Origin of the sequence: Priestia sp. FSL W8-0524 (genome assembly GCF_038005965.1) — a bacterium.
In the GTDB taxonomy this organism is placed as follows: domain Bacteria; phylum Bacillota; class Bacilli; order Bacillales; family Bacillaceae_H; genus Priestia; species Priestia zanthoxyli.
Map to the genome: position 1 here is coordinate 2,881,375 of NZ_JBBOUG010000001.1, position 55,751 is coordinate 2,937,125.

Below are 55,751 nucleotides of genomic sequence, written 5' to 3' on the forward strand. Positions count from 1 at the left end.
GTGTGCACTCGCTTACATTGAAACCCTTCTACTCCTGTGTGTACGTATTCTTTTTCTTGAATGTGCTGAATCATTCCGATCCATTTTTCATAAGGAACAAATCCATTTTTATGAAGAACTGGACCAAGGTTATCATATGAAGATGGACCAACAATCCATAGAGGTTCTTCCCCTTCCGAAGAGCACATCCCTAACGCAGTCTCAATATGACGGGTTCCTGCATATATGCCGCGATTATAAGGAGATGCAGAAATCCATTTCATTTCTGGTGTATCCACCTTCACAGATTTCTTCGTATGCTGAAAATACATCCAGTGCTGAATCAAGTGCTGTTCTACTATATCGCTTTGATTTTTTATTTTCACTTCATGTCTCCTTTCTCTTCTAAACTATGTTCCTTTTTCTATTATATACTAGTTAGTCTATTTTCTATGACTCTATCCCAGTTCTTAAGTCCTTTTCCAAGTTTTTTTATTTTTTTTGTTATTCTATGAATAGTTTTCTTTTAAGTGGGGTACTAACCTATATAAGCAATACATCATTAAAAAGGAGGATGATATTTATGTCATTTTTATGGGCACTTATTGTAGGTGGTATTATTGGGTGGCTTGCCGGATTAATTACGGGAAGAGACGTTCCAGGAGGTATTATTGGTAACATTATTGCTGGTTTTATCGGTTCTTGGTTAGGTTCAGCTATCTTTGGAAGCTTCGGACCAGTTGTAGGTGGATTTGCTATTATTCCTGCCATTATCGGATCAATCATTTTAGTATTAATCGTAAGTTTCATTATGAGAAAAATGCGTGGTAGTCATAAACATGCATAATAAATTATTATATTAGAAAAAGAACCTCTGTTGAAAAAGAGGTTCTTTTTTTATATGGAAAATTCTTAAGATTTACTATTTTTAATTTCATAATATTGAAAAATAAACCTATTAATGTTAATTTAACCATAATCACTATAAAAAAAGAGGAATTAACATGCTGCTTTCAACCCATCAAAAAGACAAATCCATGTACCAAATACTAATAGAAGAAATCGAACAGACACGAACGTTGATGATTCAAACGGCTGTCCGTGAAGGAATGACAAGTCCTAACACACTTCAAGTTAGTCAATCATTAGATGCTTTGTTAAATAAACTTCAAATTTTCTTCTACCAATAAAAGCCCATGAATATGTAACCATATCATGGGCTTTTGTTTTATATTAGTCCGCTTGATTAACATATTCCACTGCTTGGTGAAGGCTACTGAAAGTCGTAATATCAGCCAAATCTAACCCTAAGTTCACCATCGTCTGAGCAATTTCAGCACGGATACCGCTTAAAACCACTTGAATTCCTAATAATCTTAAAGCACCGATTACTTTAAAAATTTGGTCCGCTACCATTGTATCAATAATTGGAACCGCATATAAATCAATAATCAACCAATTTAGCTTGTACTCGCTGCCGTGCTGAAGGGCATTTTCCATTAAAATTTGAGCCCGATTTGTATCTAAATCGCCAACAAGAGGAATCACGCCAATTTCTTTCGTAATGCGTACTACAGGAATTGAAAGTTCATCAATTGCATAGCGAGCGGATTGGATTTTGTTTGCAAAGTCGGTCATATATGATTTACTAACCCAGTGCACAGCCTTGTCCACTACTAAGTTGAAACGAGAAATAACTTGATAGAAGGCATCAAACGTAAATGTTTCAGTCTTTGCTTCTTCTTTAATAATTTCCCCGATAATATTTCGGTAATAGCTGATTTCTTCTAATGCTACATCCAGCGGAAGCTGAAGGACAACAAGTAGATTTGCTACTTCTCTTCCCCATTCCTCAAGCACTTCAAAGTTTTTCGTATCATTTGTTGAGACAGAATCAGCGTATATTTGAATTAAATGAACGCGCCACGGTTCTAACTGTTGTTGAATATCTTTGTCCTCATCTTGTTTTTGTTTTGAGAACTCTTCTTTTTTTTCTAGAATTAAATTCGTAATGTGTTTAAGCTTTTTATCTAATAATAATGACTCCATATTGTTCTCCCGTTAAGAATTTGTTTACTTAAAATGATATCACATATACCGTTAAAAAAAGTAAAACCAAGGGAAAAAGCTTTTAAAAATGAACCAGATGTCCCCTTTTGCGAATAGAATGAGCTAAATTGAATCTAAAACGTACATAAGCTGAACTTCTCTCCTTTATTTTATTATCGTTACATTCACGGTGAATTCTCATACATAACTCTTCAATTTAATGTTGGGCTATCTTAGCATATATGATAAATAGATGAAAAAATGTAAAAGGGTTTGCAGCAAGCATGTCGCATGACAAAATGTGTTTTAGGAAAGACTGAAAAGGAATTCCCTATAAAAAGGAGGTTAGGTATATGTCATTTATTTGGACGATTATTGTTGGAGGACTTATCGGGTGGCTCGCCGGTGTGTTAACAGGACGAGATGTTCCAGGTGGAATTATCGGAAACATCATCGCTGGGTTCATTGGAGCATGGTTAGGCTCTCTAATTTTTGGAGATTTCGGTCCAGAGATCGGCGGATTCGCAATTGTTCCTGCAATTATTGGTGCTGTTATTTTAGTTTTAATTGTGAGTTTTGTTTTACGCAAAATGCGCGGAAATAATAATCATCGACACGCCTAAATAAAAAAGAGAAATCAGCGTCTTGATTTCTCTTTTTCCCTTACTTCTTATAGCAAAATGTTTTAATAATGGACCTACCTGTAAGTGTAATTCTTTATGGCTACATTTAATAATTGCTGTTTGTCACCTCTTACATTTAATATTTCTACACCCTCATATCAAGCGCGTTAGTAATGAGCACCTCTGTCCCTTCGAGGTCATCAAGCATATCAGTGAAGATAGCTTCAATATGAACGGGTGCAGTTTTAGCTTTTATTGGACATTGTTTTATAGCTGCTTTCTATTTCGGTTCTACTAGTTCAATAAATGACCTTGCTTGTTTGCCCTTTAACTGTGCGTAGTGTGTATCTGTAGCTAATTCAACGGTTTCGTTGTCTAAGTTGACCCACATCCGGTAAGATTGTACCTTTATATCCTTTTTGGTTTCTACCGGTTCAAAGTGAAGAATGTAGTTAGGTTTTCGAATCATTTCAGCTTTTTCTTCTCTCCAGGATACATCTTTTAACCACTGCTGCACTTTCTGCACTTGATTTTGGTCTTTCATTTTAACCGCATGGCCATATTGATTATCGGCTATGTATTTTTCGATTACGAGCTTTTGTTCAACAGTACCGCTTGAAGCACTGCTTTGCTGACATCCTGTGATCACCCAACAAATAGCAATGAGAACTACTAATCCAGACCATACTTTTTTCATTTACATCTACCTTTCTTTTTGTAATTGAAATGAGATGTTCTTGCTGAATGATGCTACCAGCTGCTCGTTTTTAAATCTCTTTTTGCATTCTCTTTTCTTCCTATAAATCCCTGCTTCATTTGCTCAAAAAAACTGAATCCCCGAAAGGATCCAGTTTTTCGTTACGATTCGACATCTTCTATGACATGAACAGCGCGAATAGCGGCGTTTACTTTTGTATGTTGAACGTATTCTTTTGCTTCGTGTATCGTCATTGCTTCTACTTCTTGGTAATAAATCACGTTTCCCCATTCATATTCTACTGAGTAACGATTTGACTTTTCCACATGGTATCCTCCTTATTGATGAACTAAAATTTGATCAATCAAGCCATATTCTTTTGCTTCATCCGCTGTAAAGAATGTATCTCGATCAGTGTCTTTATTAATCGTTGACAGCGATTGTCCTGTTCGTTCAGACAGAAGTTCATTTAGGTGGTCTTTTAAGCGCAAAATACGCTTCGCTCGAATTTCAATTTCAGCTGCTTGTCCTTTTGCTCCTCCTAGCGGCTGATGAATCATCACTTCGCTGTTAGGAAGAGCAAAACGTTTCCCTTTTTGACCGCCCGCTAGTAAAACTGAACCCATAGATGCTGCTAGCCCTATACACAATGTACTTACATCTGCACGTATAAGCTGCATTGTATCAAAAATAGCCATGCCCGCTGTAATGGACCCTCCCGGTGAATTAATATAAATGCTAATATCTTTTTCTGGGTTTTCTGCATCTAAAAATAAAAGCTGAGCGATAATGCTAGTAGCCACCTCATCCGTAACTTCACCTGTGAGCATAATCACTCGGTCGAGCAACAGCCTTGAATAAATGTCATAGGCACGCTCTCCTTTACTTGTTTGTTCTACTACATAGGGAGTTAAGTTCATGTGACCGCCTCTTTCCACTGAATTAATACGAGCAAATTTTTTTACTTTTGCACTGACTTCTTGATTTAAAAATGAATCCCCTATCAAATCTTCATCGGTAAATTTAATCATTAGAGAATGTCTTTCTTGCTGTATATGCAAGTGTTCATCGCGGTAAGTCACCGCAACTGCAATCTCTGCCTGTGGATATAAAACGGTCTCTTCCGTGTAGAGCTCTATTAATAAAGGTTCATCGTCAATATGTTTTACTTCGATTTGTCCTTGTGGGTTTTCACAGTACCCATTTAAGTTTCTTGTTTTGAACAAACCTTGGGGCAGCTGAATATCAATCGTGATGTTTTTAACTTTTATTTGCGATCGTTCAAATGTAATACATAGGTGGTTCATTCCTTCTTCTTTTTCCATTACTGATTTTGCCACCGCTAATTTAATCATGCGATGAATGATCCTTTAAAATCTGAGTAACAGACTCAATTACTTTTTGCCGTACGTCTGCTGATAAATTCCGATTCATAGCGACAAACACATCTTCATTGACTTGATGCATTTCTTGATTTTGAATTTGTTTGCTTTGGTAAAGAGGGAGCTGCGCACCTATACTTTTCACTTCTTCCACACTCATTGAACGCAGCGTTTCTTGAATGGAAGCTAGTGACTCCCCTGCTTTTGATAATGTTAAAGCGGCTCGAAAGTAATGAACATGCTGAGCTGTATAGACGCGCTTATTTCTCACTAGCTCCAGCGGAGGAACAATTTCTATTTGCGTGTAATACCGCACCGTACGCAGGTTCAAGTCCGCACCTTCATTGTTTAATAATTCCGTAATTTGCTTGCCTGTATATGTTTTCAAACAATCCCCCCTTTTTAGTTACAGTTAACTGTTACACTGTCATTATACTGTAAAGATATTTATTTTACAATTAAAACCATGGTAAATTTTAGATAAAGCAGCAAAGCCTATAAATAAAAAGAACGAACCAAAGAGCCCAGGTCATATACCCGGGCTCTCTTTACTAAGCGAAAAAACAACTGTGTATATTTCAATCTATTCCTCCTGACACTTCTCATGCTACACTTTAGTTATCTTAAAAAAGGAGAGAACATATGATGGGGAATCCAAGTATAGATTGCTTAGGGTGTCGATTAGCAAATGACCAGGAGAAATCGCATATGATATTTGAAGATTCGTTTGTGACGTGCCTGCTAGACCACAAGCCGTTTAACGAAGGCCACCTCTTAATTCTTCCTAAAGCACATATAGTGGAAATCGACGAATTCGATACTGAACACATATTGGCCGTGATGAATGCAGCGAAGCTAATGACAAAAGCAGTTAAGACGCTTTTTATTCCAGACGGAGTTACTCTCTCTCAAAACGGGGGTATGTTTAACGAGTTAACTCATTTTCACATGCACATCGTTCCGAGATATAAAGAGGAGTGTTTCGGAGATTTTTATACGCAAATTCCCAAATATGCTGAAAATGATGACGTCTTGGCTGCAACAGCTCAGAAAATGCGCCGCGTCATTCAGCAAATGTCTTTATAAAAAAAACGGCCTCCTTATGGAAGCCGTTCTCTTTATTGACGATCAAATAATGAACTTCCTGCAATACCAGGGTTCGTCATTTCAAATGGATTTAAAATGAGATCTAATTCCTCTTCTGTTAACACATCGTATTGAAGGCAAAGCTCACGAATTGGTTTTCCTGTTAAAATCGCTTCACGCGCAATACGCGATACGACTTCATAGCCTAAGTGAGGGTTAACAGCTGTAATAATCCCTACGCTTTTTTCTACATATTCTTTCATCCGCGTTTCGTTTGCTTCAATTCCTGCTAGACAGTGATCTGTAAAGCTTCTGAAACCGTTGTTCATGATGCTGATTGATTGAAGCAAGTTAAATACAAGCACAGGTTCCATAACGTTAAGCTCCATCTGACCTGCTTCTGAAGCAAGAGAGATCGTTTGGTCATTTCCCATTACTTGAAACGCAATTTGATTGATTAATTCAGCCATAACTGGGTTTACTTTTCCTGGCATGATTGAAGAACCAGGCTGACGAGCAGGAAGGCTGATTTCTCCTAGACCTGCACGAGGACCTGATGCCATTAAACGCAGGTCATTGGCAATTTTAGACATATTCGTCATACAGATTTTAAGCGCCGCAGATACTTCTGTATAAGCATCTGTATTTTGAGTAGCGTCCACTAAATGCTCTGCATGCACAAGCGGCAGACCGCTGATATCAGCTAAGTGTTTGACTACATTTTCAATATAGCGAGGATCTGCATTTAAACCTGTTCCAACAGCTGTCGCCCCCATATTTACTTCATGCAAGTGGTCACGCGTCGCGCTGATACGCTTAATGTCGCGCGCTAACACGCGGCTGTATGCTTCAAACTCTTGACCAAGACGAACGGGTACAGCATCTTGAAGATGCGTACGGCCCATTTTAATTACATGATCAAATTCTTGCGCTTTTCGTTTAAATACATCATGCATATCATTCATTGTAACAAGAAGTTTATTTAATAAGTTCAGCGTTGAAATATGGATAGCCGTTGGAAATACATCATTTGTTGACTGAGACATATTCACATGGCTGTTAGGACTTAATTTACCGTATTCGCCTTTATTGTCTCCCATAATTTCAAGGGCACGGTTTGCAATCACTTCATTAGCATTCATATTCATTGACGTTCCTGCTCCGCCTTGAATAGGATCCACAATAAAGTATTCATGCCACTGACCTGCTAAGATTTCATCAGCTGCTTGCACAATCGCATTTCCAATACCTTCATATAAGCGCTTTGTATCCATATTTGCAAGCGCTGCCGCTTTTTTTACGATAGCAAGCGCTTTAATCATTTCTTCATGTACTTTATAACCCGTAATCGGGAAATTTTCTACGGCACGTGCGGTTTGTACACCGTAGTATACGTCTGCTGGAATTTGTTTTTCTCCTAGAAAATCAGCTTCTGTACGATATCCTGCTGTTTCTTGTTTCATAGCTGTACCTGCTTTCTTTTTTAATTAATATCTTCTGCAATCGACGTTTCCATCATCTTTTTCACTTGGTGAGGGTCTTTGGTTTGTCCGAGCACCCACATTAATTTAGGAACAATGGCTTCTGTGTTCATGTTTTTTGAGCGAACGACGCTGTCATGATTAATCATTCGGCCTACTTCATAAATGCCCATGTCTTCTCCTTCTTCAAGGCACTGAGTAGTAATGACAACGGATACACCGTGATTTGTCAATTCAATAAGCTTGGCTAAAATATTGCGAACTTGAAATGGAATTCCTCCACTTCCATAGCTTTCAACAACAACGCCTTGATATACATCTTTTAATCCATCGAAAAATTCAGGCTTAATGCCGGGAAACAGTTTGACAACTGCCACATCCGTACAAAGAGATGTATTAACCGTCAACTCTTCTTTACTAGAGGCAACCGATTTTGTATATTCCACCGTATTATCATGGATAGACGCCACGTATGGATAGTTAATGCTTTCAAATGCATCATAACTTTTTGTACGAAGCTTAATTGCTCTTGTGCCTTGAATCACACGACCGTCAAAGACTACATAGACTCCGCCTGTTTCCTCACATGCAAAGCGAATCGCATCTGCAATATTGCGCTTCGCGTCCGTTTTACTAAATGAAATAGGAATTTGAGATCCTGTAATCGCAATTGGTTTTTTAGAATGCTGAAGCATGTAAGAAAGAGCTGCCGATGTGTAGGCCATTGTATCTGTTCCATGGGTAATAACAAAACCATCGTATTCATTATAATGCTCTTCAATCGCTTTTGCCATCTCTATCCAACATTCAGGCTGCATATTTGTACTATCAAGATTCATAAGAGATTTGCTGTCAATTTGACAATGTTCATTTAAATCAGGTATGTAGCTTAGTAATTGATCTGGCTCCATTCCAGGAACAAGTCCATTTTCACCTTCAAGTGAAGCGACCGTTCCGCCAGTTGATAACAATAATAGTTTTTTCAAAACCGACATCCCCTTTGCTTAATTTCTGTAAAAAAACCTGACAATCTATCAAATAAATTATATTCATTTCGCGTACTTCACCTGTAATTATAGTAACCCAAATTCAATAAATCAAGAGAAAAATTATTCGTTTCGCGTACACTTTTCTCTACGGCAATGATATAATGAATAAAAATGTAAATTGGCTCACGGTTTGATTCCAAAGATCTGCGCGCGAGCTGAATGCCTCGGTTTTTTACATACTACACCTACAAAGGAGCGTCATGAATGTTAAGCAGATTAGCTCAACTCAGGAAAGAAAAAAAATGGTCTCTTCAATATACAGCTGACCAGCTTGAAATTGCTAAAAGCACCTACGCAGGATACGAATCTGGCTATCGTCGTCCTTCTCTTGAAGCACTCGTTACAATCGCAGAACTATTTGATACATCAACAGACTATTTGCTAGGTAAGGAAAAGGAACCTCATTCTCCTTCAGATGCACCCATCGAATTAACATCGCCTCAGACTCATAGAATTACGGTCGACGGTGCGGAACTATCTCAAGAAGAAATTCAGCAGCTGACGGCCTTTATTCGTGCTAAAAGACAAATTGAAAAAGAAACTGCACCTTCTTCAATTTAAAGAAGATTAGAAGCAGGTTGCTTCTAATCTTCTAGCTGCATGTCTAAATAGGCTACTACTTCTTTTGTTATTTCCTCTTCTGTTTCTTCCATCAGCTCTCCGGTTATCTTGCTGCCTGGGAGCTTCTTCGAAGAACGAATGCCCAAAAATGTGCGTACACAGTGCCAGATAGGAATAAAAAGACCATCTAAAAACTCATCTTTTTCTAAAATACCCACTTGAATAGTGGCGTGATAACCAGGGTGAAAAGGATTTTCCCCTTCACGGATCACATCTACAGAGATCTCCATCCCCTTTTTTTCAAAAGCTTCTTTATATTGTTCATATATGGATTTGAGAAGTTCTTGCATAGACCTTTCAACCTTATGTATATGCTTTTCTAACTGCGGCGTAAATTGTTTTGCGGTGTATTCCATCTATTTCCCTCTTCTTTCGGTTCCCTATCTATTATTTTAGCGACTTTTATTTTATTGTATCATAAGAAAAGCGTTCGTCTGTCTAGCAGAAAACCCCGCTTTTTTGTAGAAAAGCGGGGTTCATACATACCTTTATCAGCAATAGCCTACATTGCTTTATCTTGTTTAGAAGATGATTTTAATTTTTTATTTTTAGTTGGATCTGGCTCATTAGAAGACATGATGATGTTTCCTTCGCCGTTGCACACTTTGCACTTTATCAATCCAAATTTCTTACCGGCTCCTTGGCATTGTGGACAAACATATCGAATTGGCATAAACTGTACCTTCCTTTTTTCTAATTTATACCTGCGCCTTGAAAGCGCCTGTGGTTAATTTATAGTTTCATTATAAATTGTACAATCCACCCTATCAAGACGTGCCAAATTGCACATCTTTAATGGCAAGAAATTCTTCCTTTCTAAAATTCACCTAAAAAATGAGTCGATAGGCAGGAGAATTTCTATTGTTGTTAAAAGGCAATACGTCAGAGGAAGTTTCTTATTGGATATAATTAGCGAATCCCCGCGCTAAAAATTTTACTTTTTTTCGTGAATCTAAAGGCTAAACAACCGTTTTATCTCGAATTTCTTTTGAAATGGTTACGTCTTTCCAAAGCTGTTCGTATTTATAGCCCGTTAAACTTTCACAAACCGCTTTCGCTTCAGGAGTAACGGCGGTCGCCGGGCCCCCCTTTTTTCTTCTTTCAATTTCAGCTAATAAAATTTTGTGATTTTTCGGACTTATTTTAAACCATATGGTTGCTATAATTCCCATGAGAATTAAAATAGCAGGTACAATCATGAACAGCTTTTGTAAGCCGGCTAGCGTAGACGCTGACTGCTCGGCATTTGGTACATAGCCAATATTCTTTAAGGCAATACCAACAAGAAAAATCGCAAGCGCCTGAGACGATTTTCGAATAAATGACATCAGCCCTGCATACACGCCTTCTCGTCTTTTTGTCGTAATCATCTCATCTACATCTGATACAAACGGCAGTACATTCCATGGAATCATGATCGCTCCCGAATGACCGCTTCCTAAAAAAAATGCCGCTAAGTAAATAAGAACTAACGAGCTATCTGTTGTTAGGAAACTGAATAAAATAATGCCCGTTCCCCAAATGACCATGCTGAAGTTATAGGTTAATTTATTTCCTAACTTAATGGCTATGTACGTAACAAGAGGAATAAATAGCACTTGTGTAATTTGCACAAAGCTCAGGGTATCTGCATAAATCGCTTCGCGCAGCATGTAATAGGCAATAAAATAAAAGAAAAGAGCATTAAATACATCCATTGCAATGTAAGATGCTAAATACATGGCAAGGTACACGTTAAACGACTTATTTTTAAATGCACTTCCAAAACTGATAAACAGCTGCTTAAATTCTAACCAAAATCTGTTTTTCTTTTTTCGTTCCACTACTTCTCCGCTATCCCATGTTCCCTTGTAAACAAAAATCCATGGAAGAGCAAAAAGAAGTCCAAAGATAATGCCCATGATTAAATATCCTTGTCCGCCTGGAAATGCATCAATGATTCGTTTCGGGAAAAAAGCACCTAAAAATGAAGCGCCTTGTGAAAAGACCATGCGTATTCCCGTCATTTTCGAACGAATACTATAATCTGTCGTCATTTCTGCTGCTAGCGTATTGTAAGGAACCATGACCATACCAAACGCGGTATTAAATAAAAGATAGGCTAAAATAAAATAGGTGTATTTAAACATATGTGAGCCTTCAATAGGAATCCACAGCATACTGAACGTGATGGCAACTGGAATGATTCCAAAAAGAAAAAAGACTCTTCTTCGTCCTTTTTTTGTCTGAAGATGATCAGATATGTACCCAATGGTTGGATCTAATAAAGCATCCCACACTTTTCCAAGAGCTACAATCGTTCCTGCTTCTACAGGAGAAAGCCCGACTACATCCGTTAAAAAAACCATAAATAATGTGCCGATAATAAAAAAGGATCCTCCGCCAAACAAATCCCCAAATCCATACGCTACCATATTACGAAAGCGCACTTGTTTTGTTTTCCCTTGCATATGCAGCCCTCCCCCTGAGTAAATAGACTAGCTTCTTTTGTTATTCACTTTTTTCTATTTTACTAAACTATCCCTTAAAAAATAAGGAATATGTCATCTGTTCTACTAACAAAAATAAAATGCTTTCTACTTATATAAATAGAAAAATAGCTGGGTAAAACGTTCTTCTTTATGTCCTATTATAAGTTGACTTTTTGTTCACAGCTGTTATAATTCAACCCATCGCTGATTATTTAACTATAAAATGCAAACTTGAACATTTGACATCTGAGCTGTGACGAATAAAATAATAAGTATGAAACCTATTGATATCTTTAAAGCATTATCTAATGAAACTCGATTAAATATATTAGAGTGGTTAAAAGAACCTGAAAAGCATTTTAAAGACAAACAAGCACATTTGCCTAAGGAGGTCAGCAGCAGAGGCGGTGTTTGCGTGGGAGATATTCAGGAAAAAGCTCAGCTGTCTCAGTCCACAGTGTCCAGTTATCTTTCCATGATGCAAAAAGCAGGTTTGTTAGAGTCAATTCGGCACGGTCAATGGACATACTATCGCCGAAATGAAGAAACGCTTCAAGAGCTTTCTTCATTCTTACGAAAAAAACTTTAACGAGTTTTTTTCACTCGTTATATCTATTTTTCTAGATATATAAATATAAAGAAATATTGGAGTGATAAACGTGAAGTTGTTGGTTTATTTAGTTGCGGTTTTAGGCGGCGCTGCTTTAAGTATGGAAGGCGCCATTGCCGGAGAACTCGGAAAAACAGTTGGAAAACTTGAAAGCAGTTATTATATTTTTATCATGGGAACGCTCATTTTAGGTCTGACCACTTTATTTGCTGGAAAGGGAGATCTACCTTACGTCTTAAAAGCGCCTAAGTGGAATTTAACCGGTGGATTATTAGGTACGGTTTATTTAACGATTCTAGTGATTAGTATCCCCTTTATCGGAATTGGTGTTTCAATGGTTGCGGTTATTGTGGGCCAAATGATTACAAGCATGATCATTGAGCATTTTGGTTGGCTTGGCAGCAGCAAAATTAAAATTAACAAAGAACGCGTAATGGCTATTGTATGTATGGGAATTGCGCTTGTACTTATTTTCTAGGAGGGTTTTACGATGAGTTTATTAATGGTAATACTTACCTTAATAGGAGGATTAACGCTAAGCGCTCAGTCTTCTATTAACGGTACTTTAAGTAAAAAAACAGGTACGTTTGAAACAGCTTTTTTAACCTTTGCAACAGGTGCCATGATTTTAACGATTGTCGTGGTCTTCTTTGGACAAGGAAACATTCTCTCTGTTTTTGATGTCCCTAAATGGCAGCTTACTTGCGCTTTATTCGGAGCATCTTATTTGTTTCTAACCGTTTTAGCCGTTCCTAAAATTGGCGTAACAGCAGCTAATATTTCAACTGTTATCGGTCAGTTATTTGCAAGTATGATTATCGACCATTTTGGCTGGTTTGGAAGCAAAGAAGTACCCTTTGATCTATCCCGCTGGATTGGTGTAGCATTTATGTTATTAGCTCTTTATTTTATTTTCAAAGGCAATAAGAAAACAGCAGCATAAAATATTCATGAAAATAGCCAAGTGTCCCTATGTAAAGGCGCACTTGGCTATTTTTGTACGTAAACCACGTTTGAATTTTCAATCAATTATTTAGAACATATTTTATTTAAATGAAATTGGTTTTTAATCAGGTGAATTTCACAAAAAACTGTGCATACCTTCATGCCTTTGTTCAAAAGATAAAGATGCAGATCTAGAAAATCAGCTACATAAACGAACAGGTAAGGTGGGTTTTTTCGTGGGAAAATTTTTGTTTTTAGCAGCATTTGTCTTTTTTTGTTTTACGCTTTCCATTTCCGCAGAAGAAAATATACCAGAAGAAAATATAGAATCACACGTAAGTCAGCCTGTTGTAAAAGATTTTATTTATCAATCTCTTGAACCTTGGGTACATCAAGATATTACTTCTCATTATGAGAAGGTGTACGGTAAACAGCATAAAAAAGTAAAAGTTCGCCCGATTAAAAAAGATGATATCGGAATACAAATGGGTGAAATACAGCCAGGTAAAGGCGGTAAGTTCACTCATATTGTGCGGGTAAAAATCTTAAACTTGAAAGTAAAACCTGAGGGAGAAGATGAATTCTTTGCAACGGATACGCTTATTTACAAAGTGAATATCAACGACCTTTCTGCTGAAAATGATGTAGAAAACGTCGTAAAATTACTCGAGTATAAACATCAAGAAAGATAAAGGCTCAAAAAGCCAATTCTTACCCCTTTTGAAGGTATTTATTCCGCTATTCAAAAGGGGCTTTATTATGAAGTGTGTTTTCTCTTCACAATTTTAGGGAATATAACTACCACTTATCCCCTAATTTTTTCATATTGCTAGTGCATAAGATACGAACTTGATAACTTTTTGTCGGTTTTTATCTATTTCTGTAGGGTTTCTTGTAGGATGAAAAAGAAAGTAAAGCGCTTTAATTGCTATGACAGAAAGGTTGAGGATAGCTGTCCTGCATAACTGGAAATCAATAGGTATTAAGAACTGCATGTAACGACAAAAGTTGACAGCGAAAGATTTCAGAATAATAATAATAAAGCAACAACGTTTAAACGAAAGACTTATTTTACATGAAAGGTGTTAGTCAGATGAACAATTTACATCGAAGAATGGGAACATTCGCGTTAACCATGACGGGACTTGGATCAATTATTGGTTCCGGCTGGTTATTTGGAGCGTGGCGAGCAGCTCAAATTGCAGGGCCGGCAGCTATTTTATCATGGGTCATTGGAATGGTCGTTATTTTATTTATTGCACTTTCTTACAGTGAATTAGGATCCATGTTTCCCGAAGCCGGCGGGATGGTCAAGTATACGCAGTACTCACACGGTTCGTTTATTGGTTTTATTGCTGCTTGGGCAAACTGGATTGCGATTGTATCCGTTATTCCAGTCGAAGCAGTAGCTTCTGTACAGTATATGAGTTCGTGGCCTTGGAAGTGGGCACAGTGGACAAGCCACCTCGTAGAAAAAGGAACGTTAACTGGCGAAGGATTAGCTATCGCTACTGTGCTATTGATTATTTACTTTTTACTGAATTATTGGACAGTTGGACTATTTTCCAAAGCCAACTCGTTAATTACTATTTTTAAAATTGTTATACCAGGACTTACAATCGGAGCACTTTTATTTGTAGGCTTTCACGGCGAGAACTTCACTTCTGGAAGCAGCATCGCACCAAACGGCTGGGCTAGCGTGCTTACAGCAGTTGCTACGTCTGGGATTGTGTTTGCTTTTAACGGTTTTCAAAGCCCTATTAATATGGCGGGAGAAGCGAAAAATCCGGGCCGCTCTATTCCGATTGCGGTAGTAGGCTCAATTTTAGTTGCTACAGTCATTTATTTGCTTCTACAAATTGCATTTATCGGGGCAGTAAATCCTTCTGATATTGCGAAGGGATGGAGTCATTTAAACTTTAACTCTCCGTTTGCAGATTTAGCCATTGCCCTTAACATTAACTGGCTTGTCATTGTCCTGTATGCAGATGCGTTTGTTTCACCATCTGGAACAGGTATTACGTATACAGCTACTACTGCTCGAATGATTTATGGTATGGAACAAAATAAATATTTGCCAAGTGTCCTAGGACGCCTTCATCCGATTTATGGTGTTCCGCGTCAAGCCATGTTTTTTAACTTAGCTGTTGCTCTTGTCTTTTTGTTTTTATTTCGGGGCTGGGGCGTGCTTGCTGAAATTATTTCAGTCGCTACGCTTATCTCTTACATTACAGGTCCTGTTACGGTTATGACGCTAAGACGAACTGGCAGCGATTTATATCGTCCCCTTCGTTTAAAAGGATTAAGCATCATTGCGCCGCTTGGTTTTATTTTTGCTTCTTTAACGCTATATTGGGCGCGCTGGCCGCTAACTGGACAAGTTTTGTTTATTATTTTAATCGGCCTTCCTATTTATTTTTATTATCAAGCAAAGGCTAAATGGAAAGGCTTTCGACAGAACTTCAAAGGCGGCGTATGGATGGTTGTATACTTACTTTGTATGATGACTATTTCATGGCTTGGAAGCGAAAAGTTTGGCGGTCTTAATGTTATTAAATATGGATGGGATATGGGGATTATTGTTGTTGTTTCTCTTCTCTTCTACACATGGGCTTTAAAAAGCGGCTTCAAAACAGAGTATTTAGAGAATGGAAGAAAAGTAAATGATGACTTAAAAGCAGCAGTGAATGAAACAGCAGCTTCTAAAGAGTCATAACAAAAGCACCTTGCATAAGCAAGGTGCTTTTTAGTGAGCAGTTCTAACTTTTTTCAGCACGTCTTCGATCGTAATTTGATCTAGATGCCTGATTACGCTTTGCTCACTCTCTGTAAAAATGTCGTCCATCACTGTTTGAATGTTTGATTTCACAATACAGTCAGCGTCAGGGTCGCCGCTGCACCAGTGAGGCTTCAACGTTCCTGTCGATATAACTCGGTAAATCAGCCCAAGACTTATTTCAGCAGGGCTGCAGCCTAAAGTATAACCGCCGCCTAGCCCTTCTTTTGTCCGAACCAAGTTGTTTTTTCTGAGTGTACTCATTGTTTTCCGAACCCGTGCAGGATTGGTACAGATATTATAAGCAATCGATTCACTGCTTGCTCGGTGATCTGGTAAATTTGCTAGGAACACTAAGCTGTGCACGGCAATGGTAAATTCACTGTTCATCTTCCATAAACCACCTTTTTTCTTTCTCTACTGTAACGTTAAGTGAGACAGTTCGAAAAGTCAAGAGAGCAAGGAAGGAAAGAAGAACTGTAGCTTTATTTATTCACGGTCTTCTTTTTCTATACTTTCTACTTCGTTAGCTGAGTTGATTTCAAGGTATACCGTCTTTTCTTTTAAACTGCCTTTTTCTTCTTTTTCAAAGTCAGTGCTTTTTTGATACGTTTTTTTGCCGTTTGGAACTTTTACCGTTATATGTTTGTTACTTTCTTCTATAAAAATACCCACAACTTTACGTTCGTTTCCATCTTGTTCGTACACGCCATCTTTATCTGCTTTTGCTTTTGGAGTTAATTCAATACTAATTGCTTCTTGTGTAGCTGCGTCAATCTCAGCTTCTACTTCTTTATTAAGCATATCTTTTAGCTGTGAGCCTTCCACTTCCATCCCAGAGCTCTTTGGTACTTTAACAAGTTGATCATCAATACTCAGCGTCATTTCTTTTTCAGCGTCTTTTTTTAACGTACCAATCAAGTCAAAATCTTCTTCTTTCCCCTTTTTAATGTCTGGGTCATTGGAATACTGCTGTAGCTTTGTCAATTCTTGACGATCTTCAATTGGTTTTTCCTCTGCTTTATGATTGTCTGATTTTGTCTTGTTAGCTGGTTCACCTGAACAAGCTGCCGCACTTCCAATCATACATAGAGTGACCAAGGACAGGATTCCTTTTGTTAGCTGTTTTTGCATATGTATTCTCCTTTTTCTTTTTTATTTCCACCTTTATACATATGTAAAACAAAAAATGAAACATAACGACATCCAGGAAACCTACGTTCACCCTACCAATGAAAAAATCCGAACGGGTTGAATTCTTTATTAAGAATCAAACCCGTTCGGATTTTCTTTCAACTAAAACACTTTTGTCCTAGCTTCTTTTTAAAGCTGCTGTTGCTTCAATATATGATTCGCTTCTTCTAAGTAAGTCACATACGCCTGTACTTGTTTATCACCGTAATTATCTAGTTCAAACAGCGCTTCTTGTATAAAATTAAAATTATCAATAATATGCTGTGTTTTCATGCCTCGGCTTGTAAGTAAATTGTTTAACCATAAGGCATAGTCCGTAAAAATTTGCAGATTGTCTAACTTATATGTTGTCTCAAGATACTTCATATGATAATGATTATCTTCATGGCATCTTTCTTTGCCGCGCTCTCCGAATTTTTCGAGCAAAGAAGGTTCTAACTCGTAGATTTTCTCCGTTACTCTTTCGACGATCTTATTAACAGGAAGTGAACTCATCGTGCCACCACTTTGTACTGAGAAACTTTTGGGATGACGGCTGCCAGTTCTTGATCAGGGTACTTTTTCTCTAAATCATGAATACGCTTGAAATCTTCGCTTCGTACCCAGCTTAAATAATTCTCTTTCGTATCAAATGTAAGCTGAACGGTGAGCTCCCCTGCTCGCTTATCGTTTTGAAGAAGTAGAAAATCTACAAATCCTGGAGCCTCGTCGACTGATTTTGAACGATTTTTATAAATTCCAATCACTTCTTCAGCTTTTTCATCCGGTACATTAAATGTTGAAAATACGGTGTACATCTTTGTTCCTCCCTTTATGATACAAAACCTGGGTTCTTTTCTCTTTATTGTACATCATATAGGAGATGAAATGGTGTTACGTTTAGATTTCACTGGGGTTACAGCAGGTCTTTAACCTAAAAGCCCTTTGAAACAGCGTTTCAAAGGGCTTTTTTATCCGTTATTAGTTTTCGATTTTTGTTAATTGTTCTGTATGTGTTTTTACACGTGCTGGATCAATTGTAATACGGGCAACGCCTGAATCCATTGCTGCTTTTGCTACAGACTCTGCTACAGCTGGCGCTACGCGAGGATCAAATGGTCCAGGGATCACGTAATCTGCGTTTAGCTCTTCTTCTGTAATAAGGGCTGCAATTGCTTCAACAGCAGCTTTTTTCATTTCTTCGTTAATATGAGTAGCGCGAACGTCTAACGCACCGCGGAAAATTCCAGGGAATGCAAGAACGTTATTTACTTGGTTAGGGAAGTCTGAACGACCTGTTCCAATAACAGCCGCTCCTGCTTCTTTTGCAGCGTCTGGCTTGATTTCGGGATTAGGATTTGCCATCGCAAAGATAATTGCATCTTCATTCATTGATTTAACCATCTCTTGAGATAATGCATCTGCTGCAGATACGCCGATAAATACATCTGCGCCTTTAATTACATCGCTTAGCGTACCGCTTTCTTTGTTTACGTTTGTATAAGAAGCCACTTCCGCTTTTACTTTGTTCATACCTTGAGGGCGTCCTTCATAAATAGCACCTCTTGTATCACACATAATCATGTCACGTACACCGTAAGAATAAAGAAGTTTTGTAATAGCAATGCCGGCAGCTCCTGCTCCGTTTAAGACGATTTTTAAATCTTCCATTGATTTATTGACAATTTTTAGTGCATTTACAAGTCCTGCTACTGTTACGATCGCTGTACCGTGCTGATCATCATGGAACACAGGAATATCTACTTCTTTTTTCAGGCGCTCTTCAATTTCAAAGCACTGTGGAGCTGCGATATCTTCTAAGTTAATGCCTCCGAATGTATGAGCCATTAATTTCACAGTTTCAACAATTTTATCTGTATCTGTTGTATCAAGTGTAATTGGGAATGCATCTACGCCTGCAAAGCTTTTAAATAAAATTGCTTTTCCTTCCATAACGGGAAGTGAAGCCGCAGGTCCGATGTTTCCAAGACCAAGAACAGCAGTACCATTTGTCACAACGCCGACCATGTTTCCTTTCATTGTGTAATCATACACCGTTTCTGGATGTTCATGAATTTCTTTACAAGGTTCTGCTACTCCCGGAGAGTAAGCTAAGCTTAAATCTTGAGCGTTTTGAACTTCAACTTTTGATTTAACTTCTAACTTACCTTGTTTTTCTTGATGCATATGTAGTGCTTGATCACGTAGTGACATAATTGTATTCTCTCCTTTTTTTCTATACATTTAAATTTTTTAATGAATTTATTTAACACTTGCTTTTTATCTCCATAATTGTAAGACAACCTGACTGAATAAATTCACAGACAAGTGCCATTATGAAACAAGAAACATAAAAAGTAAACTATCTTGCTTAAACCACTGCTGCGCTTTGTTAATATAAAGTCTAGACGTGTCGGCAACTCTTGTTTGTCTCACTTCAAGTTGTCTGGTATACAGACAACTTAGAAAACATACAACTGCTCACTATAGCGCTTTCAAATACGTTTCAGCAAAATCGACGGCTTTAGGCATTGAAAAGAAGTATGCACGTGCTGAACCAATTTTTTCAGCTTTTATTCCTTTTGCTTCAATAAACGCTTCACCTATCTCTTCAAACAGCCCTTCTCGAAACTCTAATTCTTTATACGTCTTCCATACTCGCTTTCCTGAATCTATAACTGGAGATCCTTTTTGAATCACGTTTCGATATGGAATCCGATATTCTGCTAGATGAAAAGAAGTATTATTCCCAAACCCGACACCTAATAATAAAACAAAGGCATGTTTTTTGTAAAGCCTTTCAAGAGGAGAATTTTCGCCTAAACTAAATTCAAGGGGATGATCTCTTAAGATGTCTTCGCTGTCCTTTCCCCAAGCGGCGAATGAATACATTGGATGGCTGCTTCTTCTTACGCCAGGATATGTTCGAAAAGTTTCCACAATTTGTCCCATCCCGCTTGTTGGCGTTTGGGCTGGATCATATGCAGGCATCGTTTCCCGAATATTTTCCCACCACTCTTTTGGCACAGCCGGATTGCCCCATTCTGATGGATCCGAAAGATCGACCGACTGTGACGGCATAACGATCGTTCCTTCCTCTGTCACTGTCTCCATTAAAGCTTGAACAACGGCTACTGAACCTCCGTTTACCCATCCTAATGAAGATAGTGAAGAATGAACCATGATAGTCATCCCTTGTGTGATGCCTAACCTGCGTAAATCTTCTTTTAACGTCTCTTTCGTTCTAGGATGATCTGTTGCTTGGACAATGTGCTTCATCGTAAGCTCCTTACTTATAGTGCTGCTAGAATGTGTTGCTGAACTCTAGCAATATATGTAAAACTTATGTTTCCATAATAGTAAGAATAACACCAATTGTCAAATTATTTAAAGTAATAGAAAAACTTAGTTTTATTCATATCAGTTATCATACAACTGACTTGTTGGTAAGTTTTATTTCCTTCAACTATCTTACTATAATAACAGCTAATGAATCTTTTCAGTAAAGTAAAAAGAAGAATATTCCTATAAATAAAAGAAATACTAATGAAGCTATACATATTTACATATAACTATTTTCAGGAGGAATGTGTACAATGAGCACATCAAAACTTCCGCCGCTCACGTCCTCGGAGCTCGCTAACTTATGGATGACTTATCAAGAAAAAACGATGATTTCGAGGTTTTTAGAATATTGTCTTGAAGGTAAAGAAGATCATAAAGAGCTTTTTGAGCTGTATTATAGCCGCTCATTAAATATTACAGAGCAAATCAAAGAAATTTTAGAGAACGAAGGTGCGGTTATTCCTTTAGGATTTACTAAACATGATGTAAACCTAGGAGTGCCGAAACTGTTCGACTCCATGTTTGAAATCATGTACGTACGCTTAATGTCTCAGATTGAAACAGGCCTATTTGCTTTGCATTCAACGATGTCCTACCGGGAAGATATACGGAATTTTTTTGTAAATGCAACATCACAATCGCAGAACATATACAATCAATCCACTCAGATATTATTAGAAACCGGCGTCATTGCAAAGCCTCCTTACGTTTCGATGCCAAAAGAAGTTCGGTTTGTCCACGAACAAAATTATATCGGCGGGCTTAGTTGGCTTAGTGAAAAAAGATCTCTTAATACAATTGAAGTGTCGCTTATTCAACATGCCGTTGATACAAATCTTGTCGGAATGCAGCTGATGATTGGCTTTGCTCAAGCAGCTGGCAACAAAGAGGCACAGCAGCATTTTGTCAGCGGGATGAAGCTATCAAAAAAAATTGAAACAGAACTCGGAGATATTTTACGTCATAGCTATATAGAGCCTCCTGCTACCCATGCCGGAAAAGCAACAAGCTCAACTGTTTCTCCTTTTTCAGATAAATTAATGATGTACAACACCAGTCTTCTAAGCACCTTTGGCCTAGGAAGCAATGCTTTAGGGGGTGCTTTTAGCTTAAGAAGTGATTTGCCGCTCAAAATGCTGCAGCTGGCTAAAGACATTTACTTTTTTGCAAAAGAAGGTGGAAAAATTATGATTCAAAACGGATGGCTTGAAGAGCCTCCTCAAATTGAAGATCGCAATCAGTTAACGAAAAAATAGGTTCTTGCAAATGGGAAAGCTAGCTGCTAAACGTGCAGCTAGTCCTATTTGTTTTTTTAGTATACTGTTTTTGCTACCCTTACATAAAAATTGTTTGGGTTGTTTAGAAGCTCTTCCTCTCTTCTTCTCAGTCTTTTAGCTCATATTTCTACTTACCTTATGACAAAAAATAAAAGGAATTTTCTCCGGGCTGCCGAAAACTTTCTATATAAAATAGAAAGGAGAAACGTATGTTTCCTATTCTTCGTACACCTCGCACTACACTGCGTGAAATAACAGAAGCGGATGCAGATACTATTTTCGACTGCTTTTCTCAGGAAGAAGTTATCAAATATTACGGGCAAGAAAAATTCACAACTTTCCAAGAAGCTTTGGTGCTGATTGATATTTTTGCTGAAAATTACAGAAATCAAAAAGGTTTGCGCTGGGGAATCGAACGGCTCGATACGGGGGAACTAATTGGGACAGTCGGATTGAATCAGTGGAACCAAAAGCATAAGCGGGCGGAAATTGGCTATGAGCTGCACCCTGAACACTGGGGGCACGGCTATGCTTCGGAAGCTGCTTCAGCTGTTATGGCTTATGGATTTGATACCCTTCAGCTAGTGCGAATTGGAGCTGTTGTGTTTCTTGAAAACAAGGCATCTCAGCACGTGCTTGAAAAGCTCGGGTTTCAGCAAGAAGGAGTGTTAAAAAACTATATGTATCAAAACGGAAAAGCTCACGATACGCTTGTTTATAGCTCCCTGCCTCCTACATAATAAAAAAAGGATTCTTTTTAAGAAAAGAATCCTTTTTCGTTTTATTTAAACGCCGCATACCCATCATCAGCCATGATGACACTGCCGTTTACAGCTCCCGCTTCTTCTAAGGACAGCAAATAAACCATATCTGCAATTTGTTTTGGATTAGTGAGCTTTCTGCTCATCGTTTTTGCTTTCATTCCTTCAATCATACCGTTGTCTTTATAGCCTTGAATAATAGGCGTATCAACAAATCCTGGCGCAACGGCGACGACGCGAATACCGTATTTAGCGAGATCTAGCGCAGCTGATTTTGTCATCATCACAACAGCTCCTTTTGTTGCATGATAAGCATACGTTCCGGGTGAGGCTAAGAAGCTAAAAATAGAGGCCGTATTGATAATGACGCCTTTAATACCTAACTCTCTCATTTTCCTGCCTGCTGCCATAATCCCATATGTAACGCCGTGCTGATTCACATTAATAATACGGTGATATTCTTCTAAGTCTTGATCTAAAATAGATGTAGGACGTCCAATCCCTGCATTGTTAAACATCACATCAATTCGTCCAAATGTATTCACCGTTTTCTCAATCAGTGCTTCCACTTCTTCAAACTTGGTGACGTCCGTTTGCACAAATAAAGCGTGGCCTCCAGCTTCTTCAATTTTTTGAAGAGTCTCTTTTCCTTTTCCTTCATCATAATCAGCAATGACCACTGCGTCTCCTTTTTGCGCGAACTTTAAGGCAGTTTCTTTGCCAATCCCGCTTGCTCCCCCTGTAATAACCGCTACTCGTTTTTGCTGCATGTTTCTCCCTCCTTGGTGAAAATTCCTTTCTTTTACATTATAGCATTCTTTTTTCTATCAGCTGTTTCTATTGATTCCTTCATTGCCATAAAAGTGGTTAACTGGGGCATAGTTGAACGCCTTTTTTAACAAAAATCAGCATGTGTACAAGCAGTTTGGCGTTTTTTGCATTTACTATAGGGTAAGGAGGTGATGGCTATGCATGAACACACAGGTAATGTATCTATTCCGCGTCCTCCGGATGTGGTGACAATTCTTTGGGAGCGAAATCCATTGGATAGACAAGCTCCTCGTACCATCGTAGAAGCAACGGTAATTGGCCGCGCAAATCCTTGCGGAGGCTCATTAGCTCAAGGCAAGCGCTACCGCACTGCAGCTCATTGTTTACTTGACAACGGCTTTGAACAAATTACTGCTGAAAGATTAGGGGTATTTGGAGTAGCTGTATTTGTTAGAGAATATTAAAATAGAAAAAGGGACTTTTCTGTAAGTTAGAAAAGTCCCTTCATACGTATTATGCGTGGAAATTCGTGCCGTCTGTTACAGCTTCAATTACTCCAGCGCGGATGACAAAGTCACCAAAGTGCTCGCCTTCTTCTCTTTCTTTTGCATAGCGAGGAAGTAAGACGCGCAGTTCATTTAAAATTTCTTCTTCACTGATATTTTCACGGTACATTTTGCTTAAACGGCTGCCGTCAAATGCTGCTCCAAGATACATATTGTATTTGCCCGGTGCTTTACCGATAAAAGCAATTTCACCTAAAGCAGGACGCGCACAGCCGTTAGGACAGCCCGTCATACGAATCGTGATTTCTTTATCACGAAGGCCGTTTTCATCTACAATTGCTTCAATCTTCTCAACAAGAACTGGAAGATAACGCTCAGCTTCTGCCATCGCAAGCCCGCAAGTCGGAAGCGATACGCAAGCTAATGAGCTGCGGCGAAGAGCCGAATAATGCTTGCCGTCTGTTAATCCATACTGTTCAATCAAGTCACTAATTTGCTTTTTCTTTTGAGTGGATACGTTCGCGATAATTAAATTTTGATTGGCCGTTAAACGGAAATCACCGCTATGAACTTTTGCAATTTCACGAAGACCCGTCATAAGCTTATAGTCTTCAAAGTCAGCAATACGTCCACCTTGAACAAAAAGAGTAAAGTGCCATTTTCCTTTCACACCTTTTTCCCAGCCGTAGCGGTCTCCGTTATGATCAAAGTGATAAGATTTTGCTTCGTCTAAGCTCCAGCCCAGACGGTTTTCAAGCTCTTCTTTTACCGTTTCTAATCCAAGACGATCAACCGTGTATTTAAAACGCGCGTTTTTACGCACAGAGCGGTTTCCGTAATCACGTTGAATCGTAATGACTTTTTCCGCTACTTCTAGAATTTGGTCAGGTCGGCAGAAGCCAATCACTTTTGCAAGCTGAGGGTAAGTTGTTTTATCCCCGTGCGTCATACCCATACCGCCGCCGATTGCTACGTTAAATCCAACAAGCTTCTCGTCTTCTAAAATGGCAATAAAACCAAGGTCTTGTGAATACACGTCAATATCGTTAGAAGGTGGCACAGCTACGCCAATTTTGAACTTTCTTGGCAAATAGAGCGGACCATACATTGGTTCCACTTCTTCTTCCACTTCCGGTGTGCTAATTACTTTCTCTTCATCTAGCCAAAGTTCGTGGTACGCTCTTGTACGAGGCAATAAATAATCACTTAATTTTTTTGACCATTCGAATACTTCAGCGTGCACTTCTGACTGATATGGATTCGGATTGCACATTACGTTACGGTTTACATCTCCGCAAGCTGCAATTGTGTCTAATAAAGAAGCATGAATTTCTTGAATCGTTTTCTTCATGTTCCACTTTAAAATTCCGTGCATTTGGAACGCCTGACGAGTTGTCAGCTTTAACGTTCCATTTCCGTATTTTTGTGCTAAATCATCCATCACTAGCCACTGTTCTGGTGTGGAAACACCGCCTGGCGTACGAACGCGAAGCATGAATTGGTAAGCTGGCTCTAGCTTTTGTTTTTGACGTTCATTACGAAGATCTCGATCATCTTGTAAGTAGCTTCCGTGGAACTTCATCAAACGATTATCGTCTTCAGAAATACCTGAGCTGATGCGGTCTAGCATTGTTTCTCCTAATGTACCGCGTAAATAATTACTTTCATCTTTTATGCGCTCAACGTCACTTGGAGGACCTTCGGGCGCTTTTAAAATTTTGTTTACCATGTTGAAAATCTCCTTTCAATCCTCAGTATACATCACGCTGATAACGTTTTTGTTTCTTCATTTCAGCAAGGTAAGCTTCCGCCTCTTCGCGGCTCATCTTGCCTTCTGTTTCAACAATTTCAACTAGCGTGTTGTGCACGTCGCGTGCCATATTTGTTTTATCTCCGCACACATAAAAAGATGCGCCTTCTTCTAACCACTGGAATAATTCTTTGCTATGTTCAAGCATACGGTTTTGTACGTATACTTTTTCTTCAGTATCGCGTGAAAACGCCACGTCCATTTTCGTTAGCACGCCGTCTTTTAACCACTTTTGCCACTCTGTTTGGTAAAGGAAGTCTGTTACAAAGTGCTGATCTCCAAAGAACATCCATGACTTACCTTTTGCTCCTGTTTCTTCACGCTCTTGCATAAATGAGCGGAACGGAGCCACACCTGTACCAGGTCCCACCATAATAATCGGCGTTTCTTGGTTTTGAGGAAGCTTAAAGTTTTTATTGCTTTGAAGGTATACAGGAATCGTATCACCTGGCTGCAAACGTTCTGAACATAGGACTGAACAAACACCTTTACGCTCGCGTCCATGCGCTTCGTAACGTACCGCTCCAATTGTTAGATGAACTTCGTCAGGATTTGCTGACAAGCTGCTTGCAATTGAATAAAGGCGCGCTGGCATTTTGCGTAAAATAGCTACAAACTCTTGTGCTGATACGTTCCATGGGCCGAAGTCACGAACTAAGTCAATTACATCACGGCCTTGTGTGTATGCTTTTAATTCCTCGCGATTTTCTACAAGCGCTTTTAATTTATCATTTCCAGTAAGCTCAGCTGCTTGCTTTAAAAGCGGCTTTGTTAACACGGTAATTTCAAAATTAGAGAGTAGCGCTTCTCTAAGAGGACGCGTTTCTCCTTCTTTATTAACCGTTACACTTTCACTCGCATCCCACTTGAATTCGTTAAGAAGAAGATCAACAAGCTCAGGATCATTTTCAGGATAAATACCTAAACTGTCTCCTGGTTCATACGTCAAACCTGAACCTTCTAGAGATAGTTCTAAGTGTCGCGTTTCTTTATTTGATCCGCGGCCGTTCAAGTTTAAGTTCTCAAGCACTTCTGCTTTAAAAGGATTTGTTCTTGAGTACGGCGAAGTTCCTGCAGGAGCTTCCGCCGGAACAGCTGCCGAAGCGCTGTGTCCTTTCGCTTCGCTTAATCCGTCAATAACACCTTTAAGCCATTTATTTGCGGGCTCTTCAAAATCTAAATCACAGTCAACGCGCGGATACAGTCTTTCACCGCCAAGTTCTGCTAAGCGCACATCAAATTCTTTCCCTGTTTGACAGAAAAATTCGTATGAGCTGTCTCCAAGCGACAAGACAGAAAAACGGAAATTCTCAAGCTTTGGCGCTCGACGGCCGTGAAGAAATTCGTGGAAAGATAGCGCGTTATCAGGCGGCTCTCCTTCTCCATGTGTACTTACAACAATTAATAAATTTTCAAGTTTCTTTAAATTATTTGGTTTGAAATCATTCATAGAAGATACAGTTACATTAAAACCTTTTGCTTCAAGCGTTTTGCCTGTATTTTCAGCAAGACCTTGAGCATTTCCTGTCTGTGATCCGTAAAGAATCGTTACGTCTTTTGAAATCGTCTGCTCCGCTTGAGCAGGCGCTGCTGTAGAAACGTCTGGCGTTCCTTCGGCAGACGTAGATTGAGATGCTGTTAAATAACCACTCAACCACATTTTTTGTGCTTCTGTTAATGTCGGCAGAAGGCGATTAAGCAAATCTGCTTGTTCTTGATTAAAAGGGCTGTTTACTACCTTAAGTTGCAACACTGTCCACCTCACAAAAATATATAATTTAAATATGTATGCTTTTACGAATCATCTTCAACAACATGTAATACCTGTGTCTAATTAATCAATGATGTTTCCCTTCATACATTATTATTCCTATAGATTATATCAAATTTAATTATATAAATCATTAGAAAATTCTTATCAAATTCGTCTACCTGCATTTTATCGGAGAAGAATAAATTAGTAAAATACATATAATTGATAACTAGTATTAAGATCATTAATAATTGAAGCTGTCGTTACGTTTTTTATAAATGCAGTTACTTCCATATCTGCTCATTCTACATCCTTCACACGAATATGAATATTTTGTAATTTTTAGAGAAGTTTTGTAGAAACGGTTTTCTTTCTCATCAGAATGTTACATAATAAATGTAACATTAATCCTTTTAAAAAACACTATACGCAAAAGACAGTATATTCTGAAATTTAGGACAGTTTATAGGTGAGCTAGCAACCTTTTATCTATTCATACACGGTGAAGAATATAAAGGGAAGCTTGCAGTACATACCATTCCCTTTTGCTCATCTCAAATGAAAGGACTGGCTTTTAAATCAGGTAATCTTTTTTAAGGAGGCTTCTTGAATGTTTTTACGAGAATTAACGAAAAGTGGGACGATAACTGTTTCTTACTATAAAGATGGAACGTTGCAAACGTGCAAAGGCCGCGTGCACAACTTAAATCTCCATCAGCAAATTCTATCCGTAAAAGACGAAAATGAAGCCGTTGTTTCCCTTTTGCTTTCTGATATTAAATCCATTCATTAGTATGTAAAATTAAGGAGGAATTACTATGTGGAAAGATAATAAGCAAGCGCTTACAGATTTTGTGACGGAAGATCGGTTTGAACTGAACTTATATTTATCGTATTTGCTTGATCAAATTTCGTATGACACGTCTAAACAATCCCCTTTTCTTCGCAAGCCTAATGAAACAACTAGCTAATAATATAGAAAAAAAGCGCACAAATTTGTGCGCTTTTTTTAATGTGATGGCTCTACTTCAGCAATGCCTTCTTCTGGTTTTTCTTCGGCTTTTTTATTTGAAAGCTTGATCTGTCTTAAGAACAATGTGCATACCGCTCCTAAAATAATAAAAGCTAAGCCCATGAAAAAGACGCTGTGCAATGCGCTCATTAGCGAGGTCTTCAAAATAGGCACAATGCTGTCTGAAAGCGCAGCTGGAATACTCTTTAGCGCCTCAGGACTAAACAGCATCTGCAGCACACTTTCAGGATTCGTATCAATCGCTTTTTTGAACCCGTCGGCAAAAGCGCTTGCTTGAGCAGGCAATGAGTTTAAATATGGAACGAGTTTGTCAGTAAGAAGCGTACCTGATTTGGCGTTCATTATCGCTCCTAAAATGGTAATACCAAACGTTCCTCCAATTGAACGGAAAAATTGACTTGATGATGTAACAACACCGAGCTCTTCTTTTGAAAAGCTTTCTTGAAGAGCAAGCGTTAAAATTGGCATCACAAGCCCCATTCCTAAACCGATTATGGCCATATAAGAAGTAGCAACAAGCTTGCTAGTATGAAGGTCTAATGTTGTTAACAAGAAGAACCCTCCTGCCATAATGAGCATACCCGTAACGATTTGAGGCTTGATACCAACTTTATAAACAAGCTGACCTCCAATAATACTCGTTACAATCATTGAAATCATCATTGGTGTCATAATGGTACCTGATTCTGAGGCGCTGACTCCAACGATTCCTTGCATAAAGAACGGAACAAATGTAATAGCTCCGAACATACCAATGCTCATAAAAAAGCCAATGATATTTAAAAGCGTAAACGTTCGGTTTTTAAATAAATACATCGGAAGAATTGGTTCTTTAGCTTTCGTTTCCACAATAATAAAGCTTATAATCCCAGCAATAGCAAGTGCAAACAAACTAATAATCTGCCAAGAGTTCCAGTCGTAGTCTTTTCCTCCAAAACTCAGGGCCAGAAGCAAGCTTACTACTCCGATAACCATTGTGAACATACCAGCTACATCGAATTTAACAGGTCCTGTATGTTTTTTTCCTTGAAGTCCGAGCGCAATAAAAACGGTAGCGAGTATCCCTACCGGCAAGTTAATGTAAAACACCCATTTCCAGTTCAATGAATCAACAATCCATCCGCCAATTTGCGGACCGATGACAGAAGCAAGACCATAAATTCCTCCGAATACTCCTTGAAACTTTGCTCGTGCTTTTCCTGTAAATAAATCACCGATTACAATCATTGCCATCGGCATCATAACGCCGCCGCCAATTCCTTGTAATGCACGGAATAAAATAAGCTCTGTCATATTATTTGCCATTCCGCATAAAGCAGAAGCCACCATAAAAATAATAAGTCCTGTAACATAAATTACTCTGCGTCCTACTAAATCAGCGAGCTTTCCTGCAATCGGAACAACCGTTGTTGACGTTAATAAATAGGCTGTTGTCAGCCATGTCATCATGCTTAAACCACCAAGATCTCCTACGATTCTTGGCATAGCTGTTCCGACAATGGTTCCATCAAGTGCAGAAAAGAACATCGCAATAATTAACCCAATTAATAAAAGCGTGCGCTTTGAATTTTTTTGATTTTCCATCGTGTGTCTCTCCTCTTTTTTGTTACTGCTGCTTATCTTTATAAGAAGCAGCTGATGTTGCAAGCTTTTTTGTAATAGAAGCCATCATGGAAAGCTCTTCTTCTGTTAGATGCAAAAGGTAGCGGTCCATAATGGCTTTTCGACCATTTAGCACGTCTTCAAGTTTGCGATGCCCAAACTCCGTTAAGGTAATGTCAACAACTCTTCTGTCTTCTTTATTGTGTTCTCTTACAACAAAATTGTGCTGTTCAAGACGATCCACTAAAAGAGTCACGGCGCTCGGTTTTACATCCATTAGCTCTGCAATTTGAGAAACCTTACTGCTCCCTACTTTCTTTAAATAAGAAAGAACAAATAATTGCGTAGGAGTCATCTCATGCTCATTAAGGCTCTCCATCATTTCGGGCTGCATTTTTTCAAATAGCACTTGAAGCGATGAACGAATCTCCCCAAGATACTGATTGCTTTTTGTCACATCTATTCCTCCAGGCTTGCTTATTTATTTCATGTTATAAATAGTTAATGCTAATTAAATATAAATGCATATAAACTAAAAGTCAATTATTTCTTTTTTAGTATTGACCCTTACGCTGCGTTATATTTTATAGTAGATTTCAGAAGGGAGATGAAAGAATGAACAGAAAAGTAAAAGAAGTGGCTGACTTAGTAGGAATCAGCGTCCGCACGCTGCATCACTATGATGAAATCGGGCTATTAAAACCTGATGCTGTCAGTGAATCCGGCTACCGGCTTTATTCACCGGCTAATCTTGATATGCTTCAGCAAATATTATTTTTTAAAGAACTTGGCTTCCCTTTAAAACAAATTCAGGAGATTATAACAGACCCAACATTTAATCGCACAGAAGCGTTGATACTGCAAAAAAACATGCTGATTGAAAAACGCAGTCGGCTCGATCAAATGATTGCAACCATTAATAAAACGATTCAATATGAAAAAGGAGCGATTGAAATGAACGAAAAAGAGCGGTTTAAAGGGCTGGATTTTTCGCATAACCCATACGAAGAAGAAGCCCGGAAGCGCTGGGGAAATCAGCGAGTAGATGAAGCGAATGAAAAAGTACAAAGCTTTTCACATGAAGAACAGCAGCGCATGTCAAACGAATGGGAAAGTATCTACACTCACTTAGCTTCTCTGCGTGATCTGTCACCATCCTCTACAGAAGCTCAAAAAGCCATTGAGCAATGGTATCAATTTTTAAATAAGAACTTTGGAACGTATTCGTTAGAAGCCTTTAAAGGTCTTGGAGAGATGTATGTACAAGATGAGCGGTTTACAGCCAACATCGATCGCTACGGAAAAGGATTAGCGAAATTCATGAACGAGGCGATGAGTACATTTTCTGATGCTAAAAAACAATAAATCAAAAGAGATTGAGATATAACTACATCAATTATATGAAGCCTACGTTCATCACCACAATGGAAAAATCCGAACGATTCATCGTTCGGATTTGCATTCACTTAACATACTTTTGTCTCAGCCTCTTTTTATAAGTGAAGACCCATAAGCATTGTATTATAGTAGACGCCATTTATATAGGTGTCTTTTTCTTTTAATCCTTCTGTTTGAAACCCTAGCTGTTTGTATAAAGAAATAGCTCTTTGATTATCTTCTCGCGTTACAAGTTCGATTTTTTTTGTTTGTTTATTCATACGTGCCCATTCAATCAGCTCAATCATTAGCTGTCTTCCTAGCCCTAGCCCGCTATAAGCATTCTCTACCACGATACCAAGGGTACCCACATGCTTGTTACGCGGGTTTTGAGACGAGGTGATGGATGCAATACTAATGATTTCTTCTTCTTTTTCAGTCACGACTATAAGAGAGTTTTGCTCTTGTTTTACAGAAGCTAAAAACACTTCATACTCTGAAACTGGTCTAAGAAACTCCCCTTCTCCAAATGAAAGAAAATCACTTTCTCCTCCCACTCGATTGTAAAAAGCAATCATTTTCTCTGCGTCTTTTGATTCTGCTTCTCGAATGGTGACGCCTATACCATTCTTTAATGTACGTAAACTCATATATCTATCTTCCTTTTAGTTATTCTTGTTTGCCTATATGGGTTTTAGCGCTGTTTTTCTCTCCACTGACCTAACCACATGCGATTCCCTAAAGCCGTAAAATCATTTTCGTCGGCGTAGCGTTCAATGACGGAAAGCGCGTTGTCCTCAAGCATTGGTGAATAGCTCATAATTTCTAAAATATGATGTGCAGCCCATAGGTCAATTCGATAAGTAGGATTCGTCAGCAGTGTTGAAAATTCAAAGAGCATGCCTGGATAGTATAAATGAATGAGCTGCGCAATTTTTTTCATATCTTCTGCAGCTCGGTTTCCTTTTTTTACAGATTTTTTATCTCGGTAATCGATTTCATAATGAATTTTTGCGCTTTTTTGATAAAGATCAACTAGCGTTTCGTACGTACGATGTTTCTGCATTTCTCATCTTCCTTTGCTTCTAGATTTCCTCGTTTGAAGATGCTATAGTTCATTTTTAGGTTTCATATATTCAAATAAATGCAGCAAAAATATGATGCTTCCGCCAATGCACATCACAAAACTTAACGTAGCAGGATACTGAATAAAGAAACCGACAACACCAAAAATCAGCATAGCAAGCGCTCCTATCATCATAAACAGATGATAAGCCGGTGTATTTTCTTCATTATTCATACATAACTCCTTTTCACTATTTTTTAAGTTATTAAAAAGATATGACACTTCTTTTGGACTATGATCTTTTATTTTGCTGCCGCTTTATTTCTTTAGCTTAGCACGAAGTAACGTGAGAAGGCCTCCTCCAAACATCACGCCACCCACAATTTGATACAGGTGTATGTAGCTTTTTACCGTTTCAACATACAGATCTGTGTCTACATTCCCTTTACTTTCTAGCCATTTTTGGCCCATTGCCTGACCCGTTGCAACGCTTTTTAACAAAACGACCAGGCCTCCGAGCATGACAACGGCGGCGATCATAAGCTGTACCTTTTCTTTGTCATCTAGCATTTTTTTGAATTCGTCTACCATCTATCTCTCTCCCATCCTTACCTTGTTATGTATCTACTTGTTTGTAATCATGCTGTTTTTTCTCTATTATAACGCTCAACTTGGTCATTATAACACGGTTTTGCACTGCCTTTAGTCTTACTTTTCATAAATGACGCCATTTTGGGTGATACTATTTTTGAAACACAGGCGTCTTTAACATCCCTTCATTATTTTTGAAGGGTTACTAATTGAGGTTGATACATGCTTATATTTTTAGGGATTTTTTTACTTTGTGCAGCTGTTTGTTTAGTAGAAATACCTTATTTAAAAAAAGTGAACAGTCGAAGAGAAAAGCGAATTTTTTGGAGTTTGTTCACAGTAAGTATTTTAATTGTTAGTTTAAAATATGGCGGTGTGGAAATCCCTAACCCTGGAGACGGCATTGCTTTTTTATTAAAACCTTTTAGTGATTTTTTGTTCAGTCTGTTGAAGTAAAAGGAAGTGAACAACGTGCATAGTCAGATAAAATTATCCGCAGCACAGTTTCGAATACTCGTGATTTTTTATAGTTTAGGCGACACTATTTTAGTCGTACCTGGAAGCTTAACGGCTGATTCTAAACAAGAAGCATGGATTCCAGCCATTTTAGGCGTAGGTGTAGGCGTTTTTCTTGTATGGATGTATATCAAACTTTCTAGCCTTTATCCGAATAAAACCCTTGTAGAACTAAACGAAGCCATTTTAGGCAAGTGGCTAGGAAAGTTTGTCTCTCTTTTATTTGTAGCTTCTACTCTTCTTTTTTGCAGTCAAGTTTTGTTTTACGTGGGCTCATTTCTAACAACTCGCATTATTATTCAAACGCCTATGCTTGCTGTTCATATTTTGTTTATGGGAATTGTGATTGTCGGCGTTCGTCTTGGCATTGAAACGATTGCCCGCTGTGCTGAAATTCTCTTTCCTTGGTTTGTTATTCCGTTTTTAATCTTAGTTTTTTCGATCTTCCCTCAAATTCATTATGAGAATTTGCAGCCTTTGTTAGAGGTAGGCGTTAAGCCTATTATTAGATCTATTCTGGTCTTTACAAGTATTACGTCTCTCACTTTCATTGTATTGCTGACCGTTTTCCCTGCTCACGTAGGGGAACCTGATCAGCGAAACCGCGCTTTTTTTACAGGAAGCTTAATCGGCGGAGGCATTATGATTATTATTTTATTACTTGGCATTCTTGTACTTGGAAATACGTATACACGTATCGCTTTATATCCAAGCTATGAGCTTGCAAGGCGTATCGAAGTTGCCGATTTTCTGAAAAATATTGAAGTAATCATGGCCATTATGTGGTTTTTATCTCTTTATTTCAAAACGTCTCTCTACTATTATGCGACCGTTTCCGGACTCGCTCAAATTCTTGAATTAAAAAACTACCGAATTTTAACTCTTCCGCTAGGCATTATTGCCGTTACATTTTCACTTATCGTGTATCCAAGCATTCCCTATGAACAAACGTGGGACAGAGATACGTGGATTCCGTACAGTCTGTTATTTGGACTATTTTACCCTCTTGGGTTATTAATAGTTGGGAAAATTCGCGTAAAGCATTCGGCGTCTTTATCGAAATAAAAAGAAATTGAGACATAACGAAATCCATCCAATCAACAGCTAGAAGGAAGCTACATGCATGAAACTTAGATTCATCCTACCAATAAAAAAATCCGAACGATGAATTGTTCGGATTTTCCCTCAACGAAACTACTTTGTTTTACCCTCTTTTAAAAGAACACGGTTATACTCACTAATCCATTCCACAGCATATGTAAAATCATAGATGGGAAAATAGATTTTGTTCGATAATAAATAATGGCGAAAACAAGTCCCATGACGGTAGCTGTAATCGGAAAGCCAATATGTAAAAGACCGAATACAAGAGCGGAAACGAAAATGCCCACAAGCACGTGATGGCGTTTGGTTAAGAAACCACATAAAACACCTCTATAAAGCAACTCTTCTTTAATAGGCGTGATAACTGCTACACTTATAAAAAATATCCAGCTTGAAAGCAGCGTTTGATTAAAACTGCCTTGATTTAAATCTTTTTGCTGCTGATCTGCGCTTTCTACGTTTAAAAATGAAAGCATCACGTACTGCACCGCGGCTACAATTAAAAAGCCTACCACAATATATACATACGTTTTCCCTTCTTTTAATACCGAGACGTTCCACATAGGTTTTAAAAATCTGCGCACAGGTCTATAAAGCACCGCAACCCCTAGAAAAAATGCCGCGTCTACAAGCAGAGCATATGGGCCTTCTAATAAAATTCCTGTCATATTTGAACCCATAACTTCATCGTAAATAGCTACTCCAATTCCGGCTAGGATTTGCAGTCCAAAGCCCAACACGATAAATAGAAGCAATGTGAAGTAAGTAAACTCTTTTTTCTTTTTAGGCTTTAAAACCGGTTCTGAATTTGTTGATAACGTACTCAAAATAGCAACCTCCAAAAATGATTCTTTCTCTCTAGTGCTCTCAAAATTCTATCATAAACTCAGTTTAATTATGTTATTTTTTAGGAAAAAAGTTATATTTTTTCACATTTTATACACAAAGGCAGGGCTTCAAAAAATAAATGCGCTAACCAAATTAGTTGTCAACTTCCTTATATTTGATTACGCTTGAAGAAATCTTACCGAAAGTGAAGTGAAAAAATGGCAAACATTTTAATGATCAACTTTCCCGCTGAAGGTCACGTAAACCCAACGCTTGGAATGGTAAAAGCTTTTTCAGACCGAGGTGATACAGTTCATTACATTACGGCCGAGCGTTTTAAAGAGCGCCTTGAAAACGCCGGGGCTATCGTACACATTCACCCAGACTTATTAAGCGGTGTATCCATCAAGCCTGAAACTCCTCAAGGAATCAACGCTTTTTTAAACATCCACATCCAAACGTCTTTAGATACGCTGAAGCTTGTTCATATATTATCAAAAAAAATTGAATTTGATTTTGTGTTTTACGACAAGTTTGGAGCAGGCGAATTAGTGCGTGATTATTTGCGGATCCCTGGCATTGTATCATCTGCTTCTTTTTTAATGCCGAAAGACCGCTTAGCAATGATGCCTCTTCATCCTGATTCAGACGTTCCATTTCAGCCGGATGAACAAGCTCAGTACGGGCTCAGCCTGCTTAAAAATCAGTTTGGCATAGAGCCTAAAAATCTGCTTCAATTTATGAACAATGAAGGCGAATTAACGGTCGTGTACACAAGCCGCTTTTTCCAGCCGCTTCATGAACATTTTGATGACTCGTGTTTATTTATTGGGCCAAGCTTTCCAAAGCGTCACCGCTCTCATGATTTTCCGTTAGAAAAGCTGAAAGACGAAAAAGTTCTTTATATTTCAATGGGAACGGTACTTCATGACGTAGAAGGCTTTTTCAACCTTTGCATCGACGCATTTAGCGATTTTGATGGAAAAGTTGTGATTGCAGCAGGAGACCGGGCCGATTTTAAAAGAATTAAAAAAGCGCCAGAGCATTTTATTATTTTGCCCTATGTTCCTCAGCTTGACGTGTTAAAAGAAGCGGACGTTTTTATCACGCACGGAGGCATGAACAGCGTAAACGAAGCTATTCATTTTAACGTACCGTTAGTCGTTTTACCTCATGGCAAAGATCAGCCGATCGTTGCTCAAAGGCTCGTGGAACTAAACGCTGGTTATCGCTTAGCAAAAGAAACGGTAAATGCCTCTCTTTTAAGAAGTGCCGTTGACGAAGTTGTCCGCGACGATTCCTATAAAAAAGGAATTAAAGAAATCAACGCAAGTTTCCAGCAGGCATCTGGCCCTGCCGCTGCAGCCGAACAAATTGTCAATTACGTAGTGAAGCAACATTCATAAAGAAAAGGTGCACTGATGTGCACCTTTTCTTTATAAAAACAGCCATGTACAAACTGTATATATGCCGATGATTAGTAAACTGACGACTGTAAGGAAAATCAATGCACATCCAGCTACAATAAGTTTATCAGCTCATTTGGATACGTAACGAGCAAAGCGTGCAGGTTGTCTCTCACTTCCCCAAGTTCTCTTCTTTGATATCTCGTTGAGTATTTTGCCTTGTTTTTTTGATACTACATAGCTCATAAGCCTCTCCTTTTTAGGTGTTTATGCTCATTTTAACAAGGGTACAATGAACTATAATTGATTTTCGAAGGGGCTCGTTTATGAACAATGATCTTTTACTCATTCAAGAGATAAAAAACCGAAAGAAAGAAGCACTTCATCAGCTTTACAATCGATATGAAACGCTTTTGTATCGTCTTGTCTATTCAGCAGTAAAAGATCCACATGCTTGCGAAAGCATCTTAACAGAGCTATTCAAAGAAATTTGGCATTCCCCTGATCTTTTGGTCAAAGAACGTACTCTTTCTCTTTCCTTGTGCAAGCAGTGTGTAAAAAATATAAAAAAGCACAGCCAGAACTCAGAGAAGATTTCGTCGTAAATCATTTTTTGGCTGTACATACTATGAATACAAATCCATATGACTGAAATAATCGAAAATATGATGTAAATCTGTAATCTTTATGCTATGAGTGCTGTAAGCAACGATTATTTCAGCCAGCATAAGAACAAATAAAATGGCCAATAGCACCTTAACAAGCGGAAATTGTCGGAACTGAGGAGAAAAAAGCAGCTTACTGACTGTATACAAAAATAGCAGGATAAAGTAAATCATCATGGCATTGGTCGCCTGAAGGGGCACATTCCAGACAAATATGTACACGCTGAATGTCAAAATTAAAATAAACGACATTTCTTTCCCGCTAAAAAAATCACTCATTGCGTAACACCTTTTCTTGTTCATGAATGAATAAGAAATTATAAACTCACGAAACATTAACGTTATTTTTACAACAGTATACACGATTTTCCTGTTAATTTCTATATACCGGTGTATATACGGAGCTGCTTTTAGCGGATTGGCGTCATGTTTTTGAGTGCAATGGGTTATAGTAACAGGGAAAGCTCATAAAGGAGGTATGGATAATGGAAAACACAAATCAATTTGTTCAAAAGCTGAACGACAATCAAGAAAAGCAGCGTAAAAATAAGCAGGGTCAAGCTACTGGCCACCCGGAGAAAAAACTTCCTAACAAACAGCATTAATATTGTAAAAGCTGGCTGTCAAAACAGCCGGCTTTTTTTGTGATCATTTTTCGGAAGTCGAAATGTTTGAAGATAAAACAAATCCCCTGTTACAATAAACTGAACCCGCTGCAAAAACGTTCGCAGCTATACTTTCCTCTTAAGGAGCTGAATATAAAATGAGTAAATTTGAAAAATTATTCCAACCAACAAACATTGAAGCATTTGATTTACACACTCGTACAGCAATGGCACCGATGACACGATGCTTTGCTGATCCAGAGACAGGCGTAGTCGGTCAAGACGTTGTAGACTACTACCGCCGCCGCGCAAAGGATGGTATTGGCTTAATTATTAGTGAAGGAATTGTTATCAGCGAACGCGCAAAAGGAAATCCTGGCGTTCCCGGTATCTATACACAAGAACAAATTGATTCATGGAAGCCTGTAACAGAAGCTGTTCATGAAGAAGGCGGCACGATTATTGCTCAAATTTGGCACGTTGGCCGCTTGAGTCATCCTGAGTTAATCAATGGACATAAACCTCAGGCACCTTCTGCTATTGCAGCACAAGGTCAAGTGCCTCGTTTCCGCAAGCCGTACGAAGAGCCTGAAGAAATGTCAAAAGAAGATATTAAAGAAGTTGTAGGACAGTACGCTCAAGCAGCTAAAAATGCCATTGAAGCAGGCTTTGACGGCGTTGAAATTCACGGTGCTCACGGCTATTTAATTGATCAATTTAATTCAGACTGGTCTAACAAACGCACGGATGAATACGGAGGCGACCTTGCACAGCGATTAACGTTTATGAAAGAAGTGATTTCTGCTGTTATTGACGCTATCGGAAAAGAACGCGTTGTGATTCGCTTCTCTCCTCATAAGCTTGATAAACCAGACTATCGCTGGGATGATACCGAAAAAGCCATTCAAACGTATACAGAAGCTTTTAAAGAAACAGGCATTGAGATTATTCACCCGTCTATGCTTGATTTTTACGAAGATGTCCAAAACGGCCAAAACCTTTATGAAATCACGCGTAAGTACTGGGATGGACCAATTATCGGCGTGGGTGATTTAACGCCTGAATCAGCTGAAAAAGCGCTTCAAGCCGGCTGGATCGACGTAGCTGCTATTGGCCGCCCGCTAATTTCAAATCCTGATTATTTACAGCGTATTAAAAACGATGATGCTCTTGTCGAATACGATGCTAAAAAACATTTACCAGAGCTTATCTAAAAAAAGCTGAAACAAAAATATTTTAGCTCAAATGAAAAACGAACCACTGATCAGCATGTTTAATCAGTGGTTCGTTTTTTTGTTATGGTGAATGTAGTTTCATCTGTTTCGTTACGCTACGTCTCAACCTCTTTTTTATTCATTAACGTATGACTGAACTTCTTGTTTCCAAACAGCATAGCCTTGGCCTTTTAAATGAAGACCATCCACCGTGAAACTACTTTTTAACTGATTGTTTTTGGATACTTTCGAATACAGGTCAATGTAAGAATCATTATGTTTCTTAGCGAGACGCTCTAAATAGTTGTTTAATGCGATAACATCTTTATTGTCCACTGCGTCGCCGCATTTTTTATTGTTGACGGGCAGTACACTTTGAATATAGACTTTTGTATCCGGTGATTCTTTATGAATACGCTCAAGAATTTCAGCGTAATTGGCTTTGGTTTTTTTTACAGATTTTTGCTCATTTAAATCGTTAATGCCAATCATTAAGAAAATCTTTTTTGGTTTAGCATCTGTAATGCTTTTTAAACGATGCAATACCCCTTCAGTTGTATCATCGGCTACGCCTCGATTGACAATCTGCTTATTATGAAAAAGTTCGCTCCACTCAGAGCGCTGGGTAATGCTATCACCGAGAAATACGATGGACTCTTTAGGAATACTTAATTGCTTGAACAAAGTAGTCCGTTCAATGTAATAAGGATTGTCTCTATAGCTTTGCTTAGACGAACCCTTAGATGACAGCGGATTTTTCATCGCGCTGCTGCTTGTTGCATAAAAAGCAAAAACACCTATGAAAAGGACATTTAAAATAATGGAACTGATAAATACAGCTTTCTTTGTTGAACTCACGAAAACGACACTCCTGTACTTTGTATGGTTTTTAGATAACTCTACGATGATATAGTAAAGCTTCCTGTTAACACTCTTTCCCTCCATACAAGACATTTAATCATTTTTTGTAAATAATGATTTTACATAAAAAAGAAGCGGCGCTCGAAAGCGCCGCTTCTTTTTCTATAATATAAGGGGTTAAAACGTACTTTTATTATAACATATAGTCTATGGTCATATTTTCCTCTATTAGAAAATAGTTCTTATGTCGTTTCTTTTTCCAGCTGTTTTTCTCTTTTTACTTGCCTTGCGAAGAAGAGTTCGTATACAACTGGAATAATAATTAAAGTAAGAAGAGTAGATGACGTAAGTCCTCCAATTACCGTGATGGCTAAGCCTTTTGAAATCAGCGTTCCGCTTGACGTAGTAAGCGCCAGCGGGATTAAAGCAGCAATGGTAGCAAACGCCGTCATTAAAATTGGACGCAATCGCGTTTTCCCAGCTTCAATAAGGGCTTCGCGGATTGTCATGCCTTTTTGTTCACGATTTTGGGTAATTCGATCTACAAGCACAATCGCGTTTGTTGTAACGATTCCAATCAGCATTAAGAATCCAATCATGACGCTGACAGACAGCGGTTCTTTTGCAATGACAAGACCAACTAACGAACCGATTGGCACAAAAATGAGTGACGATAAAATGATAAATGGAATACGCGCTTTTCCAAACGTAACGAGCATTGTTAAATACACAAGGCCGATTGCTGTTAAAATGGCTAGACCTAGAGATTGGAAGACTTCTACTGTCTCGTCGCTTCCGCCTCCTCCATCCAAGCTCACATCTTTCGGCAAGTCTAGCTTTTTCACTCCATCTACAACATCTTTGGTCACAGCTTGAACATCATCGCCTTTGATGTCTGCTTCTACTCGCGCAAATACTTTACCGTCGAGCTTTTGAATAGAAGTGAACGTATCAATTGTACGAACGTCAGCGATATCTTTTACTAACACAGGCCCTCTCTCTGTAAACACTTGCAGGTCTTTAATTTCTTTTACTGAGGCAAGGTCTTTATCGTACGAAAGCTGAACCGCTCGTTTTGTATTATCCAATTTTAAGTCTCCAACCGATACCGGTTTGGTTTGATCAGAGATTGTACCGAGCAGCTGAAATCCAGATACCCCGTACTCTGCGGCTTTATCAGGATCTACTTCTACTACAAGCTGCTTTTGCTTATCTGAGAAGTTATTTGTTACATATTTAAGACGTTTGTCTTTGTTTAAGTGGTTTTCCACTTGCTTAGCTGCCTTTTGCAAGTCATCTAAATTAGAAGAATATAAATCAACCGTCACGTTATTATTTGTAGGCGGCCCTCCTGTTGATGCTTCTTGCACATTAACTGTTGCTTTCGGTGATTCTTCTTTCGTGATGCTTTCCATTTTCTTTTGAACTTTATCAATAAACGTATCGACATTCACGCCTTCTTTTACATTCAAGAAATAGCCAACTTGGTTCGGACGTTTTACACCTGTTGAAAAGTCACGTGATCCAACTTCCGTTGTCACGTCTGAAATTTCGTTTTGGTCCGCAAACATCTTTTCAATTTTTAAGGATACATCGTTTGTTTTTTCAAGGGACGTAGATGCCGGTAATTGAACGTTGGCTTGAAGCATTTTTTGTTCTTCATTTGGAATAAACGTAAAGCCAAGTGAAGGAACAAGCGCAAATGATCCAAACAGTAAAATAAAGGATAAAATCAAAATTTTGATTTTATGATTAAGCGACCATGCAATCGCTTTTGCATACCCGCGCTGCAGCTTTCCTTCTTTTTCTTCAGGCGGTACTTTTTTAAATGCAAACTTTGCGAGAATCGGCACGATTGTAATCGCTACAAGAAGAGATGCTAACAGTGAAAAAACAACTGTTAAGGCAAACGGCAAGAAGAACTCTCCTGTAATTCCTCCTACAAAGCCGATTGGCAAGAATACGACAACCGTTGTAATCGTAGACGAGGTAATCGCTTTTAAAATCTCTTTTGTGGACGATTCGACAAGCTCATTGCTCATGCCTTCTTCTGAACGGCGAACGCGTCTGAAAATGTTCTCAATCACAACAATACTGTCATCTACTACGCGCCCAACGGCTACAGCCATTCCACCTAGTGTCATAATATTAAGCGAAATATCAAGCTGGTTTAAGAAAATAGCTGATACTAACAGCGATAATGGAATCGATATAATCGCAATGATTGTCGCACGGAAGTTACGCAAGAAAATCAGCACGGCGAGTGACGCAAATAATGCCCCGAGCAATCCTTCGCGTACTAATGTTTCAACAGACTTTTCAATGCCGTCAGCTGAGTCAAAGCCAATTGCGTAGTCTAACTGATCGTCATATTTTTTCAAAATCTTCATCGTTTCGTTGGCCACTTCAACCGTATTAGCGTCTTGCTTTTTTGTGATGGCCATCGACAGCGCATCTTTGCCGTCATAGCGTGTATATTCGCCTTGTTCTGTTACGGCTTCGACTTTGGCAATATCGCCAAGTTTCACAGGCTGTGCTTCAGGGTTCATCGTGGATTTCAGCTGGATTTTCTTTAATGCATCGATCGTGGCAACTTTTTCTTCTACTCGCACTGGAATTTGAAGCTCTTTTCCGTTTAATGTTCCTGCTGGGAAGGAAACGGCTTTTTGATTAATTTGTTCTTTCATCCCATCAAGCGTTAAACCAGCTTGAGCTGCTTTTTCTTTATCGACCGTAATTTGTAAAAGGTCCTCTTTCACACCGCCAACTGAGACGGAGTTAATACCTTGAATTTTATTCAATTCAGGAATCACTTCATCGTTTAATACTTTTTCAAGATTTGCATCATCTTTTGCAAACAGTGAAATGTTGAAAATAGGGAAGGAACCAAATGAAAAACGGTTTACGTCTACATTTGATGACTCTGGCAAATCTAATTCTTTTATCGACGAGTTAATTTGTTGTTCAACTTTATCTAAATCCGTATTAAACGGGAATTCTAAATTAATAATACCGACGTTTTCATATGATACGCTTTGTACGCTTTTAACGCCTTCAATTCCTTTTACTTGGTCTTCGATTTTCGACGTGACACTTTCATTTACGTCATCAGGAGAAGCCCCAGGATACGTTGCTTCAATAGACAGCTGCGGAAATTCGATATTCGGCAGTAAATCAATTTTTAGTTTTGAAAATGAATATAGCCCCGCTAAAATAAGTAAAAATGAAACGATAAACACAGCTACCGCATTTTTTAAACTAAATCTCGTCAAAAAATTCATCTTTTTCCTCCGTTACGTAACTAAGTTATTTGAGAAGCCTTCATCCTTTAATAGCTGCAGACCCGTTTTATTTTTTTAAACAATTTTAGAGTACCCATGGGTCAGTTTTTCGTAAAAAAAACTCACCTCCTTTCATGTGCTGATGAACTGTCTATACAAACTGAAATTTGATGGTCGCACGCTCCCCCTGGAAGCGAGATAAAGGAAAAGCCGTCTTGACCATATAAATCCCAGCCTTCAAAAAACGAGCTGTCATGAAACATATCTAGCGCATACCCGTTAGAAAACGCAATTCGAAGTATACCGATATCTTCATACCACTGTATAGAGAGAATGCGCTGGCCAAGCAGCAGCGCTTCGACTTGCTGACGCTGCTCAGCGGAATGTAGCGATTTCCAGTCTGCTTGACCAAGCAAGATGCTGCGTTTGTTTTTTAGTCTCCATGGACATTCTGCCACAAGTCCGCCTTTACTAAATCCAAGAGAAAACGGCAGGGTGTTGTCTGTGTTTACCTTGGTAACGGTTTGTTCTTGAAAATATGAAAAATTAATTACTGTGCTGCTGTTATTCATCATATCCCTCCATTATCAACCAGTACCGACGAGTCATTTTTGGGTCTCAAAATAGCAGCCTTCAATGTATAAGTTCACAATGAACTCCGCATAGTTCATGATATCTTCTTCTGTTATATCATCATCGGAAACGATATCCATCCTATACCCATTTAACATGCTGCAAAACGCTTTTGAGTGTAAAAAAGCGTTTTTTATTTTTTGCTCTTCAATCAATTTAGCAACAAGCCCGTGATAATCCTCAAAAAATTGATGAAGACGACCCATCATTTCTGGCATTTGGTGAGGGGCTTGCCAAAAAGAGTCCGGATATTTTTTAGTTTCGTAAAAAAAGAGCAGGTGATGTTTCGCAACTGAATAGAGCTTTTCGTGAAACGTTTGGCATTTATCTGTTCTTCGCTTTGCATGATACAAAAACTCATCAAACGAACGATTATTAACAGCGATATAAAGCGACTCTTTAGACGAAAAGTACAAGTAAAGCGTTCCTTTAGATACACCCGCTAGTTTAGCAATATCAATCATTTTTGCTTCATAGTAACCTTTGGATCCGAACACTTCAAAAGCAGCATCTAAAATTTTCTCCCGCTGCTGTTTTCGGTTTGTCATGGTAAAAAATCCTCTCATACGTTTTCGATACTATACATATAAAATAATTAAAATAACTTGTCAACAAGTAGTGTGCTCTTTTATACATTGCATCACAAGAGTATGTCAGTTTTTCAAACAAAATACTTCTATAGCACAAATTAAAGCGTTTTCGACTTTTTTGTGACAGATACAAATGATGCTTGTATATGAAGAGCTTGCTATGGTACATTTTTGTCATCGATACAGAAATTTATTCCGTCGTTACGGGAGGAGAAAACATGGTTCTTACATCACCAATCGGTCGCCTGCGCTTAGTAGGAATTTTAGAAGGAATTTCATTTTTACTGCTGCTGGGCATTGCTATGCCGCTAAAATATGCAGCAGGCATACCCGAAGCTGTATCAGTTGTAGGCGCAGCACACGGTGCACTTTTTGTGCTGTATGCTCTTGCAGTCGTTCATGTAAAATTCGCTCATAAATGGTCAATCGGCCGCTCTTTATTTGCATTTCTTATGTCGGTTATTCCGTTTGGTCCTTTCATTTTAGAGCGCCAGCTGAAAAAAGAACAGTAAAAGAAAAGAACGTCACGGACATCATGTTTCCATGACGTTCTTTTTCCTTACTGTTCCGCACTATTTTCGCTAAAGTGGTCAATCGTTTTCCACCACTTCAGTGAGTGAGGTTTTAATAGCATTCCAATTTCTTCTGGACTAATTTGCTGATCTATAATCATTTCATGCATTGCTTGAAAGAGTCCCGTTGTAACAGCTTCTTTCACATCAGATTCACCTTCTATATACAGCTGTTCAATCGCTTCAAACACATCCGGTTCACGTTCGAGCTGGCCGTTATATTCAAGAGAGATCAAATGACCCGCTACTCGGCTTAATTCATGCTGCAGCTCTTCTTTATCGTTGAAGTTGATTTCTTCGCTTGGCTCAAAAGATGGGCAAGCTTCTTTTAGTAATGGAATAACATTTTGTTTTGTAATCATATCTAAATTCCCTGCCTTTGCATGTGTGACAAATTCTCTATTCTTTACCCTTTTCTCTTTTTCTATAAACTTGTTTTACAAAACTTTACCGTTTTCTACAACTACTTCTCCTTTTTTCACTACGCTATCAATATGATTCAAGCCATACTGATATTGAAGGGTTCGATAACTAGAGACATTAAAAATCGCTAAGTCAGCTTGTTTTCCGGATTCAATACTCCCAATCTTATCTCCTTGATTAATAGCATGAGCTGCGTTAATAGTTGTGGCTACAAGCACTTCTTCAGGACTCATGTTCATATTCATACATGCCAGATTCATCACAAATTGCTGTGAAGTCGTTGGAGATGAACCTGGATTGCAGTCTGTAGAAAGAGTAACCGGAACGCCTAAATCGATCATTTTTCTAGCATCTGGCCATTTCATTCCAACAAATAAGGAATTCCCCGGTAAAAGTGTGGCTACGATCCGTTTTTCAGCCAGTTTCTTTAACCCTTCATCAGAAGCATACAAAAGATAATCTGCTGATATCGCTCCTACCTCTGCTGCGAGCTCCGCTCCTCTGCAGTATTCAAAGGGGTCGGCATGTATTTTAGGAAGCATGCCATATCTTTTCCCGGCTTCGAGTATTTCTTGACATTGTTGGAATGAAAAAGCATTTGAAAGACATACAGCATCATTAAATGCTGCGAGCTTATAAGAAGAAATTTGAGGAATCATTTCGTGAATAAGTAAATTGACGTATTTCTGCGTATCTCTTTTATATGCAAAAGGTACGACGTGTGCTCCTAAGAAGGTGCTTATGACATCAACTGGGTGTGTATCATTCAGCATTTTAGCGATTTGCAGCTGCTTCAGCTCTGTTTCTAGTTCTAAGCCGTACCCGCTTTTCACTTCTACAGTCGTGACTCCGTGAGCTAGAAAAGACGTAAGACGCTCATAGCTCTGCTGATAAATTCGGTACGCATACTCTTCCTGTGTCTGAACGACAGTGGAGTGAATACCTCCACCTTCTTCTAATAAATCCAAGTAAGAAGTTGGTCTTTCAAACCGCCTATAAAATTCTTCTTCACGAGAGCCAGCGTACACAGCGTGTGTATGAGGATCAATCAGACCCGGAGTCACAATTTTATGAGAAGCATCAATAATCGTTGCATCATTTCTTTCCCTTTCATATTTTTGTTCTAGCTCTTTTGTTGTACCTACGGTCACAATTTGATCTCCTTCTATCCAGACTGAGCCATTTTCAATCACCGTCAAGTTTCTCATTTCTTTGCCAGCTAAAGGACCTTTATTTTCTTTGGCCGTTACAACTTGCGAAGCATTTTTAATCCATAGCGCTTTTTTGGACATCGTTGAATTTCCCCCTTTTCTAGCGTATACCACGTTTTGGGGCTCCATGTTTACCGTAAACTCATTTAGATTCACCTACACATTTCGCACCTCTGCCTTCTTTCTTGTAGGTAGAAATTCGAAAAAGCATGTCCATGGTCTGAAAAGCGTGTTTTTAAGTCTTTAAAGCTAGATAACTTATATTTTTTTCAATTATATACGCTTTTAGACCCTTTTTTTCTCCGTTTTCTTACTTATTGACTCTTGTTTTATACAGATATATCCTTATATACTAAATCTTTTATCACATGTATTTTATAAACATCACGGCGAGGTCCCCTCAATAGGATAAATAATAGATTTCTAGGAAGAGAACGTTTATAATATTCTTTGAAGTTTTACTTTTAGAAAGATTCACTAATGGAGGAAGAAATATGATTGTCAACTATAAAAACCAAGCAACCGGCCATCGCATGAATAACGGCTGGAATCTTTTCTATGCGTCAAACTTAACGATGTGGCGCAAAGATGAAAAGTATTTGCTTTTAGATGAAAACCAAGATGTAGTGATGATCTTTGGCTTTAAAAAAGACGAAATCATTCTAGATAAATTGCAAACGTGGGGCTATACATTTGGTGTCCATCCAGAGAAAAAACAAATTTCTTGCTTGCAGCGCCAAGAAGAAATTGGTGAATAAAAAGAGGGCTGAAAAAATTCAGCCCTCTTTTTTATTAATGGGTTTGTTGAAACATAGCGCTCAGCTGCTTTTTTTCAGATGGTTTTACAACATAATACCATGTACCATCTACCATTTGTCCTTCTCCTTTTACCGTTACCGTTTCGAAATCAGGCCGTCCATTCTTAATGACGTTATACATCGTAAATGCATCGCTGACATCAATATTCGTTTGGATATGCTTTTTTGCGAGCGTGAGAAGACTTGGGATATTTTTCACCGTTGACATGTTCATTCCTTTATCTAATAGAGCTTCCACCACTTGACGCTGGCGATTGTTTCTTCCTAAATCACCTTTTGGGTCTTCATGTCTCATCCGTACATAGGCAAGAGCTTTTTCACCGTTCAACGCATTTTCTCCTTCAGGAAAGATAAATGAATCAAAGACAAAAGGAAACGGGTTATTCACGTTCACGCCGCCAAGTTCATCGACTACATCTTTGAACCCCTCCATATTTACTTTCACATAGTAGTCAACGTCAATATTTAAAAAATTCTCAACCGTGCGCACGGTTAAAGGAATGCCTCCGTATCGATAAGCATGGTTAATTTTCTCATCCGTCCCTTTTCCATCAATGTGCACGCGCGTATCTCTAGGGATCGGCATAACCTTTGCTTTATTATGGCTTTTATCTAAATTGACCACCATTAATACATCTGAGCGGCCCGTATCGCCTGGCCTTTCATCTACGCCCATAACGAGTACATTAAACGAATGAGGCTGCTCTTTAGCAGATGTTTGATGCTGATAGACAATTCCAAACCCAGCGGTTCCTAAAAGCAACATACATGCCGCTAAGATGCCTACTTTGTATTTTTTCATTCATACGGCCTCCTTTACACATCACTTACTCTCTATATGCCTTAATGAATGAAAATTTATACCTTCTTGAGGAAATTTAAGCACACGTCAAAAAAGCCCGCTTGTTGGGAAGCTGGCTTTTCACTAGTAGATGTTAGCTTGATTTTTGATGCACATCACGCTGTGCCCATTCACTTTCTAGCATACTCATTTCAATTAAGCTCCAGTACTGTCCATCTACAAGCCGGACATCTCGAAGAAGGCCTTCGCGTGTAAAGCCAATTCGTTCATAAGACTGAATCGCCCGCTCGTTAAAATCAAAGACGCCGAGCGAAATTCGGTGAAGGCCCAGTTCTTCAAAACCGAAAGCTAACACTTTTTCAAACATGTGCGAGCAAAACCCTTTTCCTCTATACTTTTCACCAAGCAGCACTCGGCCAATTCTTCCTGTTTTATGATAATAATCAATATGAGCCAGGGAAATATGCCCAATAAGCTGTTCATTGTCATCTATGACAGAAAAAGCATAGGTAGAGGCACCATCTTCATTTGCATATCGAATATAGTGTTTTAACTGTCTAGGAGTAAGCGGAAAAGAAAAGCTAGAGCCGCTCCATTGCACCATAAATGACTCGGAGGGAATCCAATCCATTAGCTGTTTAAAGTCTTTTTTGGAGAACGGTCGTAGAGCTATCACATAATTCTCCCCCTTATTATTTCTGACTTTTCTAAATATATTACATTTATCACAATAAACTGTCAACTTTCTATGTAAAAAAAAGCCATCATTTCGATGACTTATAGCTGTAATGCTTTTCTGAGAAGAGTTAAATCATGAGTAAATTCAAAAAAATAGGTTCTATTTTCATTGTCAAATACCATCATGATTGGTTTTTGGTTCGGTTCAAGAACAAAAATAACTTCACTTGCCAGCGTGTTGACCGCACTATTTTCAATTTTCACGGCTGGATCAAGAGGTACTTTAACAAGATAGCCTTTTTTAGGAAGCGGACTTGCCTTTTTATATAAACCAGTAATGGACGCAATACTTTTTTCGGCTTCTTTTTGAACATTTGGAGGTTTGGGCGTTGAACGAACGACTCTGCCCGTTTCAATTTGAAACACCTCTACTTTTGGCTGTTCAGCACTTACTGCTTGCGGAAAAATAAAAGCAGCGAATACGACGCATACAGCAACCCATTTTCGTATCATTTTAAGCACCTCTTTCCATAGTGGATGAGATGGAGATAAGAATGGTCGTCTCTTCTTATACTATGACCTATTTTTACATATTTATTTCACTAAATGAATGCCTATACTTCCATGTTTTTGTCATGTTCTCAGAACTTCCTCTATACACTACTAATAAGGACACGCTGTATGAGGTGATAAGATGTCGTGGTTTGAAGCATTTATTTTGGGAATCATTCAGGGGCTTACAGAGTTTTTACCGATAAGCAGCACGGGGCATTTGTATTTAGGGCGCCACTTATTTGGCTTAGACGATGCGGGATTGTATTTAGATACGATGCTGCACATGGGCACTCTGCTTGCTGTGTTTGTCTTTTATAAGCGTGAGCTATGGCATATTATTCGGCATCCCTTTAGCAAGCTTACAGGGCTTTTAGTGATAGGAACGATCCCTGCAGTTGCAATTGGTCTTTTGTTCAAAGACTATTTTGACAGCATTTCTAAATCTGGCTTAACGATCGGCTGGGAATTTCTTGCGACGGGACTGCTGTTATGGTTTGGTGATTCCGTAAAAAATGGCTATAAAAAAATGGATCATATTTCATACGGAGATGCTTTTTTTATCGGCTCGTTTCAAGCAGCTGCTATATTCCCTGCTGTATCCAGGTCAGGCTTAACGATGGTAGCTGCGCTAATGCGAAAATTAGATCGTGAAACAGCCGCTTATTTTTCATTTTTATTGTCGACTCCCGCCATTTGCGGAGCAGTGTTACTTCAGTTAAAAGATGTAGTCACAGGTGAAGTCGAGCAGCTTTCCGTTTTCTTTTTATTCGTCGCCACCCTTTCATCTGCTTTATTTGGTTATGTAGCAGTAAAATGGATGATCAATTATTTAAAGCATCATTCGTTAAAAACGTTTGCGATTTACGTTTGGATATTAGGTGCAGTCGTGCTTGTTTGTCAGTTTACGGGGGTGTTTTAAAATGAAGATAAAAGTCCGGACGCTTTTTTTAGTATTGTTTTTTGCCGGCATTTTAGTCGTGACAAGCTATGTTGATAACAATTCCCAGCAGTCGTTTGACAGCTTAGCTCACCTTTCACTTGATGGAGGAGCTGTTGAAACCTCTGCTGATGAAGACGATGCGGAACAATTAAATATGTCGGTCAAAGAAGTTCATGTTAAAACAGAAAAAAGAGGCGGATACCGAATTGAAGTATACGAACAAGTAAATGTTTATAGAGATGATAAAGGAAAAGTAGTAAAAAAAGTGGCTACGGGAGAATATCAAACATTGAAATATAAACTGAATGAAAAAAAATAAAACCACTTACCGAAGTAAGTGGTTTTATTTTTAATGGTTAAAGTGAGCTGCAAGAATCCACAGTGTACCAACAACGATACAAAGTGCAATAAAGAAACTGTAAAGAATATTTGCAACCTGTACTTTACCATTTTCACTTTCAGTCATGTGCATGAACATTACTAGCTGCATTGCTGCTTGTAATAACGCTAGGATCATGATAAGAGTCATCGTAATGCTTCTTGATAGATCAGCTAGCACTACTAAACCAAGCGCTGCGAATGTTAAGGCTAGTGAAAGGATAAGCCCAAATACATGACTAAGCGGAAAACCTGCTTTTTGGCCTTGTTTATTTTCCATGTCTTATCCCACCAATCCGTTCAAGTATACAAGCGTGAAGATGAAGATCCATACAACATCAAGGAAATGCCAGTATAAACCGATAATAAATACTTTACGAGCAGTAACTGGTGTTAATCCTCGTCTTACTAATTGAATAATAATACTGATTGCCCAGAATACACCGACTGTTACGTGAAGACCGTGCGTTCCAAGTAGTGTAAAGAACCCTGATAAGAAGGCACTTGTTTGCATTGTTGCACCTTCGTGAACTGCGTACATGTAAAACTCACGAATTTCGTAGAAAAGGAATCCTCCACCAAGAACAAGTGTAATAACAAACCAAACTAAAAGTCCTTTTAAATCATTATTACGCATTTTAAAGATGGCAATTCCCATCGTGAAACTACTGAATAGTAGTAACAGCGTTTCGATCATAAAATCTTTAACAACGAACAGTTCTTCTGCAGTAGGGCCACCCGCTGTACGCGTATGGTACGTTAAGTACGTTACGAACAGCGTAGAGAACAACGCGATCTCGGCACCTAAGAAAATCCAGAATCCAAGGATATTCAGGCGACTTTGTTCTTCTTGGTATTCTAACGGCAATGATTTATCTAAATGTCCTGCCATTATTTGTCACCCCCTGTAATTCCTTCAACCTTCTTGATTTCATCTACTTTTACATAGAAGCCCGGATCATAATCAAATGAACGAGCAAGCATACAAGCAAAAATACCTGCTAATCCAACGATTGCCATTGGAATCCATTCAAATACTAAGCCAAATCCACCGATAAACCAGAAAATACCTGAGATAAACGGCACACCAGAGTTGCTTGGTAAGTGAATTGGTTTTAAGTCTTCTGCTTTAATTTCTGTTTCATTACGTTTTTTCATGTGCCAGAATGCATCCATTTCTTTCACATGAGGAATTACTGCAAAGTTGTAAGCTTGAACTGGTGATTTAGTCCACCACTCAAGTGTACGACCATCCCAAGGATCGTTTGCAGTGTCGCGTTTGTTTTTCCATGCACTGTATAATAAGTTAACTACTAATACGAAGAAGCCAAGACCCATTAAGAATGCACCGATTGTTGAAACTAAGTTTAATCCGTTCCAGCCAAGGTTGTCAGCATAAGTTTGCATACGACGAGTCATACCGTCTAAACCTAGGAAGAATTGTGGGAAGAAACATACGTTAAATCCAACAACAAAAATCCAGAATGAAATTTTTCCTAATTTTTCGTTCAACGTGTGACCGAAAATTTTCGGATACCAGAAGTATAAACCTGCGAAACAGCCAAACACTGTACCAGAGATTAATACATAGTGGAAGTGAGCGATTAGGAAGTAACTGTTATGATATTGATAATCGGCTGATGCCATCGCAAGCATAACCCCTGTTACCCCACCGATTACGAAGTTTGGAATAAACGCTAATGACCAAAGCATCGCAGTCGTAAATTTGATACGGCCTTTATACATTGTAAAGAGCCAGTTAAAGATTTTAACGCCGGTTGGTACGGCAATTAACATCGTTGTGATTGAGAAGAACGAGTTAACTGACGGTGAGTTACCCATTGTAAAGAAGTGATGCACCCATACAAGGTAACTTAAGAATGCGATACCGACCATTGATACTACCATTGCTTTATAACCGAATAAGTTCTTACGAGAATGTGTACTGATAACTTCTGAGAAGACACCGAATACCGGTAAAATAACGATATATACTTCAGGGTGACCCCAAATCCAGAATAAGTTAGCCCACATCATTGGAAGACCGCCGTTAGCCATTGTAAAGAAGGCTGTTCCGAATACACGGTCAAGTGTCATAAGTGCAAGCGCTACTGTTAATACAGGGAACGCGAAAATGATAATAATTGATGTGATGAAGATTGACCAAGTAAACATTGGCATTTTCATCATTGTCATGCCAGGGGCACGCATTTTTAAAATTGTTACAAAGAAGTTGATACCAGTCATTAATGTACCAGCACCAGCAATCTGTAGTGAAACGGCATAGAAGTTATTTCCGATACCCTCACTGAATTCTTTACCTGCAAGCGGGAAGTAACTTGTCCAACCTGCATCAGGAGCTCCTCCGATTACGAAAGAAAGGTTAAATAGCATTGCTCCCATAAAGAATGTCCAGAAACTGATTGCGTTTAAGAACGGATATGCTACGTCACGCGCACCAATTTGTAATGGAACGATTACGTTCATTAGTCCGATAATAAATGGCATTGCCATGAATAAGATCATGATAACACCGTGAGCCGTGAAGACTCCGTTGTAGTGATGTTCATCTAAAATGTTCATACCCGGGAATGCAAGCTGCATACGCATCATGATTCCATCAATTCCGCCGCGGAAAAGCATTAATACAGCTGAAAGGATGTACATGACACCGAGTCTTTTATGGTCAACTGTTGTTAACCATTCTGTCCATAACCATTTCCATTTCTTGAAATATGTTAAGACAAAAACGATACCGATGACCGTCATAGCGATTGCTGCGTCAGCAGCGTAAATCATAGGTTCGCCAGTGACGAAAAATTCATCTAGCTTCATTATGTCTTCCCCCAATCATTACGTTATTTAGTGTAATAAATGAATGTTATTCATGATTTGAGTGATCCATGTTTTCCATTTCTTCATTACTCGTTTTTTCGTCTTCTTTCATCTTGCTGTGATCATGTCCTGTACCACGTTCTAGCTCTTTGCCAGGAATGTATACATCTTTTGCATGGTCAATCCATTTTAAATGTGTACCGTTGTAAGTTTGACGACCAACAACGCCTGGGCTTAGGATTTGATCATATTTCTTTTCAGTCAATTTACCAGCTGTACCTTTTACGTCACTAACCCACTCTTTGAAGTCTTTGTCCGTTTGAGCTTGAACTTCGAACTGCATTTGAGTGAAATGTTCACCCGAGAAGTTAGCACTACGTCCCATATAAGAACCAGGCTTATCAGCTTCTAAGTATAATGGCATTGACATATTGTTCATCGAATATTTTTGTCCGCCAAGTTCTGGTACCCAGAATGAGTTCATAGGTCCTTGAGCCGTTAACTCAAATTTCACTGGCGTATCTGCTGGAATGTTTACGTAGTTAACCGTCTCGATATTTTGTTCCGGATAACTGAAAATCCATTTCCAGTTTGCAGATGTAACGTGAATCACGATTGGATCTTTATCCTTTGATTCTGCCGGTACTTCTTCTGCAGAGTAGATCGCTTTAACAGTTGGCACTGCTAATAGAATTAAGATGATGATTGGGAATGCTGTCCAAATAACCTCCATCTTTAAGTTACCTTCTTGCTCAGGTGGCTCATAGTCCATGTTTTCAGGTTTTTCACGATATTTGACAAGAACAAATATAAAAATAGCAAATACGACAACAACCACGATCAACATCATCCACATAGACCAAATGATTAAATCAGATTGCGTTTTTGCAACAGGACCTTGCGGGTTCAATACAGCAAGTTTTGAACAACCGCTCAAAAATACTAGTGAAAGCGCAGATAGTAAACCTACTAGCTTCCAAAATCCTTTTTTTGGTTTCACTTAAAACTCTCCTTTCTAACAACACATGATGCGAAGCCTATATTGATGAACATTCAAAATGCGCTATCTTTCGCTAGATAACGACATTTTTATACAGACTCTCTTCCCCCTTATTTGTAGGCCACTACTATTGTAATACAAAATGACATTTTTTTCGTCCCTTTTGCTTTATTTTTTTATATTAAAAATATTCTAATATAGTGACTGTACCAATGGGGTTAGAGTGCTTCAACCTTGCGATATTCTATCACATAATTTGGTATGAATAAATGTAAATAAAAGGATTCAGCTCCCATTTCTTAACTATTTCTTTAGGAATAACTGCAAAATTAGCTTTGCATGTTTGCTTCAACATTGATATATCAATACACATCGACATAATTGAATATTTTGTGACAAATTTTCAAAGAAAATGTGACGCCCTGTATGAAACTTATTTTGCCCGTTAATTCCCCTTTGTTTTGTAGCAAATATTTGATTTTTTTGCTTAAAATTCTTTCTTTCGAAAATATGAACAAAACGTGAATTTTTTTAAAAAGCTTTTTATTATAGAAAAAAGCCGCGTGTTATTCACGCAGCTCTTGATCCATAAATTCTTTAACCGTGATATCATCCCCTGCTTTATCTAGCAGCGTTGTCGTTGCTGGAAACGGATGTTTAATATGACTCGGTATTTTTTCATACAGCACAAAATAATCACTTTTTGGAACCGCGGCATCAATTGTATATGTATCGTGCACCAAAGCCGCCTTTACGCGCTCAATTTGTTTACTTCTATTTGTTCCTGTAAACAGCGCATATGTACCTTTATTTGTATGGATATCATCATAATCCACTAAATTGCTCATTTTGGTACTGACTTCAATACGCAGGCGTTTGTTCCATCCTTGCTTCAATACGGCCATTCCTTCTTTATCACCAGGTATGGAGAATAAGGCTATGTATGTATTAGAGTGATCAACCCGTTTAAAATCTTGCAGCGTAATCCTTGCAGAACCATCA

At 38.5% G+C, this 55,751-nt stretch carries 67 protein-coding genes and 1 pseudogene (2 of these 68 only partly in view); 26 read left to right on the top strand and 42 right to left on the bottom strand.

The annotated features are described in order from the left end of the window. Positions 1–365, bottom strand: partial view of a GNAT family N-acetyltransferase gene (locus tag NST66_RS14700; protein WP_155007972.1) — the 5' portion only. The gene continues 400 nt to the left of window position 1, outside the view; only the first 365 of its 765 coding nucleotides appear in the window; it begins with the start codon at positions 363–365; its stop codon lies beyond the left edge, outside the window. A gap of 197 nt (positions 366–562) precedes the next feature. Between NST66_RS14700 and NST66_RS14705 the strand changes: the two genes are divergently transcribed. Both NST66_RS14705 and NST66_RS14710 read left to right on the top strand, forming a co-directional pair. Further along, positions 563–826, top strand: coding sequence for a GlsB/YeaQ/YmgE family stress response membrane protein (locus NST66_RS14705; protein WP_013083841.1), 264 nt, complete (start codon positions 563–565; stop codon positions 824–826). A 157-nt stretch (positions 827–983) separates the two neighbouring features. Continuing rightward, the gene (locus tag NST66_RS14710) at positions 984–1,169 is read left to right on the top strand and encodes an aspartyl-phosphate phosphatase Spo0E family protein (protein ID WP_028414380.1); all 186 of its coding nucleotides are present in this window, start codon (positions 984–986) and stop codon (positions 1,167–1,169) included. Positions 1,170–1,212: 43 nt separating this feature from the next. On the opposite strand, the gene NST66_RS14715 is transcribed toward NST66_RS14710, so the two are convergent. Beyond that, the gene (locus NST66_RS14715) at positions 1,213–2,028 is read right to left on the bottom strand and encodes an STAS domain-containing protein (RefSeq protein WP_033580587.1); all 816 of its coding nucleotides are present in this window, start codon (positions 2,026–2,028) and stop codon (positions 1,213–1,215) included. 353 nt (positions 2,029–2,381) lie between these two features. On the opposite strand from NST66_RS14715, the gene NST66_RS14720 reads away from it, so the two are divergent. Continuing rightward, entirely contained in the window at positions 2,382–2,651 is a 270-nt protein-coding gene (locus tag NST66_RS14720; protein WP_328132616.1) for a GlsB/YeaQ/YmgE family stress response membrane protein, read from the top strand. Positions 2,652–2,931: 280 nt separating this feature from the next. Here NST66_RS14720 and NST66_RS14725 read toward each other — a convergent pair whose 3' ends face one another. From NST66_RS14725 to NST66_RS14740, 4 genes are all read right to left on the bottom strand, one after another. Continuing rightward, positions 2,932–3,348 carry a hypothetical protein gene (locus NST66_RS14725; protein WP_028414382.1) on the bottom strand — a complete coding sequence of 139 codons (417 nt, stop codon included), beginning with the start codon at positions 3,346–3,348 and terminating at the stop codon, positions 2,932–2,934. A gap of 161 nt (positions 3,349–3,509) precedes the next feature. Next, on the bottom strand, positions 3,510–3,674 hold the full coding sequence (locus tag NST66_RS14730; RefSeq protein ID WP_165573521.1) for a hypothetical protein: 165 nt from the start codon (positions 3,672–3,674) through the stop codon (positions 3,510–3,512). A gap of 12 nt (positions 3,675–3,686) precedes the next feature. Then, positions 3,687–4,268, bottom strand: coding sequence for an ATP-dependent Clp endopeptidase proteolytic subunit ClpP (clpP, locus tag NST66_RS14735; RefSeq protein WP_028414383.1), 582 nt, complete (start codon positions 4,266–4,268; stop codon positions 3,687–3,689). A gap of 427 nt (positions 4,269–4,695) precedes the next feature. After that, positions 4,696–5,118: a MerR family transcriptional regulator gene (locus NST66_RS14740; RefSeq protein ID WP_340843448.1), complete on the bottom strand. Its 423-nt coding sequence runs from the start codon at positions 5,116–5,118 to the stop codon at positions 4,696–4,698. A gap of 254 nt (positions 5,119–5,372) precedes the next feature. Between NST66_RS14740 and NST66_RS14745 the strand changes: the two genes are divergently transcribed. After that, positions 5,373–5,816, top strand: a complete 444-nt coding sequence (locus NST66_RS14745) for an HIT family protein (protein ID WP_340843449.1) — start codon at positions 5,373–5,375, stop codon at positions 5,814–5,816. Between the two features lie 32 nt (positions 5,817–5,848). On the opposite strand, the gene aspA is transcribed toward NST66_RS14745, so the two are convergent. Both aspA and NST66_RS14755 read right to left on the bottom strand, forming a co-directional pair. After that, the gene (gene aspA / locus NST66_RS14750; protein ID WP_014459383.1) at positions 5,849–7,279 is read right to left on the bottom strand and encodes an aspartate ammonia-lyase; all 1,431 of its coding nucleotides are present in this window, start codon (positions 7,277–7,279) and stop codon (positions 5,849–5,851) included. Between the two features lie 20 nt (positions 7,280–7,299). Then, positions 7,300–8,283 carry an asparaginase gene (locus tag NST66_RS14755; protein ID WP_328132617.1) on the bottom strand — a complete coding sequence of 328 codons (984 nt, stop codon included), beginning with the start codon at positions 8,281–8,283 and terminating at the stop codon, positions 7,300–7,302. Positions 8,284–8,550: 267 nt separating this feature from the next. Here NST66_RS14755 and NST66_RS14760 point away from each other — a divergent pair, with 267 nt between their 5' ends. Then, positions 8,551–8,907: a helix-turn-helix domain-containing protein gene (locus tag NST66_RS14760; RefSeq protein ID WP_028414387.1), complete on the top strand. Its 357-nt coding sequence runs from the start codon at positions 8,551–8,553 to the stop codon at positions 8,905–8,907. A gap of 23 nt (positions 8,908–8,930) precedes the next feature. Here the strand turns inward: NST66_RS14760 and NST66_RS14765 are convergent, their stop codons facing one another. The 3 genes from NST66_RS14765 to NST66_RS14775 all read right to left on the bottom strand — a co-directional run bounded on the left by NST66_RS14765 (position 8,931) and on the right by NST66_RS14775 (position 11,417). Then, positions 8,931–9,323 (bottom strand): hypothetical protein, encoded by a 393-nt coding sequence (locus NST66_RS14765; RefSeq protein ID WP_028414388.1) that lies wholly within the window; start codon positions 9,321–9,323, stop codon positions 8,931–8,933. 146 nt (positions 9,324–9,469) lie between these two features. Next, positions 9,470–9,640: a hypothetical protein gene (locus NST66_RS14770; RefSeq protein WP_013083852.1), complete on the bottom strand. Its 171-nt coding sequence runs from the start codon at positions 9,638–9,640 to the stop codon at positions 9,470–9,472. Between the two features lie 286 nt (positions 9,641–9,926). Beyond that, positions 9,927–11,417, bottom strand: coding sequence for an MFS transporter (locus NST66_RS14775; protein WP_033580583.1), 1,491 nt, complete (start codon positions 11,415–11,417; stop codon positions 9,927–9,929). Between the two features lie 295 nt (positions 11,418–11,712). On the opposite strand from NST66_RS14775, the gene NST66_RS14780 reads away from it, so the two are divergent. The 5 genes from NST66_RS14780 to NST66_RS14800 all read left to right on the top strand — a co-directional run bounded on the left by NST66_RS14780 (position 11,713) and on the right by NST66_RS14800 (position 15,709). Beyond that, complete coding sequence (locus NST66_RS14780) at positions 11,713–12,027, top strand: ArsR/SmtB family transcription factor (protein ID WP_013083854.1); 315 nt, start codon at positions 11,713–11,715, stop codon at positions 12,025–12,027. Positions 12,028–12,097: 70 nt separating this feature from the next. After that, positions 12,098–12,526, top strand: a complete 429-nt coding sequence (locus NST66_RS14785) for a DMT family transporter (RefSeq protein WP_028409192.1) — start codon at positions 12,098–12,100, stop codon at positions 12,524–12,526. 12 nt (positions 12,527–12,538) lie between these two features. Further along, positions 12,539–12,991: a DMT family transporter gene (locus NST66_RS14790; protein ID WP_013057779.1), complete on the top strand. Its 453-nt coding sequence runs from the start codon at positions 12,539–12,541 to the stop codon at positions 12,989–12,991. A 238-nt stretch (positions 12,992–13,229) separates the two neighbouring features. Then, a complete protein-coding gene (locus tag NST66_RS14795) occupies positions 13,230–13,685 on the top strand; it encodes a hypothetical protein (protein ID WP_028414391.1) in 456 nt (151 codons plus the stop codon). Positions 13,686–14,086: 401 nt separating this feature from the next. Then, positions 14,087–15,709 carry an APC family permease gene (locus tag NST66_RS14800; RefSeq protein ID WP_028414392.1) on the top strand — a complete coding sequence of 541 codons (1,623 nt, stop codon included), beginning with the start codon at positions 14,087–14,089 and terminating at the stop codon, positions 15,707–15,709. A 30-nt stretch (positions 15,710–15,739) separates the two neighbouring features. On the opposite strand, the gene NST66_RS14805 is transcribed toward NST66_RS14800, so the two are convergent. From NST66_RS14805 to NST66_RS14830, 6 genes are all read right to left on the bottom strand, one after another. After that, on the bottom strand, positions 15,740–16,159 hold the full coding sequence (locus NST66_RS14805) for an Rrf2 family transcriptional regulator (RefSeq protein WP_028414393.1): 420 nt from the start codon (positions 16,157–16,159) through the stop codon (positions 15,740–15,742). Positions 16,160–16,258: 99 nt separating this feature from the next. Beyond that, complete coding sequence (locus NST66_RS14810; RefSeq protein WP_033580581.1) at positions 16,259–16,903, bottom strand: hypothetical protein; 645 nt, start codon at positions 16,901–16,903, stop codon at positions 16,259–16,261. Between the two features lie 189 nt (positions 16,904–17,092). After that, entirely contained in the window at positions 17,093–17,458 is a 366-nt protein-coding gene (locus tag NST66_RS14815; protein WP_025751140.1) for a hypothetical protein, read from the bottom strand. Continuing rightward, on the bottom strand, positions 17,455–17,760 hold the full coding sequence (locus NST66_RS14820) for an antibiotic biosynthesis monooxygenase family protein (protein ID WP_013057785.1): 306 nt from the start codon (positions 17,758–17,760) through the stop codon (positions 17,455–17,457). The genes NST66_RS14815 and NST66_RS14820 overlap by 4 nt, the downstream gene beginning before the upstream one ends. Positions 17,761–17,923: 163 nt before the next feature. Beyond that, positions 17,924–19,156, bottom strand: coding sequence for an NAD(P)-dependent malic enzyme (locus NST66_RS14825; RefSeq protein ID WP_033580580.1), 1,233 nt, complete (start codon positions 19,154–19,156; stop codon positions 17,924–17,926). Between the two features lie 270 nt (positions 19,157–19,426). Then, positions 19,427–20,221 (bottom strand): aminoglycoside N(3)-acetyltransferase, encoded by a 795-nt coding sequence (locus tag NST66_RS14830; RefSeq protein WP_328132619.1) that lies wholly within the window; start codon positions 20,219–20,221, stop codon positions 19,427–19,429. Between the two features lie 317 nt (positions 20,222–20,538). On the opposite strand from NST66_RS14830, the gene NST66_RS14835 reads away from it, so the two are divergent. Both NST66_RS14835 and NST66_RS14840 read left to right on the top strand, forming a co-directional pair. Then, entirely contained in the window at positions 20,539–21,543 is a 1,005-nt protein-coding gene (locus tag NST66_RS14835) for a DUF3231 family protein (RefSeq protein WP_328132620.1), read from the top strand. 230 nt (positions 21,544–21,773) lie between these two features. Beyond that, positions 21,774–22,304, top strand: a complete 531-nt coding sequence (locus tag NST66_RS14840; RefSeq protein ID WP_034270243.1) for a GNAT family N-acetyltransferase — start codon at positions 21,774–21,776, stop codon at positions 22,302–22,304. Between the two features lie 41 nt (positions 22,305–22,345). On the opposite strand, the gene NST66_RS14845 is transcribed toward NST66_RS14840, so the two are convergent. Then, entirely contained in the window at positions 22,346–23,095 is a 750-nt protein-coding gene (locus NST66_RS14845) for an SDR family NAD(P)-dependent oxidoreductase (RefSeq protein ID WP_034270246.1), read from the bottom strand. Positions 23,096–23,293: 198 nt separating this feature from the next. On the opposite strand from NST66_RS14845, the gene NST66_RS14850 reads away from it, so the two are divergent. Beyond that, on the top strand, positions 23,294–23,560 hold the full coding sequence (locus NST66_RS14850) for a hypothetical protein (protein ID WP_029714425.1): 267 nt from the start codon (positions 23,294–23,296) through the stop codon (positions 23,558–23,560). A 49-nt stretch (positions 23,561–23,609) separates the two neighbouring features. On the opposite strand, the gene cysI is transcribed toward NST66_RS14850, so the two are convergent. Further along, positions 23,610–25,331, bottom strand: coding sequence for an assimilatory sulfite reductase (NADPH) hemoprotein subunit (gene cysI, locus NST66_RS14855; RefSeq protein ID WP_028414400.1), 1,722 nt, complete (start codon positions 25,329–25,331; stop codon positions 23,610–23,612). Between the two features lie 22 nt (positions 25,332–25,353). Then, the gene (locus tag NST66_RS14860; protein WP_047750521.1) at positions 25,354–27,162 is read right to left on the bottom strand and encodes an assimilatory sulfite reductase (NADPH) flavoprotein subunit; all 1,809 of its coding nucleotides are present in this window, start codon (positions 27,160–27,162) and stop codon (positions 25,354–25,356) included. Positions 27,163–27,775: 613 nt separating this feature from the next. Between NST66_RS14860 and NST66_RS14865 the strand changes: the two genes are divergently transcribed. Both NST66_RS14865 and NST66_RS14870 read left to right on the top strand, forming a co-directional pair. Continuing rightward, complete coding sequence (locus NST66_RS14865; protein WP_013083869.1) at positions 27,776–27,958, top strand: YolD-like family protein; 183 nt, start codon at positions 27,776–27,778, stop codon at positions 27,956–27,958. A gap of 25 nt (positions 27,959–27,983) precedes the next feature. Next, positions 27,984–28,136, top strand: a complete 153-nt coding sequence (locus tag NST66_RS14870) for a hypothetical protein (protein WP_165573525.1) — start codon at positions 27,984–27,986, stop codon at positions 28,134–28,136. 38 nt (positions 28,137–28,174) lie between these two features. Here the strand turns inward: NST66_RS14870 and NST66_RS14875 are convergent, their stop codons facing one another. Continuing rightward, positions 28,175–29,782, bottom strand: coding sequence for an MDR family MFS transporter (locus NST66_RS14875; RefSeq protein WP_028414403.1), 1,608 nt, complete (start codon positions 29,780–29,782; stop codon positions 28,175–28,177). 22 nt (positions 29,783–29,804) lie between these two features. Next, the gene (locus NST66_RS14880; protein ID WP_013057798.1) at positions 29,805–30,257 is read right to left on the bottom strand and encodes a MarR family winged helix-turn-helix transcriptional regulator; all 453 of its coding nucleotides are present in this window, start codon (positions 30,255–30,257) and stop codon (positions 29,805–29,807) included. A 158-nt stretch (positions 30,258–30,415) separates the two neighbouring features. On the opposite strand from NST66_RS14880, the gene NST66_RS14885 reads away from it, so the two are divergent. Beyond that, positions 30,416–31,165 carry a MerR family transcriptional regulator gene (locus NST66_RS14885; RefSeq protein ID WP_033580572.1) on the top strand — a complete coding sequence of 250 codons (750 nt, stop codon included), beginning with the start codon at positions 30,416–30,418 and terminating at the stop codon, positions 31,163–31,165. Positions 31,166–31,293: 128 nt separating this feature from the next. On the opposite strand, the gene NST66_RS14890 is transcribed toward NST66_RS14885, so the two are convergent. The 4 genes from NST66_RS14890 to NST66_RS14905 form a co-directional block, all read right to left on the bottom strand. Next, positions 31,294–31,827, bottom strand: a complete 534-nt coding sequence (locus NST66_RS14890) for a GNAT family N-acetyltransferase (RefSeq protein ID WP_033580571.1) — start codon at positions 31,825–31,827, stop codon at positions 31,294–31,296. A gap of 44 nt (positions 31,828–31,871) precedes the next feature. Further along, on the bottom strand, positions 31,872–32,243 hold the full coding sequence (locus tag NST66_RS14895; RefSeq protein ID WP_013083874.1) for a hypothetical protein: 372 nt from the start codon (positions 32,241–32,243) through the stop codon (positions 31,872–31,874). 42 nt (positions 32,244–32,285) lie between these two features. Continuing rightward, positions 32,286–32,477, bottom strand: coding sequence for a hypothetical protein (locus NST66_RS14900; protein ID WP_014459359.1), 192 nt, complete (start codon positions 32,475–32,477; stop codon positions 32,286–32,288). A gap of 84 nt (positions 32,478–32,561) precedes the next feature. Next, a complete protein-coding gene (locus tag NST66_RS14905; RefSeq protein ID WP_049165452.1) occupies positions 32,562–32,834 on the bottom strand; it encodes a hypothetical protein in 273 nt (90 codons plus the stop codon). Between the two features lie 222 nt (positions 32,835–33,056). On the opposite strand from NST66_RS14905, the gene NST66_RS14910 reads away from it, so the two are divergent. After that, positions 33,057–33,290, top strand: coding sequence for a hypothetical protein (locus tag NST66_RS14910; protein WP_049165455.1), 234 nt, complete (start codon positions 33,057–33,059; stop codon positions 33,288–33,290). A gap of 15 nt (positions 33,291–33,305) precedes the next feature. Beyond that, the gene (locus tag NST66_RS14915) at positions 33,306–34,415 is read left to right on the top strand and encodes a GerAB/ArcD/ProY family transporter (RefSeq protein ID WP_028414409.1); all 1,110 of its coding nucleotides are present in this window, start codon (positions 33,306–33,308) and stop codon (positions 34,413–34,415) included. 149 nt (positions 34,416–34,564) lie between these two features. Here the strand turns inward: NST66_RS14915 and NST66_RS14920 are convergent, their stop codons facing one another. Next, entirely contained in the window at positions 34,565–35,281 is a 717-nt protein-coding gene (locus NST66_RS14920; RefSeq protein ID WP_028414410.1) for a CPBP family intramembrane glutamic endopeptidase, read from the bottom strand. Between the two features lie 219 nt (positions 35,282–35,500). On the opposite strand from NST66_RS14920, the gene NST66_RS14925 reads away from it, so the two are divergent. Together NST66_RS14925 and NST66_RS14930 are read left to right on the top strand one after the other, a co-directional pair. Continuing rightward, positions 35,501–36,688 carry a macrolide family glycosyltransferase gene (locus tag NST66_RS14925; protein WP_028414411.1) on the top strand — a complete coding sequence of 396 codons (1,188 nt, stop codon included), beginning with the start codon at positions 35,501–35,503 and terminating at the stop codon, positions 36,686–36,688. Positions 36,689–37,014: 326 nt separating this feature from the next. Continuing rightward, positions 37,015–37,293, top strand: coding sequence for an RNA polymerase sigma factor (locus tag NST66_RS14930; protein ID WP_028414412.1), 279 nt, complete (start codon positions 37,015–37,017; stop codon positions 37,291–37,293). Positions 37,294–37,314: 21 nt separating this feature from the next. Here the strand turns inward: NST66_RS14930 and NST66_RS14935 are convergent, their stop codons facing one another. Next, positions 37,315–37,632: a hypothetical protein gene (locus NST66_RS14935; protein WP_028414413.1), complete on the bottom strand. Its 318-nt coding sequence runs from the start codon at positions 37,630–37,632 to the stop codon at positions 37,315–37,317. Positions 37,633–37,838: 206 nt separating this feature from the next. Here NST66_RS14935 and NST66_RS14940 point away from each other — a divergent pair, with 206 nt between their 5' ends. Both NST66_RS14940 and NST66_RS14945 read left to right on the top strand, forming a co-directional pair. Next, positions 37,839–37,958: a DUF4023 domain-containing protein gene (locus NST66_RS14940; protein ID WP_080754499.1), complete on the top strand. Its 120-nt coding sequence runs from the start codon at positions 37,839–37,841 to the stop codon at positions 37,956–37,958. A 173-nt stretch (positions 37,959–38,131) separates the two neighbouring features. Continuing rightward, positions 38,132–39,172: pseudogene (locus NST66_RS14945) on the top strand (alkene reductase); the annotation flags it as partial. Between the two features lie 135 nt (positions 39,173–39,307). Here the strand turns inward: NST66_RS14945 and NST66_RS14950 are convergent. The 4 genes from NST66_RS14950 to NST66_RS14965 all read right to left on the bottom strand — a co-directional run bounded on the left by NST66_RS14950 (position 39,308) and on the right by NST66_RS14965 (position 44,495). Beyond that, a complete protein-coding gene (locus tag NST66_RS14950) occupies positions 39,308–40,030 on the bottom strand; it encodes a GDSL-type esterase/lipase family protein (protein ID WP_098625898.1) in 723 nt (240 codons plus the stop codon). Between the two features lie 245 nt (positions 40,031–40,275). Further along, a complete protein-coding gene (locus tag NST66_RS14955) occupies positions 40,276–43,314 on the bottom strand; it encodes an efflux RND transporter permease subunit (protein ID WP_028414416.1) in 3,039 nt (1,012 codons plus the stop codon). Between the two features lie 122 nt (positions 43,315–43,436). Beyond that, complete coding sequence (locus tag NST66_RS14960) at positions 43,437–43,886, bottom strand: DUF6188 family protein (RefSeq protein WP_028414417.1); 450 nt, start codon at positions 43,884–43,886, stop codon at positions 43,437–43,439. 33 nt (positions 43,887–43,919) lie between these two features. Then, positions 43,920–44,495 (bottom strand): TetR/AcrR family transcriptional regulator, encoded by a 576-nt coding sequence (locus NST66_RS14965; RefSeq protein ID WP_028414418.1) that lies wholly within the window; start codon positions 44,493–44,495, stop codon positions 43,920–43,922. 260 nt (positions 44,496–44,755) lie between these two features. On the opposite strand from NST66_RS14965, the gene NST66_RS14970 reads away from it, so the two are divergent. Then, positions 44,756–45,049 (top strand): DUF3817 domain-containing protein, encoded by a 294-nt coding sequence (locus tag NST66_RS14970; RefSeq protein WP_013083888.1) that lies wholly within the window; start codon positions 44,756–44,758, stop codon positions 45,047–45,049. Positions 45,050–45,096: 47 nt separating this feature from the next. Here NST66_RS14970 and NST66_RS14975 read toward each other — a convergent pair whose 3' ends face one another. Continuing rightward, complete coding sequence (locus NST66_RS14975; protein ID WP_028414419.1) at positions 45,097–45,471, bottom strand: DUF7674 family protein; 375 nt, start codon at positions 45,469–45,471, stop codon at positions 45,097–45,099. 75 nt (positions 45,472–45,546) lie between these two features. Then, complete coding sequence (hutI, locus tag NST66_RS14980; RefSeq protein ID WP_328174296.1) at positions 45,547–46,824, bottom strand: imidazolonepropionase; 1,278 nt, start codon at positions 46,822–46,824, stop codon at positions 45,547–45,549. Between the two features lie 413 nt (positions 46,825–47,237). Between hutI and NST66_RS14985 the strand changes: the two genes are divergently transcribed. Continuing rightward, a complete protein-coding gene (locus NST66_RS14985; RefSeq protein ID WP_013057818.1) occupies positions 47,238–47,501 on the top strand; it encodes a hypothetical protein in 264 nt (87 codons plus the stop codon). Positions 47,502–47,535: 34 nt separating this feature from the next. On the opposite strand, the gene NST66_RS14990 is transcribed toward NST66_RS14985, so the two are convergent. The 3 genes from NST66_RS14990 to NST66_RS15000 form a co-directional block, all read right to left on the bottom strand. Continuing rightward, positions 47,536–48,363, bottom strand: coding sequence for an LCP family protein (locus tag NST66_RS14990; RefSeq protein WP_033580566.1), 828 nt, complete (start codon positions 48,361–48,363; stop codon positions 47,536–47,538). Between the two features lie 133 nt (positions 48,364–48,496). Then, positions 48,497–49,039, bottom strand: a complete 543-nt coding sequence (locus NST66_RS14995; RefSeq protein ID WP_034270305.1) for a GNAT family N-acetyltransferase — start codon at positions 49,037–49,039, stop codon at positions 48,497–48,499. Positions 49,040–49,140: 101 nt separating this feature from the next. Next, entirely contained in the window at positions 49,141–49,554 is a 414-nt protein-coding gene (locus NST66_RS15000) for a hypothetical protein (RefSeq protein ID WP_033580565.1), read from the bottom strand. 181 nt (positions 49,555–49,735) lie between these two features. Between NST66_RS15000 and NST66_RS15005 the strand changes: the two genes are divergently transcribed. After that, positions 49,736–50,515 carry an undecaprenyl-diphosphate phosphatase gene (locus tag NST66_RS15005; protein WP_025751115.1) on the top strand — a complete coding sequence of 260 codons (780 nt, stop codon included), beginning with the start codon at positions 49,736–49,738 and terminating at the stop codon, positions 50,513–50,515. 1 nt (position 50,516) lies between these two features. After that, complete coding sequence (locus tag NST66_RS15010; RefSeq protein WP_047750507.1) at positions 50,517–50,855, top strand: hypothetical protein; 339 nt, start codon at positions 50,517–50,519, stop codon at positions 50,853–50,855. 30 nt (positions 50,856–50,885) lie between these two features. Here the strand turns inward: NST66_RS15010 and qoxD are convergent, their stop codons facing one another. From qoxD to NST66_RS15035, 5 genes are all read right to left on the bottom strand, one after another. After that, a complete protein-coding gene (gene qoxD, locus NST66_RS15015) occupies positions 50,886–51,194 on the bottom strand; it encodes a cytochrome aa3 quinol oxidase subunit IV (protein ID WP_013057824.1) in 309 nt (102 codons plus the stop codon). Between the two features lie 3 nt (positions 51,195–51,197). Beyond that, the gene (gene qoxC, locus NST66_RS15020) at positions 51,198–51,806 is read right to left on the bottom strand and encodes a cytochrome aa3 quinol oxidase subunit III (RefSeq protein ID WP_013057825.1); all 609 of its coding nucleotides are present in this window, start codon (positions 51,804–51,806) and stop codon (positions 51,198–51,200) included. Next, on the bottom strand, positions 51,806–53,749 hold the full coding sequence (gene qoxB / locus NST66_RS15025) for a cytochrome aa3 quinol oxidase subunit I (RefSeq protein ID WP_013083896.1): 1,944 nt from the start codon (positions 53,747–53,749) through the stop codon (positions 51,806–51,808). The genes qoxC and qoxB overlap by 1 nt, the downstream gene beginning before the upstream one ends. Before the next feature lie 46 nt (positions 53,750–53,795). After that, complete coding sequence (gene qoxA, locus NST66_RS15030) at positions 53,796–54,749, bottom strand: cytochrome aa3 quinol oxidase subunit II (protein WP_013057827.1); 954 nt, start codon at positions 54,747–54,749, stop codon at positions 53,796–53,798. 566 nt (positions 54,750–55,315) lie between these two features. Beyond that, a protein-coding gene (locus NST66_RS15035) for a hypothetical protein (protein ID WP_013057828.1) crosses the window boundary here: on the bottom strand, positions 55,316–55,751 show its 3' portion. The gene runs 143 nt beyond the window's last position; only the last 436 of its 579 coding nucleotides appear in the window; its start codon lies off the right edge, out of view; its stop codon occupies positions 55,316–55,318.

What these genes read in the sequence shown, in the direction of transcription:
- NST66_RS15000 (WP_033580565.1), bottom strand. Translation starts at nt 49,554, where the DNA reads ATGATACGAAAATGGGTTGCTGTATGCGTCGTATTCGCTGCTTTTATT.
- qoxB (WP_013083896.1), bottom strand. Translation starts at nt 53,749, where the DNA reads ATGAAGCTAGATGAATTTTTCGTCACTGGCGAACCTATGATTTACGCT.
- NST66_RS14805 (WP_028414393.1), bottom strand. Translation starts at nt 16,159, where the DNA reads ATGAACAGTGAATTTACCATTGCCGTGCACAGCTTAGTGTTCCTAGCA.
- NST66_RS14845 (WP_034270246.1), bottom strand. Translation starts at nt 23,095, where the DNA reads ATGCAGCAAAAACGAGTAGCGGTTATTACAGGGGGAGCAAGCGGGATT.
- NST66_RS14975 (WP_028414419.1), bottom strand. Translation starts at nt 45,471, where the DNA reads ATGATTACAAAACAAAATGTTATTCCATTACTAAAAGAAGCTTGCCCA.
- clpP (WP_028414383.1), bottom strand. Translation starts at nt 4,268, where the DNA reads ATGAACTTAACTCCCTATGTAGTAGAACAAACAAGTAAAGGAGAGCGT.
- NST66_RS14830 (WP_328132619.1), bottom strand. Translation starts at nt 20,221, where the DNA reads ATGAAGCACATTGTCCAAGCAACAGATCATCCTAGAACGAAAGAGACG.
- NST66_RS14710 (WP_028414380.1), top strand. Translation starts at nt 984, where the DNA reads ATGCTGCTTTCAACCCATCAAAAAGACAAATCCATGTACCAAATACTA.
- NST66_RS15005 (WP_025751115.1), top strand. Translation starts at nt 49,736, where the DNA reads ATGTCGTGGTTTGAAGCATTTATTTTGGGAATCATTCAGGGGCTTACA.
- NST66_RS14865 (WP_013083869.1), top strand. Translation starts at nt 27,776, where the DNA reads ATGTTTTTACGAGAATTAACGAAAAGTGGGACGATAACTGTTTCTTAC.
- NST66_RS14930 (WP_028414412.1), top strand. Translation starts at nt 37,015, where the DNA reads ATGAACAATGATCTTTTACTCATTCAAGAGATAAAAAACCGAAAGAAA.
- NST66_RS14720 (WP_328132616.1), top strand. Translation starts at nt 2,382, where the DNA reads ATGTCATTTATTTGGACGATTATTGTTGGAGGACTTATCGGGTGGCTC.
- NST66_RS14985 (WP_013057818.1), top strand. Translation starts at nt 47,238, where the DNA reads ATGATTGTCAACTATAAAAACCAAGCAACCGGCCATCGCATGAATAAC.
- NST66_RS14895 (WP_013083874.1), bottom strand. Translation starts at nt 32,243, where the DNA reads ATGCAGAAACATCGTACGTACGAAACGCTAGTTGATCTTTATCAAAAA.
- NST66_RS14745 (WP_340843449.1), top strand. Translation starts at nt 5,373, where the DNA reads ATGATGGGGAATCCAAGTATAGATTGCTTAGGGTGTCGATTAGCAAAT.
- NST66_RS14770 (WP_013083852.1), bottom strand. Translation starts at nt 9,640, where the DNA reads ATGCCAATTCGATATGTTTGTCCACAATGCCAAGGAGCCGGTAAGAAA.
- NST66_RS14780 (WP_013083854.1), top strand. Translation starts at nt 11,713, where the DNA reads ATGAAACCTATTGATATCTTTAAAGCATTATCTAATGAAACTCGATTA.
- NST66_RS14935 (WP_028414413.1), bottom strand. Translation starts at nt 37,632, where the DNA reads ATGAGTGATTTTTTTAGCGGGAAAGAAATGTCGTTTATTTTAATTTTG.
- NST66_RS14925 (WP_028414411.1), top strand. Translation starts at nt 35,501, where the DNA reads ATGGCAAACATTTTAATGATCAACTTTCCCGCTGAAGGTCACGTAAAC.
- NST66_RS14810 (WP_033580581.1), bottom strand. Translation starts at nt 16,903, where the DNA reads ATGCAAAAACAGCTAACAAAAGGAATCCTGTCCTTGGTCACTCTATGT.
- NST66_RS14870 (WP_165573525.1), top strand. Translation starts at nt 27,984, where the DNA reads ATGTGGAAAGATAATAAGCAAGCGCTTACAGATTTTGTGACGGAAGAT.
- NST66_RS14875 (WP_028414403.1), bottom strand. Translation starts at nt 29,782, where the DNA reads ATGGAAAATCAAAAAAATTCAAAGCGCACGCTTTTATTAATTGGGTTA.
- NST66_RS14760 (WP_028414387.1), top strand. Translation starts at nt 8,551, where the DNA reads ATGTTAAGCAGATTAGCTCAACTCAGGAAAGAAAAAAAATGGTCTCTT.
- NST66_RS14940 (WP_080754499.1), top strand. Translation starts at nt 37,839, where the DNA reads ATGGAAAACACAAATCAATTTGTTCAAAAGCTGAACGACAATCAAGAA.
- NST66_RS14705 (WP_013083841.1), top strand. Translation starts at nt 563, where the DNA reads ATGTCATTTTTATGGGCACTTATTGTAGGTGGTATTATTGGGTGGCTT.
- NST66_RS14960 (WP_028414417.1), bottom strand. Translation starts at nt 43,886, where the DNA reads ATGAATAACAGCAGCACAGTAATTAATTTTTCATATTTTCAAGAACAA.
- qoxC (WP_013057825.1), bottom strand. Translation starts at nt 51,806, where the DNA reads ATGGCAGGACATTTAGATAAATCATTGCCGTTAGAATACCAAGAAGAA.
- NST66_RS14900 (WP_014459359.1), bottom strand. Translation starts at nt 32,477, where the DNA reads ATGAATAATGAAGAAAATACACCGGCTTATCATCTGTTTATGATGATA.
- NST66_RS14890 (WP_033580571.1), bottom strand. Translation starts at nt 31,827, where the DNA reads ATGAGTTTACGTACATTAAAGAATGGTATAGGCGTCACCATTCGAGAA.
- NST66_RS14955 (WP_028414416.1), bottom strand. Translation starts at nt 43,314, where the DNA reads ATGAATTTTTTGACGAGATTTAGTTTAAAAAATGCGGTAGCTGTGTTT.
- NST66_RS14800 (WP_028414392.1), top strand. Translation starts at nt 14,087, where the DNA reads ATGAACAATTTACATCGAAGAATGGGAACATTCGCGTTAACCATGACG.
- cysI (WP_028414400.1), bottom strand. Translation starts at nt 25,331, where the DNA reads ATGGTAAACAAAATTTTAAAAGCGCCCGAAGGTCCTCCAAGTGACGTT.
- NST66_RS14765 (WP_028414388.1), bottom strand. Translation starts at nt 9,323, where the DNA reads ATGGAATACACCGCAAAACAATTTACGCCGCAGTTAGAAAAGCATATA.
- NST66_RS15010 (WP_047750507.1), top strand. Translation starts at nt 50,517, where the DNA reads ATGAAGATAAAAGTCCGGACGCTTTTTTTAGTATTGTTTTTTGCCGGC.
- NST66_RS14910 (WP_049165455.1), top strand. Translation starts at nt 33,057, where the DNA reads ATGCTTATATTTTTAGGGATTTTTTTACTTTGTGCAGCTGTTTGTTTA.
- NST66_RS14725 (WP_028414382.1), bottom strand. Translation starts at nt 3,348, where the DNA reads ATGAAAAAAGTATGGTCTGGATTAGTAGTTCTCATTGCTATTTGTTGG.
- NST66_RS14840 (WP_034270243.1), top strand. Translation starts at nt 21,774, where the DNA reads ATGTTTCCTATTCTTCGTACACCTCGCACTACACTGCGTGAAATAACA.
- NST66_RS14825 (WP_033580580.1), bottom strand. Translation starts at nt 19,156, where the DNA reads ATGTCACTACGTGATCAAGCACTACATATGCATCAAGAAAAACAAGGT.
- qoxD (WP_013057824.1), bottom strand. Translation starts at nt 51,194, where the DNA reads ATGGAAAATAAACAAGGCCAAAAAGCAGGTTTTCCGCTTAGTCATGTA.
- NST66_RS14815 (WP_025751140.1), bottom strand. Translation starts at nt 17,458, where the DNA reads ATGAGTTCACTTCCTGTTAATAAGATCGTCGAAAGAGTAACGGAGAAA.
- NST66_RS14820 (WP_013057785.1), bottom strand. Translation starts at nt 17,760, where the DNA reads ATGTACACCGTATTTTCAACATTTAATGTACCGGATGAAAAAGCTGAA.
- NST66_RS14775 (WP_033580583.1), bottom strand. Translation starts at nt 11,417, where the DNA reads ATGCAAGGGAAAACAAAACAAGTGCGCTTTCGTAATATGGTAGCGTAT.
- NST66_RS14885 (WP_033580572.1), top strand. Translation starts at nt 30,416, where the DNA reads ATGAACAGAAAAGTAAAAGAAGTGGCTGACTTAGTAGGAATCAGCGTC.
- NST66_RS14905 (WP_049165452.1), bottom strand. Translation starts at nt 32,834, where the DNA reads ATGGTAGACGAATTCAAAAAAATGCTAGATGACAAAGAAAAGGTACAG.
- NST66_RS14965 (WP_028414418.1), bottom strand. Translation starts at nt 44,495, where the DNA reads ATGACAAACCGAAAACAGCAGCGGGAGAAAATTTTAGATGCTGCTTTT.
- NST66_RS14990 (WP_033580566.1), bottom strand. Translation starts at nt 48,363, where the DNA reads ATGAAAAAATACAAAGTAGGCATCTTAGCGGCATGTATGTTGCTTTTA.
- NST66_RS14790 (WP_013057779.1), top strand. Translation starts at nt 12,539, where the DNA reads ATGAGTTTATTAATGGTAATACTTACCTTAATAGGAGGATTAACGCTA.
- NST66_RS14715 (WP_033580587.1), bottom strand. Translation starts at nt 2,028, where the DNA reads ATGGAGTCATTATTATTAGATAAAAAGCTTAAACACATTACGAATTTA.
- NST66_RS14970 (WP_013083888.1), top strand. Translation starts at nt 44,756, where the DNA reads ATGGTTCTTACATCACCAATCGGTCGCCTGCGCTTAGTAGGAATTTTA.
- NST66_RS14835 (WP_328132620.1), top strand. Translation starts at nt 20,539, where the DNA reads ATGAGCACATCAAAACTTCCGCCGCTCACGTCCTCGGAGCTCGCTAAC.
- hutI (WP_328174296.1), bottom strand. Translation starts at nt 46,824, where the DNA reads ATGTCCAAAAAAGCGCTATGGATTAAAAATGCTTCGCAAGTTGTAACG.
- aspA (WP_014459383.1), bottom strand. Translation starts at nt 7,279, where the DNA reads ATGAAACAAGAAACAGCAGGATATCGTACAGAAGCTGATTTTCTAGGA.
- NST66_RS14850 (WP_029714425.1), top strand. Translation starts at nt 23,294, where the DNA reads ATGCATGAACACACAGGTAATGTATCTATTCCGCGTCCTCCGGATGTG.